This is a genomic window from Acidiphilium iwatense (genome assembly GCF_021556475.1).
Classification (GTDB): Bacteria; Pseudomonadota; Alphaproteobacteria; order Acetobacterales; family Acetobacteraceae; genus Acidiphilium; species Acidiphilium iwatense.
Genome location: NZ_JAKGBZ010000004.1, coordinates 1 through 57,671, shown reverse-complemented (window position 1 = coordinate 57,671; position 57,671 = coordinate 1). Strand labels below are relative to the sequence as shown.

Below are 57,671 nucleotides of genomic sequence, written 5' to 3'. Positions count from 1 at the left end.
CGCAGGCGACGCGCGCACTGTTCCCGCGCGCGAGGTTGCGGAACCGCGCCAGCGCGAGCAGCGGGAAGAAGCGCGGATAGCCGTGATAGCGCAAATAGAATACGCGCGGGAACCCGACCGCGTTATAGGGTTTCTCGCGCCAGGAGCCATCCTCGTCCTGCGCCGATTGCAGCCAGTCGATGCCGCGCGCCACCGACGGATGCCCGGCCATGCCCGCCGCCATCAGCCCGAGCAGCGCCCAGGCGGTCTGCGACGGCAAGCTTTCATGATACTCGCCGGGCGGCGCATGGGCATAGCTCTCGCAATCCTCGCCCCAGCCGCCATCCTCGCGCTGGCGCGCGATCAGCCATTCGGCGGCGCGCCGGATCATCGGCGAATCATGCGGCAGGCCTGCAGCGTTCAGCGCGCACAAAGCGGACCACGTGCCGTAAATATAGTTGGTGCCCCAGCGGCCGAACCAGGAGCCGTCCGGCTTCTGCTCGCGCCGCAGATAATCCACCCCGCGCGCGATCGCCGGCCGATCCTCGGGATGACCGAGCTGGGCCAGGAACGACACGCAGCGCGCGGCGACGTCGGCGGTCGGCGGATCGAGCAGGGCGCCGTGATCGGCGAAGGGGATGTGGTTGAGATAGTCGAATTCGTTGTCGGAATCGAAGGCGCCCCAGCCGCCGGATTTGCTCTGCATCCCGAGAATCCACAACCGCGCCCGTTCCACCGCCTCGCGATGCGCGGGGTCGCCGGCGCGGTCGAGCAGCATCCCCACCACGGCGGTATCGTCCACGTCCGGGTAATAAGCGTTGTTGTACTGGAACGCCCAGCCGCCCGGCGGCGCGTCCGGCTTGCGATAGGCCCAGTCGCCTTTCACATCGAGCACCTGGCGGGGGATCAGCCAGTCGCAGGCGGCGGCGACGTGCGCATCCTGCGCCCCGGCCGCCTCGGCCAGTGCGTGGGCGGCGAGCGAGGTATCCCACACCGGCGACAGGCAGGGCTGGACATAGATCCCGCCCGGAATCCGCGCGGCGGCATCGGTCACCAGCTTGTGCACCGAGGCCCAGGCAATGGCGTAATCGGGGTGGTCCGGCGCATAGCCGAGCGTATCGAACATCATCACCGCATTGGCCATGGCGGGATAGATGCCGCCCAGCCCATCCTCGCCGTTCAGGCGCGGGGTGATGAAGTCGATCGCGGCCTGGATCGCGCGCTTGCGCGACCGAGATGGGAAATGCCGCTCCAGCGGGCGCAGCACGGTGTCCAGCGCCTTGAACGCATTGCCCATCCACGATTTGTAGGGGCCGCGAATATAGTCGCGCACCTGCTCGGGCGGGGTAACGAACAGCTCGTCGATCCGCACGTCGCGCGGGTTGCGCGCCACCGGCCGCTCGGTCATCAGCACCAGCAGCGGCGCGATCACCGTTCGCGACCAGTAGCTGATTTTCCACATGGTGATCGGGAACCAGCCCGGCAGAAGCATGATCTCGACCGGCATGACCGGACAGGCTCGCCACGGCACCGCGCCGTACAAAGCGAGCTGGATGCGGGTGAACACGTTGGTGCGCTCGGCTCCGCCGCGCGCCAGGATCGCGGCGCGGGCGCGGCGCATATGCGGCGCCTCGGGATCGTCGCCGATCGCCTTGAGCGCGAAATACGCCTTCACGCTGGCCGAGATATCCATCGCCCCGTCATGAAATAGCGGCCAGCCGCCGGGGTTCTGCGGCGAGTTTCCCTGAATCGCCCGCAGATACACGCCGATGCGGGCTTCGAGTTCGGGGTCGATCCGGTCGAGGAAATGCTCCAGCAGCACGTACTCCGCCGGAATCGTCGCGTCGGCCTCCAGCTCATACACATAATGGCCGTCCGGTTGCTGCTCGGCTGCGAGCCGTTCCTGGGCGCGGCCGATCGCGTCGTCGAGTTCGGCAAGGTCGGGTGACAATGTGGTCAGCATGGGTGCCGATATACCGGCGATCGCCGCACCGGGCCATAGCCGGTCGCGCGGTGCGGCGCGATCAGGGTCCGGCGGCGGCAACGCCGCGCGCGCGCCGGGCGAACCAGCTTTGGCCGGGCATCGCCATGAGCTGATCGACGCCCGAGGCGCGCGCCACCGTGCCGTCGCGCAGATAGGCTTCGTGCCGGGCTTCGATCGCATCGGGATCGTAGAGGTAGTTCACCATGACCCCGAAGGATTCGGCGATGCCGCGCGCCGACGGGTTGCCCAGCCAGTTGACTCGCTCCAGCCGCGCCCCGTTGCCCAGATGGAACCGGGCGACCGGATCGGGACGGGCGGCTTCCCGCACCTCGCTCGCCTTGAATCCGCCGGTCAGATAAAGCGCCGCGAATCGTAGCAAGGGCGCGCGCAGGGCACCGGCGAGCGATACGTCGCTCCACCAGTTCCTTGTCTCCAGGACCGTCTTCAGCAGATCGGCGTCGCGGGCCGGGTCCGGCGTCGGATCGGCGGCGATTCCCGCCGCGCGCATCAGCGTCTCGCGTTCTTCCGGCGCGAGCCAGGGCGCCGGCGGTACCGAAAGATCGAGCAAAGCGAGTGCCGCGCGGCGCAGGCCCGGTACCGGCGAAAGGGTGGAAAAACGCTTGAGGCGCGGCAATTCGGCCTGCAACTCCTCAACCACCTGCTTGATCAGGAAATTGCCGAAGGAAATTCCGCGCAACCCCTCCTGGCAGTTGGAAATCGAATAGAAAATCGCGGTATCCGCGCGTTCGGCGGCATCGTGCAGCGCGGCTTCGGCGGCAAGCTCCTCGGACTCGCGCGCGAGCAGCGGACCGATCGCCTCGGCGAGGCCCTTGACCAGTGCTACTTCGACGAAAATCAGCGGTTCGTCCGGCAGGGATGGGTGAAAAAACGCAAAACACCGCCGGTCCGGCGCCAGGCGGCGGCGCAGATCCTCCCAGCCCTGGATTTCATGAACCGCCTCGTATTCGATCAGCTTTTCCAGAACGAAGGCGGGGGTTCGCCAGTCGATTCGGCGCAGTTCGAGAAAGCCGCGGTTGAACCAGGAGGCGAACAGATGCCGCAAATCCGCGTCGAGCGGCCGGAGCGCTTGGTTGCGCGGCAATTCGGCGAGCGCGGCGCGGCGCATCGCGACCAAAGCGGCGGTGCCGCCCGGCGCCATGTTCATCCGGCGCAGCAATTCCTGGCGCGGCGGTTCGGCGGCATCGGCCAGCACGGTCGCGGTCTCCGCGCCCGGCGCCGCGAGATAGGCGCGCGCAGCTGTCTCCAGGCGGTCGTGATCGGGCTCGAAATGGGTGGCGAGAAACTCCAGAAAGCCGATCCGGTCGGCCGGCGAAAGTCCGCCGATCGCGCTCAGCAGCCCCGCCGCGAGGGCGGCGCCGGACGCCTCGCCCCTGCCGCCGAGCAGCGAATCGGCCAGGAGTTCGGCACGCTCGCGCGACGGCAGGTCGGCATTCGGGAAGGTGACGAAATGCCGCCCGTGCTCGGCGATCGACGACCACAGCCGGTCGAGCCAGGAGCGGGTCGGCCGGTCAGGCGGTACGGACGACAATGCTGGCTCGGCCATGCCCTGGTCTCCTTACGACGAGCGGTCCCTTACTATTAAAGGGCGATCGCCTATCGATACCAGAGCCGGCATGTGCGGTCAGCTTCTTTCGGCGAGCGTGTCCACCTTCGCCTGGGCGGTGATCAGCCGGTCGGAGGCGGCGCGGTAAGCGCTCGCGTCCGCCTCGTCCACCTCGCGATAGTCGGCCTCCGCGCGCGCAAGCTCGTCGGCGGCGTCCTGCGCGTCGAGTTCGGCGAGCTTCATGATCGCATCGGCGAGCACGGTGCAGCGCTCTTCGGTCACTTCGGCGAATCCGCCCGAGACGAAGTAGCGGTCGACCACGGCGTCGTTCTCATACAGATCGATCATGCCGCCGCGCAGGCTGGTGATCAGCCTGGAATGGCCCGGCAGAATGCCGAGATCGCCTTCAGTGCCGGGGATCACCACCATGTCCACCGGGCGCGCCAGGAGCAGCCGCTCCGGGCTGATGATTTCGAGAGCGACGGTCACGATCCGCTCCTCAAGCCGTCGTGTTGAGCTGATCGGCCTTCTTCACCGCGTCCTCGATGGTGCCGACCATATAGAACGCGGCTTCGGGCAGGTGATCGTATTCGCCGGCACAGATCGCCTTGAAGCTGCGCACCGTATCCTCGACGCGCACGAACAGGCCGGGTGAGCCGGTGAACACTTCCGCGACATGGAACGGCTGCGACAGGAAGCGCTCGATCTTGCGCGCGCGCGCGACGGTGAGCTTGTCGTCTTCCGACAGTTCGTCCATTCCCAGAATCGCGATAATGTCTTGCAGCGACTTGTAGCTTTGCAGAATGCGCTGAACCTCGCGCGCAACAGCGTAATGCTCCTCGCCGACGACGCGCGGATCGAGCGCGCGCGAGGTTGAATCCAGCGGATCGACCGCCGGATAGATGCCTTTTTCCGAAATCGCCCGGTTCAGCGTCGTGGTCGCATCCAGATGCGCGAACGAGGTCGCCGGTGCCGGATCGGTTAAATCGTCGGCGGGAACATAGATCGCCTGGACCGAGGTGATCGAGCCTTTCTTGGTCGAGGTGATCCGCTCCTGCAACGCACCCATGTCGGTCGCGAGAGTCGGCTGATAACCCACCGCCGACGGAATGCGCCCGAGCAGCGCCGAAACCTCGGCGCCCGCCTGGGTGAAGCGGAAAATGTTATCGACGAAGAACAGCACGTCCTGGCCTTCCTCGTCGCGGAAATATTCGGCGAGGGTCAGGCCCGACAGGCCGACCCGTGCGCGCGCCCCCGGCGGCTCGTTCATCTGGCCGTAGACCAGCGCGACTTTCGAGCCTTCGGTGGTGTTCTCGCCGAGCTTGATGACCCCGGCGTCGATCATCTCGTGATAGAGGTCGTTGCCTTCGCGGGTCCGCTCGCCGACACCGGCGAACACCGAGACGCCGCCATGCGCTTTCGCGATGTTATTGATCAGCTCCTGGATCAGCACGGTCTTGCCCACGCCGGCGCCGCCGAACAGCCCGATCTTGCCGCCCTTGAGGTAGGGTGCCAGCAGATCGACCACCTTGATCCCGGTGACCAGAATTTCCGCCGAGGTCGCCTGATCCTCGAAGGACGGCGCCTCGCGATGGATCGGGTAGGTCAGCTTCGCGTCGATCGGCCCGCGTTCGTCGATCGGCTCGCCGATCACGTTGAGAATCCGGCCCAGCGTCGCCGGCCCGACCGGCACGCGAATGCTATCGCCGGTGTCACCCACTTCGGCACCCCGCGCCAGACCGTCGGTGCTGTCCATCGCGATGCAGCGCACCGTGCGCTCGCCGATTTCCTGCGCCACTTCCAGCACCAGCCGGCGCTCGCCGACCTTGGTTTCCAGCGCGTTCAGAATGAACGGCAAGTCGCCCTCGAACTGCACATCGACCACAGGTCCCATGATCTGCGTGATCCGTCCGGTAATGTTTTTCGCCATGGTCCTGGTTCCCTGTATCGTCGTCTCAGAGCGCTTCCGCGCCGGAGATGATCTCGATCAATTCCTTGGTGATGTTCGCCTGCCGGGTGCGGTTGTAGTTCATCGTCAGGCGGTTGATCATGTCACCCGCGTTGCGCGTCGCGTTATCCATCGCGGTCATCTGGGCCGCCTGGAATCCGGCATTGCTTTCGAGCAGCGCGCGATAGATCTGCACCGCGAGGTTGCGCGGCAGCAGCCGTTCCAGCAGCGAGCCGTCATCCGGTTCGATCTCGTAATCGGCGGTATCGCCGTCGTCGTTCGCCGGCTCGCCGGCGCTGGCGGGAATCAGCGGCGTTTCGGCGACGGTCTGCACCATCACCGAGACGAACCGATTGAACATCAGCGTGCAGCGATCGAAGCCGCCCTCGTCGAATTCGGCGATGATCCGGTTGGCGATCGCTTCGGCATCAGTGAATTCGAGCGATCGGCGGCCGACGAAATTGACATCGCCGATCATCCGGTCGGCCATGTCGCGCCTCAGCGAATCGCGCCCTTTGCGGCCCACGGCGAACAGTTTCACCGTCTTGCCTTCGGCTTCCAGCGCACGCACGCGGTTGCGCACGGCCCGGCTGATCGAGGCGTTGAACGGCCCGGCGAGGCCGCGATCCGCGGTCACCGCGACGATCAGATGCGTCTTGTCCGCCCCGGTGCCGACCAGCAGCGCCGGCGCGTTCGGATTGCTCGCCGCGCCGCGCGCGAGTGCGGCCATCATCTTCGCCATCCGCGTCGCATAGGGCCGCGCCGCCTCGGCCTGCGCCTGGGCGCGGCGCAGCTTGGCGGCGGCGACCATTTTCATCGCCTTGGTGATCTTCTGCGTCGATTTGACGCTGGAGATCCGGTTGCGAAGCGATTTCAGGCTGGGCATCGGCCGGGTCCGTCGCTCACGCGAAGCTCTTCGCGAAAGACTGGATAAACTCGGTCAGCTTCGCCTCGACATCCTTCTTGATTTCGCGGTCGTCGCGGATCGACTTCAGAATCTCCGGCGCGCGGGCCTTCAGTTCCGAAATCAACTGGCTCTCGAAATCGCCGATCCGGTCGATCGGTACGTCGTCGAGATGGCCACGCGTTCCGGTGAAGATCGCCACCACCTGCTCCTCGACCGGCAGCGGCTTATATTGCGGCTGCTTGAGCAGTTCGGTCAGCCGCGCGCCGCGTGCCAGCAGCTTCTGGGTCGAGGCGTCGAGGTCGGAGGAAAACTGCGAAAACGCCGCCATCTCGCGATACTGCGCGAGATCGAGCTTGATCTTGCCGGCGACCTGCTTCATCGCCTTGATCTGCGCCGCCGAACCGACGCGCGACACCGAGGCCCCCACGCTCACCGCCGGACGGATGCCTTTGAAGAACAATTCGGTTTCGAGGAATATCTGGCCGTCGGTGATCGAGATCACGTTGGTCGGAATATAGGCCGCGATATCGCCTGCCTGGGTTTCGATCACCGGCAGCGCGGTCAGGCTGCCCGCGCCGAACTCGTCGGACATCTTGCACGCCCGCTCCAGCAGCCGCGAATGCAGATAGAATACGTCGCCGGGATACGCTTCGCGCCCCGGCGGCCGGCGCAGCAGCAGCGACATCTGCCGGTAGGCGACCGCCTGCTTTGACAGATCGTCATAGAAAATAACCGCGTGCATCGAGTTGTCACGGAAATACTCGCCCATCGCGCAGCCGGTATAGGGGGCGAGGAACTGCATCGGCGCGGGCTCGGAGGCGGTCGCGGCGACCACGATGGAATATTCCATCGCGCCGTTCTCTTCGAGGGTGCGCACCAGTTGCGCGACGGTCGAGCGCTTCTGGCCGATCGCGACATAGATGCAATAGAGTTTCTTGCTCTCGTCGTTCGTTTCGTTGCCTTGGGCGTTGATGATTTTCTGGTTGATGATCGTGTCGATGATCACTGCGGTCTTGCCGGTCTGGCGATCGCCGATGATCAGCTCGCGCTGGCCGCGCCCGATCGGGATCAGCGCGTCGATCGACTTGATGCCGGTCTGCATCGGCTCGTGCACCGATTTGCGCGGAATGATGCCCGGCGCCTTGACCTCGACCAGCCGGCGTTCGGTGGTCTCGATCGGGCCCTTGCCGTCGATCGGGTTGCCGAGCGCATCGACCACGCGGCCGAGCAATCCCTTGCCCACCGGCACGTCGACGATCTGCCCGGTGCGGGTCACGGTGTCGCCTTCGCGGATCGCACGGTCCTCGCCGAAAATGACGATGCCGACATTGTCGTTTTCAAGATTGAGCGCCATGCCCTTGACGCCGGCATTGGGGAAATCGACCAGTTCGCCAGCCATCGCGTTGGCAAGGCCGAAGACGCGCGCGATACCGTCACCCACCGACAGCACCTGTCCGGTCTCGGCGACATTCGCATCGGTGTCGAAACTCGCGATCTGACGCTTCAGAATCTCGGAGATTTCGGCAGGGCGGATCTCCATATCAGGCGGCTCCCTTCATCACATGGCGCAGGCGTTGCAGGCGCGATTTCAAACTCGTGTCGTACAGGCGCGAACCGATCTTGACCGACATGCCGCCGAGCAGCGCGGGATCGACGGTTTCGCGAATGACCACCCGGCCATACCCGGCTTCGGCGAGGCGTGCCGCGAGCTGCGCGCGCTGGGTGTCGGTCAGCTTGTGGGCGGTGGCGACCTCGGCGGTGACGATTCCGCGCTTCTCCGCGACAAAGCCGGCAAATCCCGAAATCAGCCCAGGCAGCTCGTGCAGCCTTCGATTGGCGATCGCGGTGGCGACAAAACGCTTCACCAGATCGGAAAAACCCTGGCTCGCCAGCACCGCATCCATCGCGCGTCCGGCCTCGGTCACGTCGATCGCCCGGCTTTCGATCAGCCGGCTCAGCGGTTCGGACTGGCCGATCAGCGCGCCGAGCGCCTCCATCTCCGCGATGGTCCGGTCGAGTTGCTTCTGCTCGTCGGCCAGTTCGTAGAGCGCGCGGGCATAGCGCTGCGACAGGCCGGACGGCCGCTCAGAAATGCCAGATGCTGACATGGTGGACGACAAGCGTGCGTTCCCGTTCCCGATGCGATTCGACGTTTCAGCCTCGGAACATTCCGGCCATGACCGTTCTCGGCATCACAGGCGCGGCTATCCGTCCGCCCTTTCGGCCGGCGTGCGGCGACTAGCATAGCCCCCATGCCCGCGCAACACATGCATTCACAGGAATGAGACCGGATCGATATCGATATCAACACGGGCCGCGCGCGGCACATCGGCCCGTTCGAGCCACGCGCGCAGGATCGGCTGCACCGCGACATTGCGCGGCGTGCGCAGCAGCAGGCGGCGCCGGTGCCGCCCGCGCAGCAGCGCGAACGGGGCGGGTGCCGGGCCGAGCACCAGCGCCTCGTCCGGCGGCGGCGCGGCGCGGGCGAGGGCGCTCGCGGCCGTATCGGCGATCCCGGAATCGGCGGCGCTCACGATCAGCGCGGCGAGCCGGCCGAACGGCGGCCAATGGCCGGGGGCGCGCAGCGCGGCTTCGGCGCGGCGAAATTGCGCGAGATCGCCGTCGATCAGCGTGCGCATCACCGGATGATCCGGCGCGAAGCTCTGCAGCAGCACGCGTCCCGGCACTCCCGCGCGCCCGGCGCGCCCGGCCACCTGATGCAGCAATTGCGCACTGCGTTCGGCGGCGCGCAGATCGCCGCCGGAGAGACCGAGATCGGCATCGACCACGCCCACCAGCGCCAGATCGGGGAAATGCCAGCCTTTCGCGATCATCTGGGTGCCGATGATCAGATCGACCTCGCGGTCGACAATGGCGCGCGCCGCCGCCGCCGCGTCATCGGGCGAAGCGATCGCATCGCTCGCCATCACGATGCGCCGCATATCGGGGAACAATTCAGCGGCTTCCTCGGCGATCCGCTCCACCCCAGGCCCGATCGGCGCCATGCTCTCGGCGGCGCCGCAGGATGGGCAGGTTTCCGGCAAGGCCTCGGTATGGCCGCAATGATGGCACAGCAGGCCCGCCGGCGCGCGGTGCGCCACCAGCCACGCGGTGCAGTTCGGGCAGGTGATCCGGTGTCCGCAGGCGCGGCACAGGGTCAGCGGCGCATAGCCGCGCCGGTTCAGGAACAGCATCGCCTGACCGCCCCCCGCCAGGGTCGCGGCCAGGGCGTCGGTCAGCACAGGGGAGAGGAATTTTCCGCGCGGCGGCGGGAATGCGCGAAGGTCGATCGCCGCGATCGCCGGCAATGCCGCGCCGCCATGCCGCGCCGCGAGAGTGATATGCGCATAGCGCCCGGAGTCCGCGTTCACCGCCGATTCCAGGCTCGGCGTGGCGGAAGCCAGGATCGCCGCCGCATCGGCCAGCCGCGCGCGCACCACCGCCATGTCGCGCGCGTGATAGGCCACGCCGTCCTCCTGCTTATAGGCGGATTCGTGCTCCTCATCGACGACGACGACCCCGAGATCGGCGAAAGGCAGGAACAGGGCAGAACGCGCGCCGACCACCAGCCGGCTCGCGCCGCGCGCCACGGCGTGAAAATTCGCCCGCCGGACCGACGGCGTCAGGCCGGAATGCCACAGCGTCGGTGCCGCGCCGAACCGCGCCGCGAATCGTGTGGTGAACTGGGCCGAGAGGGCGATTTCCGGCAGCAGAACCAGCGCCTGCCGGTCTTGCCGCAACGCCTCGGCAACCGCTTCCAGATACACCTCGGTCTTGCCCGAGCCGGTCACGCCTTCCAGCAGGGTCACGCCGAAGCGCCGCGCGGCGACGCTGTTTCGCAGCACTGTGGCGGCCTCTGCCTGCTCCGGGGACAGGTTTGGCGCGGCATGATCGGGATCTGGAGCCGGCGTTGCCGCGCCGCGCCGGGCCGGCACGAGAAACCCGGCATCGGCCATCGCGCGCACCACGCCCGCCGAAACCCCGGCGGCTTGCGCCAGCGCCACGGTGTCCGGCCGGTCGAGTTCGGCCAGCGCCGCGAGTACCCTACCGCGCGAAGCCGTCATCCGCCGATCGCCCGGCGTGCCGGCGGCCCAGCCGAAACTCTCGGGCGGGCGTTGCAGCAGGTTGGATTTCAGCGCGAGCGCCAGCACTTCGCCGCGCGGCGCCATGGTGTATTGCGCCACCCAGTCGACGAAGCGGCGCAGCGTCGCGGGCAGGGCAGGGGCGTCGCACATCCCGGCGACCGGTTTAAGCCGCCGGTCCGGCAGGGTTTCGTCCGGCACATCGTCCCACACCGCGCCCGGCATCATCCGCTTGCCCAGCGGCACCGTCACGATGGCACCCGGCACAAGCTCCATCCCCGCCGGCACCGCATAGTCGAACGCACGGTCGAACGGGTAAGGCAGCAGGACCGCGACCCGGCGGATCATCATGACCCGCCCCGAGTGACCGTCTGCTCAAACGTTGAAGCGGAACAACAAAACGTCGCCATCCTGCACGGTATAGGCGCGTCCCTCGATTCGCAGCTTGCCGGCGTCACGCGCGCCGGCCTCGCCGCCCAGCGTGACGTAATCGTCATAGGCGATGGTTTCGCAGGCGATGAAGCCGCGCTCGAAATCGCCATGGATCACTCCCGCCGCCGCCGGTGCGGCGGTGCCGCGCGTGATCGTCCAGGCACGGGTTTCCTTGGGCCCGACGGTGAAATAGGTGATCAGCCCGAGCAAATCGTAGCCCGCGCGGATCACCCGGTCGAGCCCGGAATCGGCCAGCCCCAGCCCTTCGAGAAACTCGGCGCGTTCGCCCGGCGGCAATTGCGCGACCTCGGCTTCGATCGCCGCCGAAACCACCACATGAGCCGCGCCCTGCGCCGCCGCCATCGCGGCAACCCTTACCGATTGGGCATTGCCGCTCGCCGCCGAAGCCTCCTCGACATTGCTTACGTAAAGCACCGGCTTCGCGGTGAGCAGATTGAGTCGCCGCACTGCCTCGTCCTCGCCTTTCGGGATCGCGGCCCGTGCCGGCCGGCCTGCCTCCAATGCCGCCAGGATCGGCTCGACCAAAGCAAGCTCCGCTGCCGCAGCGCGATCGTTGCCGCGCGCCTTTTTCTGCAAATTCGGCACTCGCTTCTGCAAGCTCTCCAGATCGGCCAGCATCAGTTCGGTTTCGACCGTCTCGGCATCGCGCAGCGGGTCGATGCCGCCCTCCACATGCGTCACGTCGTCATCCTCGAAGCAGCGCAGCACGTGGATGATCGCATCGACTTCGCGGATATTGGCCAAAAATTGATTGCCCAGCCCTTCGCCCTTGGCAGCGCCGCGCACCAGCCCGGCGATATCGACGAATTCCAGGCTGGTCGGCACGATTTTCGCCGACTTGCCGATCTTCGCCAGCGTCTCCAGCCGCGCGTCCGGCACCGCGACCCGGCCGATATTCGGCTCGATCGTGCAGAACGGGTAATTCGCCGCCTGCGCCGCGACGGTCGCGGTCAGCGCGTTGAACAAAGTCGATTTGCCGACATTCGGCAGGCCGACGATGCCGCAGTTGAAGCCCATTCTACGCTCCGTTATTGTTCAGCAACGCAACCCTGGTCATGAACTCTTCCGGCTTGTCCTGCGCGAGCAGCGCCGCCGCGTCGGACACCGCTTCCAGGGTCGCGATCAGCCAGTCCTCGTCGTCCTTGGTGAAATTGCCGAGCACATGGCCATGCACCCGCGCCTTGTCGCCCGGATGGCCGATGCCGAGCCGCACCCGCCAGTAATCCTGCGCGCCAAGCCGCTGGTCGATACTGCGCAGCCCGTTATGTCCCGCCGCCCCGCCGCCGCGCTTGACCCGGATCTTGCCGGGAACCAGATCGAGCTCGTCGTGGAACACCGTGATCGCGTCCGGTGCGAGCTTGAAAAACGCTGCCGCCGGTTGAACCGCATTGCCGGAGCAGTTCATGTAGGTCGCCGGCTTCAGCGCGATGATCTTCTCGCCGCCGATGCTGCCCTCCGCAGCCACACCGCTGAAGCGCCGCCGCCAGGGCGAGAACCCGTGGCGGTCGGCGATCACGTCGATCGCCATGAAGCCGATATTGTGCCGGTTCCGCGCCATCCCCGGTTCGGGATTGCCGAGGCCGACCCACAGCTTCACGGCGAGGCTTTACTTCTTCGCGGCAGGCTTGGCCGGAGCAGCAGCCTTGGCCGGGCCGCCTTTCGCCGGTGCCGGCGCGGTCGCGGCCTGGGCCGGTTCCGGCGCCGTCTCGGCGATCACGGTCGGCGCGGCCACGGTCGCGACCACGAAATCCCGGTCGATGATGGTCGGGCGCGCGCCTTCGGTGCCTTTCAGATCATGCCAGCGTATATTGTCGTTGATGTCGAGCGGGCCGAGATCCGCCTCGAAATGATCGGGGATGCTGTCGGGGTCGCACAGTACCTCGACCGCGTGGCGCACCACGTTGAGCATCCCGCCGCGCTTCAGCCCGACCGAGATCGCCTCGTTCAGGAAGGTCACCTGCACCGCGACGCGCACCTTCTCGCCGGCGGCGAGGCGCTGGAAATCGACATGCTCGGGCCGATCGGTTACCGGGTGGAACTGCACGTCGCGCATCAGCGCGCGCGTCTTGGTCTTGCCGGTATCGATTTCGTACAGCCGCGAGCGCCAGCCGCCGCGCTTGAGTTCGCGCAGCACGATTCGCGGGTCGAGCGCGATCAGGCTGGGTTCCTGCTTCGCGCCGTAAATCACCGCCGGCACCTTGCCGTCCCGCCGTGTCGCCCGCGCCACCCCCTTGCCGGCCCGCGCGCGATCCTCGGCCGTGATGGTCTCGAATGTGGCCATATGTCGCTCCTGATCCAATGGAAAAAGCCGGCCTCCAGGGGTGCCGGCGCGGCCCGGATTAGCCGATCGCCCCGCCCAAGGCAAGCAACCCTGAAAAATGGCGGAACAATCGCGAACGGCGCAGCCGTCATTGCGACGTCGAGCTTCGCGAGGCGGAAACAATCCATATGTGGGCGCATCGTGCACTTTCGGCTCAAAACCGCCTTGGCCCACAACCCGAAACCCACCCTACAAAATAAACCGCTCGCCCAGATAGACCCGCCGCACATCCTGATGCGCGACCACTGCCTCGGGCGGGCCCTCCATCAGAACCTGGCCGTCGTGCAGAATATAGGCGCGGTCGATCACTTCCAGCGTCTCGCGCACATTGTGGTCGGTGATCACCACCCCGAGCCCGCGATCCTTCAAATGCGCCACCAGATCGCGAATCTCGCCCACCGCGATCGGGTCGATCCCCGCCAGCGGCTCGTCGAGCAGGATATAGCTCGGCCCGGTCGCCAGAGCCCGCGCGATCTCCACCCGCCGCCGCTCACCGCCCGACAGCGCCAGCGCCGGGGTGCGGCGCAGATGGGCGATGCCGAATTCGGCGAGCAGCGCATCGAGCATCGCATCGCGCCGGTCGCGATCGGCCTCGACCACCTCCAGCGCCGCCGTGATGTTCTGCTCGACGGTCAGGCCCCGGAACACGCTGGCTTCCTGCGGCAGATAGCCGATGCCGAGGCGCGCGCGGCGATACATCGGCAGGGCCGAGATATCCGCGCCGTCGAGCATGATCGAGCCGGTATCCGGCTGGATCAGCCCGACGATCATGTAGAACGTGGTCGTCTTGCCCGCGCCGTTCGGGCCGAGCAGCCCCACCGCCTCGCCGCGCCGGAGCGTGACCGAGACGTTGCGCACCACCGGCCGCTTGCGGAAACTCTTGCCCAGCCCGCGCGCGATGAGGCCCGCATTGGGCGATCCGCCGTCCCGCAACCCACCATCCAGCACGCGCAGTTTTTCCTTCATGGTGCGGGTTTCGCCCCGGATTGCGGCGGTTTCGCGGCACCTTGCTTCGGGGGGGGCGCCGAATTGGGCAGCACCAGCCCTTCGACCCGCTGACCCGGCGCCGAAAGCAGCGTGGCGAGGCCGGTCTTGGTATTGACCCGCGCTTTCTGCCCGGCCAGTTCGTTCGGTCCGCGCGTGACATGCACATTGCCGGTCAGGATCGCGATGCCGGTCGCCGGATGATAAATGCCATGGTCGCCGGTCGCGATATCGGTCGCGGTGCGCACCACCACATGCCCCTCGGCGACCACCTTGCGCAATTTGTCGGACTGGTCGGGCGTCGCATTGGCCGAACTCTGCGTCGCCGTTTGCGCAGCACCGGGGACGAAATATCCGGTCAGCCGGTCCGCCGCGATCGAGCGATGGTCTTTGGCCACGATCAGCGCATTGCCGATCGCCACCGCCTTGCGCGCTTTCGACCAGTACTGGAGCTGGTCGCGCGCGGTCACCGTATCGTTCGGCGTAATCAGTTTCAGATCATGCCCGGTCAGCACTAGCTCGCCGAGCGCCATGTGATAGACGGCAAGGTCGCCGAAGGCCTGGTCGGTCCTGGTGAAAATATGCACGTGTCCGACCGCGTCGAGCCGGGTGATCTGCGATTCCCCGGAATCGAGGCTTGAAAGCGCATCCGGCGCCGCTGCCGGCTTCGTCCCTGCCGCCCCGCCCGCCGGCTTTGGCCCCGGCTTCGGCTGATAATGCGCGATCAATTGATCCGCCGTGATGGTCACCTTGCCGCGCACCGCCTGCGCATTGCCCATTGCGGTCACGGTGCGCGCATTCTGGTTCCAGGCGATGCCGTTGCTCGCGGTGATGTTGATCGGCTGCGGCGTGCCGCCCGAATTGCCGCCGAAGCCGAGCGACTGCGCGGACGCGGCGATCGGTGCGATCAGCACGATCAGGCCCAGGATAACATCGCAGTGCTTCGTCACTGCGTGCCGCCCGTGCCGGAAGGCGGCGCGCTTACCTGATCGAGGGTCAGGTGCGAAATGCCCTTGAACAGGATTTTCGAGCCCCGGTCCCGCACGGCGAACCCATCCTTCGACCGCAATTTGCCGAACGGCCCGTAGGCGAAGACCGGATCGCTGCCCGCTGCGCTGTCGTTCTTGAGATCGATCGCCGCGCGGTGGGTGCGGAGCGTGGTGCCGTCGGCGCGATACAGCGTCACCTTGCCGGCGAGTCCGAGCATCTGGGTTTTCTGGTGATACAGGCCGGTTCTGGCATTCAGCATCAGCCAGGCGCCGGAATTCAGCATGATATCGCCCTTGGGCCGGGTCAGGCTCAGCCGGTTCTCGCTGATCTGCAAGGCGTGTTTCGCGGTGACGGTGAATTTCTGGCCCTGCGCGTCGACCCCGCGATAGCGCGCGACGCTCATGCGCGACAGCGGGGTCTTATGCGCCGTGGTCTGCTTCTTATAGGAGATGCGCCCGAAATTCGCCCCGCTGCGCAGGTTCGGAAACACCGCCAGCGCAACCAGCAGCACCGCCGCCAGTGCGGGCAGCACGAATTTCGCGATCGATACAGTGCGCCGGTGCCGGCCGAGCAGGGCACGCTGCTCGTCGCGGGTCCGCGCGAGCGTCGCGAACACGCCGTCGATCGACAGCAGCGCCGCCGCCTTGGCCGGTTTGCCTGCCGGATTCGGCGGGGTCATGCGCGCCTCATGCCACACCGGCGCGCAAGAGATCGTGGATATGCACGATGCCGAGCACGCACCGCTCCGCGTCGACCACGAACAGGCTGGTCACTTTCGGCACCAGCGCGGTCATATCGTGCAGCGCCTCCTCGGCGAGCGCGTCCGGCCCGATCACCCGCGGCTCGCTTGTCATCACCGCATCGACCCGCCGCCCCAGCAGTTCGGGCGCCATGGCGCGGCGCAGATCGCCGTCAGTGACGATCCCGAGCAGCCGCCGCTCGGCATCGACGACGCCGAGGCAGCCGAAATGCTTTTCGGTGATCCGCAAAATCGCCCGGTCCATCGTGGTCTCCGGCCCGGCGAGCGGCACCGCGTCACCTTCATGCATCAGTTCGCGCACCCGCTTGAGCCGGGCGCCGAGCGTGCCGCCCGGATGGAACTGGCCGAATTCCGCGGCGGTCAACCGCCGGCGCATCATCAGCGTCACCGCCAGCGCATCGCCGAGCGCCATCTGCATCGTCGTGCTGGTGGTCGGCGCCAGGCCGATCGGCCCGGCCTCGGGGGCGGGTGGCAGCAGCAGAACCAGGTCGGCGGCGCGCGCCAGCGTGCTGTCCGCCCGCGCGGTGATCGCGATCAGCTTCAGCGCGAAGCGCCGCGCATGGGTGACGATCGCCGCGAGTTCCGCCGCCTCGCCGCCATTGGACAAAGCGAGCACCGCATCGCCCGGCACGATCATGCCGAGGTCGCCGTGACTCGCTTCCGCCGGATGCACGAACAGAGCCGGCGTGCCGGTCGAAGCCAGGGTCGCGGCGATCTTGCGCGCGACATGGCCGGATTTGCCCATGCCGGTCACCACCACCCGCCCGGCGACGCCGTGCAGCACGTCCATCGCGGCGGCGAACGGCGCCCCGAGCGAATCCGCCAGCGCGGACAGCGCCGCCGCCTCGGTCATCAGCACGTCGCGGGCGATCTCCAGTTCCGGCACATCGGATGCGATTTCGCCGGGCGATCGGTCGGCGCGGCTCCGCGTCTCCGTCCGGCGCACGGTCTGGCTGGTCATCATATCTTTGTATGAGACGATGCGGCGCGCCGGGTCAACTCAACTCGGCGCAACCAAATGTAATCGCGCGGCAAGAGATCAGTGACTGAAGATGTCCGGCTCGTCATAGCCGAGCAGGTCGAGCCGGGCGCGCATCGGCAGGAAATCGTAGCATCCCTGGGCGATATCGCGCCGTCCTTCGCGCTTCAGCAGCGCATCGAGCCGCGCCCAGATCGCATGAAGATGCAGCACGTCCGATGCGGCATAGGCGCATTGCTCGGGGCTGAGATCAATGGCGCCCCAGTCGCTGGTCTGCTGCTGCTTAGACAATTCCACCCCGATCAGGTCGCGGCACAAATCCTTCAGCCCGTGCCGGTCGGTATAGGTGCGCACCAGCTTCGAGGCGATTTTGGTGCAGATCACCGGCGCCGTCACGGCGCCCAGGCCCTGGCACAGGGCCGCGACATCAAATCTTGCGAAATGGAACAGCTTGGTCACGGCAGGATCGGTCAGCAGGCGCTTGAGGTTCGGGCAATCGGCGCCGCGTCCGCCCAGCGTCTCGGGGATGATCTGCACCAGATGCGCCACCCCGTCCCCCGCCGATAGCTGGACCAGACAGAGCCGGTCGCGGCGCGGATCGAGCCCCATCGTCTCGGTATCGATCGCGGCCATCGCGCCGAAATCGACACCGTCCGGCAGATCGTGACGATGGATATGGATGGTCGCCCCGGCGGCGAATTGCGTCTGGCTCATGGTTTCATCACACCGAACATCATGTCTCGGAAAAACCCTGGTGCCCAGGAGAAGACTCGAACTTCCACAGCCTTGCGGCCACAGGTACCTGAAACCTGCGCGTCTACCATTCCGCCACCTGGGCAAGGGGGCTTCGATGAACGGCGCCGAACCGGCCCGTCCCGCTGGCCAGGGCTGTAGCGAAGCCGCGCCGGTGCGTCAATGTAGGGGCGCGGTTGTCCTGAGCGCTGCAATCATGCAACCAGCCTCACCATATGCTGTGTCAGGAGCAACCATGGACCCCCGCATGATCGCAACGGTATTCGGCGCGTCCGGCTTCATCGGCCGCTATGTGGTGAAACATCTGGCTGATCGCGGCTATATCGTGCGCGCCGCGACGCGCGATCCCGAAAGCTGCGCCTTCCTGCGGCCGCTCGGCCGGGTCGGCCAGATCGTGCCGCTCTATGCGCCGTTCGGCAACGAAGCCGCGATGAAACGCACGATCGACGGCGCCGATTGCGTGGTCAATCTGGTCGGCATTCTCGCCGAGCACCGGCGCGGCGATTTCGATCGGGTGCATCGCCAGGGCGCCGAAACCGTGGCCCGGCTCGCGGCTTCGGGCGGAGTTGCCAAAGGTTCCAGCGATGCACAGCATCGCTGGAACGGCAACGAAGGGGGCGTGCGCTCGCTGGTCCATATCTCGGCGATCGGCGCCGACCCCGCGAGCCCGAGCCTTTATGCAAGCAGCAAGGGCATGGGCGAGGCTGCGGTGCGCGCCGCTTTCCCGCAAGCCGTCATCCTGCGCCCCTCCATCGTGTTCGGGCCGGAAGACCAGTTCTTCAACCGATTCGCCCGGATGGCGACGGTCTCGCCGATCCTGCCGGTGATCGAGGGACAAACGCGGTTCCAGCCGGTCTATGTCGGCGATGTCGCGGATGCGGTGATGGCGGCGATCGGCCGGCCGGACGCGGCCGGCCGGATTTTCGAGCTCGGCGGCCCGGACATTCACAGCTTCCGCGACCTGCTCGAAGATATCCTCCGGGAAACCCGCCAGCATCGTACGCTGGTCACGATCCCGCGCTGGCTCGCCGGCGTTCAGGCAGCTTTGCTGGAGCGCTTGCCCGGCAAAATGCTGACCCGCGATCAGCTCCTGCAGCTCCGCCGCGACAATGTGGTGGCCGAGGGAGCTTCGGGGCTGCAATCGCTCGGCATTACGCCCACGCCGATCCGCCTGATCGTGCCGGATTATCTGCGGCGCTATCGTCCCGCCGGGCTGCGCGAGTAGGGAAAACACGATAGGAAACAAATCGGACCTATTTTACAGGATTTCGGCACCCATACATTTCCGCAACGCAGAAAATCACGAAAAAAGGTCATAATAACTGCCTTATAGGCGGATTATTGCTGGCATCGTCCCTTTTGCTCGGCTAAACACGCTTCGGAAACCCAGTTACGGAAACGGAGTTGTGCCGAATGGCCGAGCACATGCAGCAATTCGTGCGTCTTCCCCAGCGTCCGCCGGCCAAGCGCGGGGTGAGCGAACGGCGCGCGGATTTCGCGGAAATCTATCGCGGATTCGACCAGGAGGGCGCGCGCGCCCAGGCCAGCCGGTGCAGCCAGTGCGGCATTCCGTTCTGTCAAATTCATTGCCCGCTCGGCAACAACATCCCCGACTGGCTGAAGCTCTCCTCCGAAGGACGGCTGGAGGAAGCCTACGAAATCTCCGCCGCGACCAACACCTTCCCCGAAATCTGCGGCCGGATCTGCCCGCAGGATCGGCTCTGCGAGGGCAATTGCGTCATCGAGAAAGGCTTCGAGAGCGTCACCATCGGCGCGATCGAGCGCTACATCACCGATACCGCGTTCGACAACGGCTGGGTCAGACCGATCCGCCCGCGCCGCGAACGCGGCCGGTCCGTGGGCATTATCGGCGCGGGACCGGCCGGCCTCGCCGCCGCCGAGGCGCTGCGCCGCCAGGGTTATGCAGTGCATGTCTATGACCGGCACGACCGGGTCGGCGGCCTGCTGATCTACGGGATTCCCGGCTTCAAGCTGGAGAAATCCATTGTCGAACGCCGCCGTGCCTGGCTCGCGGATGGCGGCATCGCGTTCCACCTGAACCAGGATATCGGCGGCGCGCTGAGCTTCACCGAACTGCGCGACCGGCACGACGCGGTGCTGATCGCAACCGGCGTCTACAAGGCGCGCGAGATCGCCGCCCCCGGTTCCGGCCTTGCCGGCATCGTGCCCGCGCTCGATTACCTGATCGCCTCCAACCGCAAGGGGCTCGGCGATATGGTTCCCGATTTCGACTCCGGCCTGCTCAATGCCGCGGGCAAGCGCGTGGTGGTGATCGGTGGCGGCGATACCGCGATGGATTGCGTGCGCACCGCGATAAGACAGGACGCCACCTCGGTCACCTGCCTCTATCGCCGCGACCGCGCCAACATGCCCGGCTCGATGCGCGAAGTGTCCAATGCCGAGGATGAAGGCATCAAGTTCACCTGGCTCGCCGCACCCGAGGCGTTTCTCGGCGATACCAGCGTCACCGCCGTCCGCGCGGTCAGGATGCATCTCGGCCTCGCCGACGCCTCGGGGCGGCAGACGGTCGAGCCGATCGCCGGCTCCTCCTTCACCGTCGAGGCCGATCTGGTCATCAAGGCGCTCGGATTCGACCCGGAAGATCTGCCGGGCGCGTTCGGCGAAAAGAACCTCGGGCTCAGCCGCTGGGGCACGCTGAAAATCGATCCGCGCAGCTTCATGACCGCACTGCCCGGCGTGTTCGCGGCGGGCGACATCGTGCGCGGCGCCAGCCTCGTGGTCTGGGCGATCAAGGATGGCCGCGACGCGGCGGCCTCGATGCACACCTATCTCGAACGGAGCGCCGCGCGCGAGGCAAGCGCCTTCGCGACGGCAGCGGAGTGACGGCAATGACCCCAGAGACCGCCCAGGAAACCGCAACGGAATTCCTCGCCGCGTGGCAGAACAACATTGCCAAGCTGACAGGCAGCTACGATCCGTCGCAGGAGCACGATGCCTGCGGCGTCGGCCTGATCGCGGCACTCGACGGTCGCAAGCGGCGCGACGTGGTGGTCGCCGGAATCGACGCGCTCAAGGCGGTCTGGCATCGCGGCGCGGTGGACGCCGACGGCAAGACCGGCGACGGTGCGGGAATTCATGTGGAAATCCCTCAGGATTTCTTCGCCGAGGCGGTGGAGCGCGGCGGCGACCGGATGCGCCAGGGGCCGGTCGCGGTCGGCATGGTGTTCCTGCCGAAAACCGATCTTTCCGCGCAGGAACGCTGCCGGCAGATCATCGAAACCGAAATCCTCAATTTCGGCTACCGCATCTATGGCTGGCGCCAGGTGCCGATCGACGTGTCCTGCATCGGCGAGAAAGCCAATGCCACGCGCCCGGAAATCGAACAGATCATGGTCTGGAACGCGCTCGGCAAGGCCGAGCCGGATTTCGAGCGCGATCTCTTCATCATCCGCCGGCGCATCGAGAAAGCCGCGATTGCGGCCCAGATCCCGGAACTCTATATCTGCTCGCTGTCCTGCCGGTCGATCATCTACAAAGGCATGTTCCTCGCGGAAAGCCTGACCGAATTCTACCCCGATCTGCTGGACGAGCGCTTCATCTCGCGATTCGCGATCTACCATCAGCGCTATTCAACCAACACGTTTCCCACCTGGCGGCTCGCCCAGCCGTTCCGCATGCTGGCCCATAACGGCGAAATCAACACGCTGGCCGGCAACGTGAATTGGATGAAAAGCCACGAAACCCGGCTCGCCGCCGAGATGCTGAACAATCATCTCGACGACATCAAGCCGGTCATCCAGGCCGGCGGCTCCGATACCGCGACGCTCGATGCTGTCTTCGAACTGCTCGTGCATGGCGGCCGTGACGCGCCGATGGCAAAGACGCTGATGATCCCGCCCTCCATCGGCGCGGATGCGACGATGAAACAGGCACATCGCGATCTCGTGCTCTATTGCAACGCGGTGATGGAACCGTGGGACGGGCCGGCCGCGATCACCGCGACCGATGGGCGTTTCGTGCTCGCCGGGCTCGACCGCAACGGCCTGCGCCCGCTGCGCTACACGCGGACGAACGATGGCATGCTGATCGTCGGGTCTGAAACCGGCATGGTCAAGCTCGATGAAAGCCGGATCATCGAGCGTGGCCGGGTCGGCCCCGGCGAGACCATCGCCGTCGATCTCGACGAGGCGCGGTTCTATCATTTCGACGAAATCATGGACGTGCTTGCCGCGCGGCAGGATTTCGGCGCCTGGACCAGGCGCATCACGGTGATCGATCATATCGTGAAAACCGACGCGCCCGAGCCGGTGCAGTTCGGCGGCGAGGAATTGCGCCGGCGTCAGTTGGGGGTCGGCACCACGCTCGAGGAACTGGAACTGATCCTGCACCCGATGGTGGAGGACGCGAACGAGGCGGTCGGCTCGATGGGCGACGACACGCCGATCGCGGTTCTATCGGAGCGTTATCGCGGGCTGCATCATTATTTCCGCCAGAGTTTTTCGCAGGTCACCAACCCGGCGATCGATTCCCTGCGCGAATCGCGGGTGATGTCGCTGAAAACCCGGCTCGGCAATCTCGGCAACGTGCTCGACGAGGATTCCGAGCAGTGCGATCTGCTGCAGCTCGAAAGCCCGGTCCTCTCGACCGCCGAATTCGACGCGATGCGCCGCACCATGGGCGAGGCCGCCTGCGTGGTCGATTGCACCTTCCCGGTCGCGGATGGCGAAGGCGGGTTGCGCGCCGCGATCGAGCGCATTCGCCGCGAGGCCGAGGAGGGCGTGCGCGCGGGCTGCACCCATGTCATTCTGACTGACGAGGCGTTTTGCGCGGACCGTGTGCCGATCCCGATGATCCTGGCGACCGGTGCGGTCCATACCCATCTGGTCCGGCAATCCCTGCGCACCTTCACCAGTGTCAATGTGCGCGCGGCGGAGTGCATGGACGTGCATTATTTCGCCGTTCTGATCGGCGTTGGCGCGACCACGATCAACGCCTATCTCGCCCAGGAAAGCATCGCCGACCGTCACCGGCGCGGGCTGTTCGGCAATCTCACGCTGAAGGACTGCGTCGGCCGCTACAAGAAGGCGGTCGACAAGGGACTGCTCAAGGTGATGTCGAAGCTCGGCATTTCGGTCATCTCCTCCTATCGCGGCGGCTATAATTTCGAGGCGATCGGCCTGTCGCGCGCGCTGGTGGCCGAATTTTTTCCCGGCATGCTGTCGCGCATCTCCGGCATCGGCCTGCCCGGCATCGCGCACAAGCTGATCGAATTGCACGAAACCGCCTGGAACAGCGATGTGATCACCCTGCCGGTGGGCGGCGCCTATCGCCTGCGCCGCAACGGCGAAACCCATGCGTTCGACGGCGACATGGTGCATCTGCTGCAAACCGCCGTCGCCACCGACAGTTTCACCCTGTATCGCAAATACGCCGATGCGGTGAACAGCCACGCGCCGGTGGCGCTGCGCGACCTGCTGGCATTCCGCAGCGAAGGCCGCACGCCGATTCCGGTCGATGAGGTCGAGAGCATCACCGAAATCAGAAAACGCCTGTTGTCTCCAGGCATTTCGCTCGGCGCCCTGTCGCCCGAAGCGCATGAAACCCTGTCGATCGCGATGAACCGGATCGGCGCACGCTCCGATTCGGGCGAGGGCGGCGAAGATCCCGTACGCGCCAGGCCGCGCCCGAACGGCGATAACGCCGCGTCGGCGATCAAGCAGATCGCCTCGGGACGGTTCGGCGTCACCGCCGAATATCTCAACAACTGCCGCGAGATCGAGATCAAGATCGCTCAGGGCGCCAAGCCGGGCGAGGGCGGGCAGTTGCCCGGCTTCAAGGTCACCGAGCTGATCGCCAAGCTGCGCCATTCGACGCCGGGCGTCATGCTGATCAGCCCGCCGCCGCATCACGACATCTACTCGATCGAGGATCTCGCCCAGCTCATCTACGATCTCAAGCAGATCAACCCGCAGGCCAGCGTGTGCGTCAAGCTGGTCTCGCGCTCCGGTATCGGCACCATCGCCGCGGGTGTCGCCAAGGCGAAAGCCGACGCGATCCTGATTTCCGGTCATTCCGGCGGCACCGGCGCTTCCCCGCAAAGCTCGATCAAATATGCCGGCCTGCCCTGGGAAATGGGATTGTCGGAAGCGCATCAGGTGCTGATGCTCAACCGGCTGCGCCACAAGGTGCGGCTGCGTACCGATGGCGGCATCAAGACCGGGCGAGATGTGGTCATCGCCGCGATGCTGGGGGCCGAGGAATTCGGCATCGGCACCGCCTCGCTCGTCGCGATGGGCTGCATCATGGTGCGCCAGTGCCACTCCAATACCTGCCCAGTCGGCGTCTGCACCCAGAACGAGGCGTTGCGCGCGAAGTTCGAAGGCACGCCCGAGAAGGTCATCAACCTGTTCTCCTTCGTCGCCGAGGATGTCCGCCACATCCTCGCCTCGCTCGGCGTCAGGCGCCTTGCCGATGTCATCGGCCGGACCGACCTCCTGCACCAGGTTTCGCGCGGCTCGGAAATTCTCGACGATCTCGACCTCAACGCGATTCTCGCCCAGGCCGATCCAGGTCCCTATGCGCGATACTGCACGCTGGAAGGCCGCAACGAGGTTCCCGAATCGCTCGATGCGCAAATGATCGAAGATGCCGGCGCCTTCTTCGAGCGCGGCGAAAAAATGCAGTTGCAATACGGCATCCGCAATACGCATCGCGCGATCGGCACCAAATTCTCCTCGCGCATCGTCCGCAATCTGCGCGGCGTGAAACTCCAGCCCGATCACGTCACCGTGCGCCTGCGCGGCTCGGCCGGCCAGTCGCTCGGCGCCTTCGCGGTGCAGGGGCTGAAGCTGGAAGTCTTCGGCGACGCCAACGACTATGTCGGCAAGGGGCTGTCGGGTGCGACCATCGTGGTCCGCCCACCGCCGTCATCGAATATCGCGAGCAACCACAACACGATCATCGGCAACACCGTGCTCTATGGCGCGACCTCCGGCAAGCTGTTCGCCGCCGGGCAGGCCGGCGAGCGCTTCGCCGTGCGCAACTCCGGCGCCGTCGCCGTCATCGAAGGCGCGGGCTCCAACGCCTGCGAATACATGACTGGCGGCACCGTCGCGATTCTCGGGCCGGTCGGCGACAATTTCGGTGCCGGCTTCACCGGCGGCATCGCCTTCGTCCATGACCAAGACGATACGTTCGAGTTGCGCATCAACCCGGAAAGCCTGCTGTGGGATCGGGTGACCGAACCCTACTGGGCCGATCATCTGAAAAGCCTGGTGGCCGAGCACGCGCGCGAAACCCAGAGCCGCTACGCCGAAATGCTGCTCAACGCGTGGGGCCGCACGCTTGCCAGGTGCTGGATGGTGGTGCCGCGCGACTACGCCAAATTCCTGCCGGTACCGCTGCGCGCCGAGGAGGCCGAACGCATCCCGGCGGAATAGCGGTCCACTAACAATTGACGACTATCGTCTCAGGCGCGTGACCGTCGCCGTGGTGGAATGGCCGGGCAGCAGCTCGGCCAGCATCACCCGCCCGCCCCAGGATTCCACCTCGCGCCCCCCAACCACCGTATCGTGCGTGTAATCCGCGCCTTTCACCAGCAGATCGGGCCGTATCGCATCCAGCAATTCGAGCGGCGTATCCTCCTCGTAGATCACCACCAGATCGACGCTGGCGAGCGAGGCCAGCACCGCCGCGCGCGCCGCCTCCGGCTGCACCGGGCGCGAGGCCCCTTTCAGCCGCCGCACCGAGGCGTCGGCGTTCATCCCGACGATCAGCCGGTCGCACGCGGCCCGGCATTGTTCGAGCAGATGCACATGGCCCGGATGCAGCAGATCGAAGCAGCCATTGGTGAAGCCGACTCGCCAGCCGCGCTGGCGCCAGCGCTCGGCGGCCTCGGCGGCGGCCTGCCGCGTCACCACCTTGCGCAGCGCGCCGGAGGCGGGCTTCACCGCGTCGATCAGATCGTTCGGCCGTGCCACGGCGGTGCCGACCTTGCCCACCACCAGCCCGCCGGCGATGTTCGAAATCCGCGCCGCCACGGTCAGCGGCAATCCGGCCGCCAGCCCCGCCGCCAGCGCCGCAACCACCGTGTCGCCCGCGCCCGACACGTCATAAACTTCCGCTGCCTCGGCCGGATAATGCCGCACGATTTCGCCGGAAATCAGGCTCATGCCGTCCTCGGCGCGGGTGCACAGAACCGCGCCGAAGCCGAACCGCCCGATCATCTCCCGCGCCGCATCGACAATCGCGTTCTCATCGGCCAGTTCCCGCCCCACCGCTTCCCCCAATTCGCGCCGGTTGGGGGTGATCACGTCCGCGCCCGCGTAGTGCGACCAGTCGGCCCCTTTGGGGTCGACCACGATCTGCCGGCCGATCGCCTTCGCGGCCGCGATCAGCGCGCGCGCGAGCGAGGGCGCCAGCACGCCCTTGCGATAATCGGACAGCACCGTCACCGTCGTCGCCGCCATCGCATCGTTCGCGATGCGCAGCAGCCGCTCGGCGAGTTTTTCCGGCAGCACGCTGGTCCGTTCCCGGTCGGCGCGGATCAGATGCTGCCCCGCCGCGATATAGCGCGTCTTGACCGTGGTGGCCCGCCCGTTCTCCACCAGCAGCCAGGGCTCGACATTCGGCTGCCCGCCGATCAGCGCGGTCAGGTCCGACCCTTCCTGGTCGTCGCCCACCACGGAGACGAAAGCGGTCGCGGCGTCCAGCGCGGTCAGGTTGCGCACCACATTGCCCGCGCCGCCCGGCATCGCGATCTCGCGCAAGACGGTCAGGATCGGCACCGGCGCCTCCGGGCTGACCCGCGCAACCAGGCCATAGACGTAGCGATCGAGCATCAGATCGCCCACCACCAGCACGCTCGCGCGCGAAAGGGTCTGGATCGCCGCGATCAGGTCGCCGTCGTCATGCTCGGTCATGCCGTATCGCTAGCTTGCGCGGCCGCGCCCGGCAAGCGGTTTCAACCGCATGGCGATCGGACCGCCGGGCAATGGCAAAGCCGCGCGCAAGCCTCTATCTAAGCCCTATGACCGACCTGCCGCCGTTTCTCGACCGCAACCGCCCCGACGTGCCGGATCTTTCGGTGCCGCGCGGCGTCACGCCCTTCTTTCTGCCGAAACAGCCGGTGCGCGGCCGCCTGGTGCGCCTCGGCCCGCTCGCCGATGCGCTGCTGACCCGCCACGACCATCCGCCGCCGGTGCGCGCCTTGCTCGGCCAGGCTCTGGCCCTGGTCGCCGGCCTCGCCACCGCGCTGAAATTCTCCGGCACCTTCTCGCTCCAGGCGAAAGGCGACGGCGCGGTGCCGCTCCTGCTCGCCGATTGCACCGAATCCGGCGCGCTGCGCGGCTATGCCCGGCTCGCCGACGCCGCCGAACTCCCGGAAACCCCAACCGCCCGCGCCTTGATGGGCGACGGGTTTCTCGCCTTCACCGTCGATCAGGGCCCGGACATGGAGCGCCACCAGGGCATCGTCAGCCTGGAAGGCGACAGCCTCGCGGACATGGTACTGCACTATTTTTCCACCAGCGAACAGCTCCCTTGCGCGATCCATCTCGCTTGCGCCGAAACGCCAGGTGGCTGGCGCGCCGCCGCGCTGATCCTCGAGCGGATCGCCGGTGCCGGCGGCATCGACCCTGCTTTGTCCGAGGCCGCGCAGGAAGAATCCTGGCGCACCGCGAAAATTCTTGCCGCGACGATCACCGAGGCCGAACTGCTCGACGATTCGCTGCCGCCCGACCGGGTGCTCTACCGACTGTTTCACGGCGAAGGCGTCGCGGTGGACCGCCCGCGCGCGCTCGCCTATGGCTGCCGTTGTTCGCGTGCCCGCCTTGCGGATGTGCTCGGCGGATTTTCCGAGGAGGATCTGGACCATATGACCGTCGATGGGACGATCACCATGACCTGCGAATTCTGCAATGTCGATTTCCGGTTCCCGCGCGCCGATATCGAAGCCAGCGGACCCGCCGAACGCCAGGAGACATCGAGATGACCCGCCCGAAAATGACGCGCAGGCTGCTCGCTTCCGCCCTGCTCGCCGTCCCGCTCGGTCTCGCCGCGTGTTCGAGCGGGCCGCCGGTGCCAACCAGTTTCCCGCCGCTCGACTATTCCTATTTGCCGCCGATCACCCTGAAGGTGGCGAGCGTTCAGGTGCGCGACGAATACCTGCCCGGCCCGAACGCGGCGCAGATGATCACCCTGGCACCGGAAGCGCCCGCCTCGGCGCTTGCACGCATGGCGCAGGAACGCCTGGTCGCGGATGGCAGTCCCGGCGCCGCCGTGTTCGTCATCAAGCGCGCCGCGCTCGATCAGGTTGGCGACATGCTGGACGGCACGATGACGGTGGAATTGGATGTCCGCGCCAGCAACGGCCAGCGCGCCGGCTATGCCGATGCCACGGTGTCGCGCAGCACCACCGCGCCGTCGAACGAGAGCCCGGACCGGATGCGCGCCGCCCTCTACGACCTGACCAAGCGGATGATGGCCGACATGAATGTCGAGCTGCAATACCAGATCCAGAAGAGCCTGCCGGACTGGCTCGCCTATGCGCCGGGCGTCGGCATGGCGCCGGCCTCGGCGACCCCGCCGCCCTATTCGGGCAATAGCGGCATCCAGGCGGAACCGCTGCCCACGCCGTCCGATTGAAAAACAGCGGAACGTAGCCTTGGCTCGTTCCGCTGCCGGCCGCAACGCGGACGCGCAGCTTTAGCTGCGGAAGCCAAGCGCGCGGATGCGCGCGCCCGGCGTCTGAGGGCTTTGCATAAATCAACTTCGCAGCGTCGCGCCGGTCGCCTTGGCCACCGCCGCCACGATCTTGCCCGACAGCGCCTCGATCTCCGCGTCGGTCAGGGTCGCCTCGCGCGGCTGGATGGTCACCGCGATGGCGAGCGACAATTGCCCGCCCGGCAGCTTGTTTCCGGCATAGCGGTCGAACAGCGCCGCCTCGGCGATCAGCGCCCGGTCCGCGCCGCGCGCCGCGCGGAGCAGCGCCTCGGCGGAGATTCCCGCATCGACGACGAACGCGAAATCCCGCCGGATCGGCTGGAACGGCGGCAGCGACGGCGCCGATTTGCGCCGCCGCTTCGGTTCGGCGATCGCGTCCAGCATGATCTCGAATCCCGCGCTGTTCGCCGGCAGGTCGAGCGCCGCGCAGAGTGCCGGATGCAGCGTCCCGAAATGCCCGAGAACGGTTTTTGGCCCCTGCCGCACCGTGCCGGACCGGCCCGGATGATAGTGCCCCGGCGCATCGGCGGTCACGCTCAGCGCCTCCATCGGTACGCCGAGTTCGGCCAGAACCGCGAGAACATCCGCCTTCGCATCCCAGATATCCACGGCACGCGCCGGGCTGGTCCAGGACAAGGGCGTTTCGCCCACCCGCAGCCCGGCGGCGATCGAATCCTGTCCCTCCGGTGTCGCGTCGCGAAAACCGGGCCCGATCTCGAACAGCGCCGGATCGGCAAAGCCGCGCGCGACGTTCTTTGCGGCGGCCAGCGCCAGCGTCGCCAGGGGGGTGGGACGCATCTGGTCGAGATCGGCGGCGATCGGGTTGGCCAGCGCCAGCGCCTCAGGCGTCGCGCCGAACCGCGCCGCGCTCTCCCGGTCGAGAAAGCTGAAGGTCACGCATTCGGCCATGCCGCGCGCGGCGAGCAGCCGGCGCACCCGCACGGCGCGCCCCTGCCGGAGCGTCAGAGTCGCGCGCGGCACCGCCGGGATGCCCGGCAACGACACCGGCGCGATCCGGTCGAGCCCGTCGATCCGCAGCACCTCCTCGATCAGATCGATTTCTGCTCCGATCGCCGAAGCGCCTTCACGCACTGTCCTGACGCGTCCGGCGTCAAGATCGGGCGCCGGATCGAGAATGCCGGTCAAGGACCCTTCAAAATAGATATCGGGGTCATAGGCATAGTTGGATCGCGCGACGGCGATATCGTTGCGCCAGGACGGCACATCGACGGTGACTGAATCCGAACCCCGCCCCGCGACGCCGAAACCGAGCCGCCGCAGAATATCGATCGCGCGCTCCGGTTCGATATCGGCGCCGCCCAGCCCGGCCAGCCGCTCGAACCGCATCGCAGCCCGCCGCCGCCACGCCGGCTCCGCGCCGGCCACGCTCACCTCGCTCGGCACGCCGCCGCAAATTTCCACGATCATCGCGGTCGCCGCGTCCAGCCCGGCCGGCAGCAGCGCCGGATCGATGCCGCGCTCGAAACGCTGCCGCGCATCGGAATGGATTCCGAGCCGCTGCCCGGTCAGCGCGACCCGCACCCGGTCGAACAGCGCGCATTCGATGAACACGTCGGTCGTCGTCGCATCGCATCCGGTGGCCTCGCCGCCGACGATGCCGGCGAGCGACTGAACCTCCGCAGCATCGGCGATCACGCAATCCTCGGACTCGACCGTCACGTCGCGCCCGTGCAACCCCCTGAACGTCTCGCCGGCACCGCGCCGGAGCACCAGCGCACCGCCCGCCACCTTGTTCGCGTCGAACACGTGCAGCGGCCGGCCGAGATCAACGGTGAAGAAATTGGTGATATCGGCCAGTGCATTGATCGGCCGCAGCCCGATCGCGGTCAGAAGCCGCTTCAGCCAGTCCGGGCTTTCGCCGTTGGTCACGCCCCGCACCGTGCGCCCCAGCACCCAGGGGCAGGCTTCGGGATAGTCGTTGCGCCAGACCACCACGCTCGGCCCGTCACCGACGATTTTCGGCGCGGACCATGGCTTCAGCGTACCCAGCCCGGCGGCGGCGAGATCGCGCGCCACGCCACGCACCGCGAAGGCATCGCCGCGATTCGGCGTGACCCCGATTTCGATCACCGGATCGTCGAGCCCCGCCCACGCCGCATAGGCCGCGCCGACCGGCGCATCCTCCGGCAGCTCGACGATGCCGGCATGGTCCTCGCCGAGCCCCATTTCACGCGCCGAGAGCAGCATCCCTGCCGAGGCGACGCCGCGGATTTCGCCCGTCTTCAGGGTAATTCCAGTCCCCGGAATGAACGCGCCCGGCGACGCGAACACGCCCGTCATGCCGGTGCGCGCGTTCGGCGCGCCGCACACCACCGAAACCTCGCCGCTCCCGGTATCGACCCGGCACACGCGTAGCCGGTCCGCGTTCGGATGCGGCACCGCCTCGATCACGCGGGCGATCCGAAACGGCGCGAGTGCGGCGGCGCGATCCGCGATACCCTCGACCTCCAGCCCGATCGCATTCAGCGTCTCCGCGATCCGTTCGATCGGCGCATCGGTTTCGAGATGCGTCTTCAGCCATCCGAGCGTGAACTTCATCGCGCATCCCCTTCGTGAAGCGTCACCGGCGCCATCGGCGAGGCGCCGTAATGCGCGAGCCAGCGGATATCGCTTTCGAAAAACGGCCGCAGATCGGCGATTCCGTGCTTGAGCATGGTGAGGCGCTCCACCCCCATGCCGAAGGCGAAGCCCTGGAAGTCGCGCGGGTCGAGCCCGCAATTGGCCAGCACGTTGGGATGCACCATCCCCGAGCCGAGGATTTCCAGCCAGTCCGCCCCGCCGCCGATCTCGCCGCTCTTGCGGTCCCAGGCGATATCCACCTCCATCGACGGTTCGGTGAACGGGAAATAGCTGGCCCGGAACCGCACCTTGAGGTCGGGCCGCTCGAAATAGGCACGCAGAAAGTCGATCAGGCAGCCTTTCAGATGCGCGAGGGTGATCCCCTGGTCGATCACCAGCCCCTCGCATTGATGAAACATCGGGCTGTGGGTCGCGTCGTGATCCGAGCGATAGGTCCGCCCCGGCGCGATGATGCGGATCGGCGGCTCGGCACTCAGCATGGTGCGGATCTGCAAGGGCGAGGTCTGGGTGCGGAGCACCATCGGCCGGTTGCGCCCGGCGGATTTCAGATAAAATGTGTCCATCATCGCCCGCGCCGGGTGGTGAGCCGGAATGTTCAGTGCGCCGAAATTATACCAATCCTCCTCGACATCCGGCCCGTCGGCGACGGCGAACCCCATCGCGCCGAAAATCGCCGCCATTTCCTCCATGGTGCGCGAAATCGGGTGGATCGAACCGCGCCGCTCCGGCCGCGCGGGCAAGGTCACGTCAATCCGCTCGGCCTCCAGCCTTGCCGCCAGCGCCGCCGCATCCAGCATCGCGCGGCGCTGCTCGATCGCGTCGGCCAGCCCCGCCTTGAGGTCGTTGACCGAGGCGCCGAACGCCTTGCGCGTCTCGGGATCGAGCGTTCCCAGCGTCTTGAGCAGGGCGGTGACCCGGCCCGACTTGCCGAGCAGGCCGACGCGCACGGCGTCCAGCGCGGCGGGATCGGCGGCGGCGGCGATCGCGTCGCGGGCTTCGGTTTCGATGATGGAGAGATCGTCTGACATGGTCGGGCAGGGAGCGTGGCGGGCCGGAAATGTCAAGCAGCGCCGCGCGATATCCAGATAGGAAAACGGCTTCCGGTCACCCGGAAGCCGCTTCCCGTCACGTCCGGTATCCCGATCTCAGGCGAACGCCGCCTCTTGTTGCGCCCAGGGCGCCCAGCGGCAGGCGATGGCGTCATAGGTGATTTCAAGAACGCGCGCGCCAACGCCCTCCGGCAGCGCGAGCGCGACCCGCGCGCCGCTCCACCGTCCGCGATGATCGTCCGCCGCGAACAGCCCGTCCATCGAATCGAGCCCGACAGGTTGGCGCCCCGCCGCATCGATCAGCTTCGCCGAAACGATTTTCAGTCCCAGCGACCGCCGGTCGTCCGAGCCGGGGTCGACCTCCGCCGGCACCCCGGTCGCGACCGCCAGGCTCGCCGCTGTCACGCCCGCCGGCAAGGCAAAGCGCAGCACGCCGGTCTCGCCCGGCAAGGCGGCGATCGCATCGCCGCCCGCCAGCAGTTTCGCCGCCAGCGTATCGGTTGTTTGCAACCCGAGCGTTTTGGCGCGCTCATGCAGCCGCGTCCGCACGTCCCGCACCCGGGCGCCGCCGGTCAGCAGCTCCGCGCAGCGCGCCGCCCTGGCGCCGGTCGCGAAATCGGGATGCAGCGCCACGGCACCGGCGCCGTTGGCGAACATCGCGCGGTTGTCGTCGTCGATATAGCTCTCGGCCGGCAGCCCTTCGGCGAGCAGCACGTCATGCGCGTCCAGTTCGACATGGTAGTAGGTCACGCGCCGGGCCGCCCGGTCGCGCTGGATGGTCGCGCCGTTCACCAGCGTCTTGGCCTCGATCAGCGCGCCGTCGACAAAGATCGCGTGATCCGGCGAGACCGTGAGGTCCCGCGCCGGCAGACCCGGCCCGAACGCTCCGGCCAGGATGCGGATCGGCTCGACCGTCGCGCGATCCTTGACCCGATCCAGCGCGATATGCCGGTGCCCGATCCACACGACGCCGCGCGTCCGAACCCCGCCCTCGCGGCCGATCACCACAAGGTCGCCAACCTCCAGCGCCTCCACCGCGATCTCGCCGCTCGCGGTGAGAATCCGCGTCCCCTCGGCGAAGCAGGGCACCGAAATCGTGATGCCGTTCGGGCCAACGGTATCATACAGCGTGTTGGCCGGGTCGGTGTCGAACGTGCCGGTCAGATGCAGCGATTCGGTATAGGTATGGCCCGCGACGATATCCGTCACCGTCAGTTCGCCCGTCTTCGGATCATAGCTGAGGCTGACATCCTTGGCGCTGCCCGGCGTCTTCTCGGTGCTGTTGCCCAGGACGATCCGGTCGTTCGGGCCGAAACCCCTGATCGTCCCGCCGAAACCGGCCGGACTGCCGTTGATGTCCAGCACGTTCGGGGCAAGCGTGGTCCCATGGGTGCCGAAATCGACGGTGATCGATCCGTCATTGCCGGTGCTGTTGGCCAGAGTGACATGCGTGCCGTGATCGATGAAAATCGTGCCGTCGCCCGCCAGCGAGGTGGTATCGGTGAAGCTGGTGTGCGAGCCGGTCACGCCGATCGTGCCGTTATCGGTCACCATCGTCCCGCCGATCGAGGCGGTTCCGGTCGGGATCGATACCGTTTCGCCGGGATACACGGTCTCGCCGGGCGAAACCTCGCCGCTCCAGTTGGACGGATTGAACCAGCTCGTGGTGGTGCCGCCGCCGGTGAAGGTATAGTCCGCCCCCGCGGTGATGATTTCCGTGGTCTTGCCGCCCTGGCTGATGGTGCGCGCGGTGAAGAATGGCGCGATCGAACCGGCCAGGGTGATGATGTCGGTCTTCTTGCCGTTTTTCGTCTCCAGTTCGGTCACGCCGTGGACGGTTGCGGTGGTGACATTGGCCGTGCCGGAAAAACCGTCGATCTCGATCGTCTGGCCCGTACCGAATCCATCGACCGATCCTGCGAATCCGGCGGCATCGGTCAGAGCCAGGGTGTTGTTTGTCCCGCCCGCGAAAACCACCTGTTCCTTCGCCGCGACGGTGCCGAGCACCGCCTCGCCGCCATGGGAAATCTCGATATAGCCGTCCGGCGCATGGCCGGGATTCGCCGCGTTCGGGCTGTCGGCCACGCTGTTGGCGATGAAGGTGCCGCCATCGGCCAGAACCCAGCCCTCGTTATAGAAATTGACGGTATAGCCGCTGGCGGAGGTAACCTGGATATCGACCGTGCCGCGATTCGAGGCGTCGATTTCGCCGTAATTGACCAGGCCATGCGGCGATTGGGTATTGCCGCCGATTTCGATCGCGATGTTCAGGTCGTTGCCGGCGCCATTGGCGCCGATGAAGCCGAAATTATGATTCACGTCATTGGAAATGACGGTATCGCCGCCCTGCGCGACGATGCTCGCCAGCGTGTCGAACACCGGCGTCTTCGAGCTTGCCGGCGACAGGCCGGAAATCGTGCCGTCAACGCCGCCGAGACTGCCCGTTCCGCCCGGCCGTCCGAGTGCCAGGCCTTGCTCGGTCAGCGTCGCGCCGGCGGCGAGGGTGATCGCCTGGCCGTCGAGCTGATATTCGAAGAAGGCGGTGGGCGTGCCGCCCTGATACGATGGTATCGCCTGATAGACGTCAACAACGTTGTAGTTTGATGACGGCAGCGTATTGCCCTGCAGTATGGACGCGATCGTCGGGCCCGGCGTCGCCGAACCCGGAATCACCACGCCTTGCAGCGAGTCCGAAGACTCGACTGGCACGCCGTTCGACCAGTTCGAGCCGGTGAACCAGTTACTGTAGTTACTGTAGAATCCATTATTCCCGCCGCTGTCGGCAGTCCAAGTGGTCGAGCCGATCGTGCCTCGGCTGCTGTCGGAATTGGCCATGAGAGCGCTCCCTGGGAAATAAAATTCGGGAGCGCCACTAACGTTAACATCAATGCTTCGCAACAAAAACTCGAATGTATATTATAAAACTTCTCAAATATTTTGATTCTAATCTAAATTATTTAAATAATTTTTCGATTTTTGCTTTGAATTGTCAAATTTTAGTCCAATTAAATCAATAAACTCTAAATATAATTTAACAAAATCATATTTTGGCTGTTTTTCTCGCCTGGGACGATGGTTAGCGAAATGGTCTCAGTTTCATAACAAACGCCGCAAGACCGACATGGACCACACGGCGGGAGACATTTTCCGAAAACCGCGCCTGCACGAGTCGAATGGGGGCTTCCGGCGCGCCGCATAGCCCGATAATCTGGCGACACAATATTTCGGAGTCGTCCTTATGTCGTTGATATCAAAACGAATTGGTCTCGCCGCCTTGGCGGTTTCCGGCCTCGTCCCTGCCGCCCTGGCCGCGCCGATGCCGCCGAAACCACCGTCGGCCCCGGCGATCCGCCATGTCAGCCACGATTTCGGCACGCCGGTGGTCGACGATTATCGCTGGATGGAAAAGCCCGGCAGCAAGCGGCTCGCCACTTTCATGCGCGAACAGAACGCCTATACCCGCAAGGTTCTGGATGCGATTCCCGGCAAGCAGGCGCTCTACGAACAGATCAAGCAGGACGCCAATGTCGGCGCCGCGGTATTCTGGGTCACCCGCACCGCGGGCAAGATCTTCTACATGGGCCTCGAGCCCGGCCAGGACACCGCGCATCTCTTCGTACTCGATAAAATCGGCGCCAAGCCCCGTCTGCTGATCGACCCGATGCGCTTCAGCACGAACCATATCCCGCAGGCGCTCAATTTCTATTTCGTCTCGCCCAACGGCAAATACGTCGCCTTCGGCGTCTCCGGCGGCGGGTCCGAGCAGGCCAAGCTCCGGGTGCTCGATGTCGCGACCGGCAAGCTCCTGCCGATCGGCATCACGCGGGTCGACGGCGACAACACCGACTTCCCGCCGGTTTCCTGGCTGCCGGATTCCAAGGGTTTCATCTATTACCGGCTGCACAAATTCGGCGCGGGCGCGCCGGTCACCGATTTCTACCAGAAAAGCCGCGACTATCTGCATCTGCTGAGCGCGAACGATCCCACCGGCGCGCGGGACAAGCCGGTATTCGGCTATGGCGTCGCCAGATCGGCGCCGATGACCCTGGCGCAGGACGCGCTGGTGATGACCGTGCCGAATTCGAAATACGCGCTCGGCGTCTTCACCGAAAACGAGGAACTCCAGTCGGTCGACGCCATCTACGCCGCCAAGGTCGCCGATCTCGAACGCGGCGCGCCGGCCTGGCGCAAGGTGGCCGGGCGCGCGGCGGCGATCACCGGCTTCGCCCTGCACGGCGCGACTCTCGACATCATCAGCGCGCACCATGCACCTCGCTATAAAGTGATCCGCTACGACGTGACCGCCCCCGGTGCGCCGAAAACCGTGGTCGCCCCCGGCCGCGACGTCATCACCAGCCTGGCCGCGGGCAAGGATGGGCTCTATGTCGGCGCGATGCGCGACGGCATGGGCAGGATCATGCGGGTCGGCTACCGGTCCGGCAAAACCACTAAGGTGAAAATGCCGTTCCAGGGCGGCCTCGGCCAGATCATCGCCGATCCGCAAGCCCCCGGCGTCTGGTTCCATCTCGCCGGCTGGACCACGCCGCCCGCCTGGTACGATTTCAGCCCCGCGACCGGTAAAGTCGCGAATACCGGCCTGCAGAAGCCGCCCAAGGTCAGCTTCGCCGGCATCGAATCGAAAGAGGTCAAGGCGGTCTCCTGGGACGGCACGATGATCCCGGTCTCGATCATCATGAAAAAAGGCACCAGGCTCGACGGCAGGAATCCCACGCTTCTGATCGGCTATGGCAGCTACGGCATCACCATCACCCCCTATTTCGACCCGACCTCGCTGGCCTGGCTCGATCGCGGCGGCATCCTCGCGGTCGCCCATGTCCGCGGCGGCGGCTGGTATGGCCAGGCCTGGCACAAGGCCGGGCAGAAGCAGTGGAAAATCAACACGGTGTTCGACTTCATCGCCGCCGGGCAATACCTGGTCGATCACCATTATACCTCGCCGGCGCATCTGGCCGGGGAGGGCGGCAGCGCCGGCGGCATCACCATCGGCGGCGCGGTCGCCTGGCGGCCCGATCTGTTCGCCGCGGCGATCGACAGCCACGGCGACACCAACGCGCTGCGCATGCAGTTCAGCCCGAACGGCCCGCCGAACGAGATCGAGTTCGGCAACGTGCTGAAAAGGCGCGATTTCCACTGGATCTACGCGATGGATGCGATGGCCCATATCCGCACCGGGGTGAAATACCCGGCGATCCTCGCGATCACCGGGGCGAACGATCCGCGGGTCGAGCCCTGGGAAGTCGCCAAATTCGCAGCCCGGATGCAGGCGGCGAGCACCTCCGGCCGGCCGGTCCTGCTGCGGGTGAGCTACCAGTCCGGCCACGGTATCGGCTCGACCAAGGACCAGTATGTCCGCTCGCTCGCCGATCAGGACGCGTTCCTGTTCTGGCAACTGGGTGTTGCGGGATTCCAGCCGGATTTCGGCGCCGGAACTCCGCCGAAACGGATGGTGGTTCAACCGAGCCATAACCAAGGTCATTCGGCAAAAACTGGAACGTGATCGGCTTCAGGTAATCCGGCTCCGATAAAAACCGGGCGTTTTCCGTGATTGATTCGCGGAAAACGCCCGTCAGGCGGGCCGTCGGATCACGGCCGGCAGGAGGAAACGGAGACCACAGGCCTCATCACGGTTATCTGCCAGAGATATTAACGGCCGGTTTCCGCATCATATTTTCTCGCTCACCCGCGCCCAGATCCGAGGCAAATCCGCCGCAAACCGTGTCAAAAAAGTCGCGTTGCGGCGAAATTTCCGAATTGAAGCGGCCCCGCCCGCCCATTTGTTCAGAGGCCGCTTGAAGGACCGCTCCGGTAGGGGTAAACGCCCCGAAAGCGAAATGGTCGTTCGAACGTTTCGAATTAGTCATTTGCGCGGAGCGTTTCGTGTCGCTATCTTCAGGAAACGATTTTCCGAAGGAAGAAGCTCGGGACGACTCGAGGTTACGGACTGCACCAGCCGATGAATAATCGGTGGCTTTCAATCTTTGGCACCCAAACAAACCGGGATGGTACACAATGAAAATCAAAGCTCTGGGCGCACTTGCTGCTGTTGCCCTGCTGGCGGCGTGCTCGAGCGCCCCTAAAACCACCACGGCCACTACCGGCTCCGGTGCGACGGCGACGTCCACGGGCCCGGCTCCGGGAAGCGAGCAGCAACTGGTCGCCAGCGTCGGCGATCGGGCTTTCTTCGCTTTTAACCGGTCGGATCTGACCTCCGCCGACCGTGCGACGCTCGACCGGCAGTCGGCCTGGCTCGCCAAATACCCGAATGTGGACGTTCTGATCGCCGGCAATGCCGACCCGCGCGGCACCGAGGCTTACAACCTCGCCCTCGGCCATCGCCGTGCCAACGCCGCCCGCAACTATCTGGTCGCCAGGGGCGTGAGCCCGTCGCGCGTCCAGACGGTGTCCTACGGCAAGTCCTGCCTCGTTTCCCCCGGCAATACCTCGGAGGATTATGCGCAGGATCGCGTCGCGATCACCTCGGTTCAGGGCTTCAACCCCCAGAACTGCCACTGATCGAATAGCCATCAAGACCTGCCGCCCGGCCATTGCGGTCCGGCGGCCCGGCACCGGCGATCCGTTTGCACGGGTCGCCGGTTTGCGTTTGCGGCCAGGCTGTACGCCGCGACAATTCCCTTTGCCGCCAAACGGATTTAAGACATCATCGCGCATTTCGCGCCGCCATCGTCCCAAGGATGTCACATGCGTCGTCTTCGTTCTGCGTCCGTCCTTCCCGCGCTTGCCCTGGCGAGCCTGATCCCGCTCTCCGCCGCCCGCGCGCAAATGATTTCCAGCCGAGAAGGCATTGCGCTCGAAAATCAGATCCTGGAGCTGCGCCAGCAGATCCAGGCGCTGCAGCAGAACAATTCGGGCGGCTCCGTGCTCGCCCCGTCGCAGCCGCGATCCCCCGGCAATGAAGGTGCGACGAATCCGCTGCTGCCCAACATGCTTCAGCAGGTGCAGACGCTGGAGGATCAGGTCCAGTCGCTGCGCGGCCGGGTCGATACGCTGGAGCACGAGGTCGCGACCCAGCACGACGAAATCAAGCAGGAAATCGGCAATCTGAAATTCCAGCTCAACCAGGGCGGCCAGGGTTCGGGGGGCGTGACCGAGCAGAACGGCGCGCCGCCCGCATCGCCGCCTGCCGGCGGCACGCTGGGCACACTGCCGAAATCCAGCCGGACGACCCCGCCGCACCCAGTCCGCACCGTCGCCTCGGTCACCGCCGCGCGCCGCGCGCTGGCGGCGCATGATTACCGCACCGCCGAAGCCGATTCGCGGGCGGTGATCGCGCACCAGGGCAAGGGCGCGGACGGCGGAGCCGCCGAATTCACCCTGGCAGAGGCGCTCGCCCATCAGGGCAATCATCAGGCGGCGGCGATCGCCTATGACGATGCCTATACGGCGGATAAAACCGGCCCCCATGCGCCCTATGCGCTGCTCGGCCTCGCCAACTCACTGGCCGCGATCCACCAGGATCAGGCGGCCTGCGACACGCTGGATTCGCTGACCCACCAAATCGCCTCGCCACCCGCCGGTCTCGCGGCACAGGTCCGCGCCGCGCGCAGCCGCGCGCATTGCGGCTGACCGGGACACTATCCGAACGCTTTGCCGAGGCGATGGCGCGGCTCGGACCGTTCGGCCCGACGCCGCGGCTTGCCGTCGCCGTCTCCGGCGGCGCCGATAGCACCGCGCTCGCCCTGCTCGCGCAGGACTGGGTTCGCCCGGCGCGGGGATCGGTCCTCGCCCTGATCGCCGATCACGGGCTGCGCGCGGAATCCGGTGCCGAAGCCGCCCTCACGGCACGCCGTCTCGCCGCGCGCGGCATCGAAGCGCGCATTCTCACGCTTAGCATCGCCCCCGGCTCGGCCCTGCAGGACCGTGCCCGCACCGCCCGCCATGCGGCGCTGGCGGAGGCGGCGCGCGCAGCCGGCGCGGTCCATCTCCTGCTCGGGCACCATGCCGGCGATCAGGCCGAACTGCTCGCCATGCGGGCCGCGCGCGGCAAGCGCGGTGCCGCCGGCATGGCGGGCTTCGCCGCACGTCACGATATCGTGCTGCTGCGTCCGTTGCTCGGCACCGATCCCGCCGAACTCCGCGCCGAACTTCGCGCGCGCGGCATGGGCTGGATCGAAGACCCCTCGAACGCCGATCCCCGTTTCGAACGTGCCCGGCTGCGTGCCTCCGGTCTTGAGCCGGCGGTACCAAACCCGTCCGAGGCAGCCGCGCTCGCCGCCGCCCAGCGCGACACCGCGCGCTTCCTCGCCGGGCACACGACAATCGCCCCGGAAGGCTATGCGATTCTGCACACCGACCGGCCACCGGAGGACGCGCTCGCGGTTTTGATCCGCGCGATCGGCGGTGCCCTCTATCCGCCGCGCCGGGATCGCGTCGCGCGCCTCGCGGCGGGGCTGCGTCCGGCAACCCTGGGCGGCGTGCGGATCATGAAGGCGGGCCGGCTCGGGCCCGGCTGGCTCCTGCTCCGCGAAGCGAGCGCCTGCGCCGCGCCCGCCGCACCGCGAGCCGGCGCGCTGTGGGATGGGCGGTTCCGCATTCTCGCCGTCCCGCAAGGTGCCGATGCGATCGGCGCGCTCGGCGATCGCGCCACGACATTCCGTCATGCGACCAGGCTGCCCGCTGCGGTTCTGCGCGCCCTGCCGGCCTTCTGCCGATCGGGCGAGGTTCTCGCGGTGCCGCATCTCGGCGCGGGTCCGTCCGCACGCCTCGCCTTCGCGCCTCCGGCGCCGGCGGCCGCCTTGCCTTTCGTCCCGGCATAAATCGCCATGCACATCTGCGCGCGAAGCAAGGGCATGGGATAGGAAAATCGCCTGCCATGCCCATTTGGAAAGACGGGTGGTGGTGCCTGGCACGCCATGCCATGATATAGACGGATGATGTTGATGGACGTTTGCGTGTTCGGCCGGCTTTCCGGCCACCCGGAGAGGCTCCGGGCGACAATGAAACTGGATGAAGTCTGATGAATAATCTCGGGCGCAACCTGCTGGTCTGGGTGATTATCGCGCTGTTCCTGGTGCTGCTGTTCAACATGTTCCAGCCCACCGCGACGCAGACCGACCACGGAACCCAGATCGCCTATTCGACCTTCATGTCCGAAGTCAACGCGAACAAGGTCGATCACGTCACCATCCGCGGGCATGACATTTCCGGTGCACTCAAATCGGGCTCGACCTTCGAGACCTATGCGCCGAGCGACCCCAACCTGGTGGGCTCCCTGATCACCAAGAAAGTGCGCGTCGTCGCCAAGCCGCTGAATCCGCCGCAAAATCCGCTGCTGCACTACCTCTTGTCCTGGGCGCCGATGCTGCTCCTGCTGGGCGTGTGGATCTATTTCATGCGCCAGATGCAATCGGGCGGCGGACGGGCGATGGGCTTCGGCAAGTCCCGCGCGCGCCTGCTCACCGAAAAACAGGGCAGGGTGACCTTCGAGGATGTCGCCGGGATCGAGGAAGCCAAGGCCGAGTTGCAGGAAATCGTCGACTTCCTGCGCGACCCGCAGAAATTCCAGCGGCTCGGCGGCAAGATCCCCAAGGGCTGCCTGCTCGTCGGCCCGCCCGGCACCGGCAAGACGCTGCTTGCCCGCGCGATCGCGGGTGAGGCCAATGTCCCGTTCTTCACCATCTCGGGATCGGATTTCGTCGAAATGTTCGTCGGCGTCGGCGCGTCGCGCGTCCGCGACATGTTCGAGCAGGGCAAGAAAAACGCCCCCTGCATCATCTTCATCGACGAAATCGACGCGGTCGGCCGCCATCGCGGCGCCGGCCTCGGCGGCGGCAACGACGAACGCGAGCAGACCCTCAACCAGATGCTGGTCGAGATGGACGGGTTCGAGAGCAACGAGGGCGTGATCCTGATCGCCGCGACCAACCGGCCGGACGTGCTCGACCCCGCGCTTCTGCGCCCCGGCAGGTTCGACCGCCAGGTGGTGGTACCGAACCCCGACGTGAACGGGCGCGAGCGCATCCTGAAGGTGCATATGCGCAAGGTGCCGCTCGCCGCCGATGTCGATCCGAAAGTGATCGCGCGCGGCACCCCAGGCTTCTCCGGCGCCGATCTCGCCAATCTGGTGAACGAGGCGGCGTTGCTCGCCGCGCGCATCGGCAAGCGCGTGGTCGCGATGGCCGAGTTCGAATTCGCCAAGGACAAAGTGATGATGGGCGCCGAGCGTCGCTCCCTGGTGATGAGCGACGAAGAAAAGAAAATGACCGCCTATCACGAAGGCGGCCATGCGCTGTGCTCGATCGCCCAGCCGCATTGCGACCCGGTTCACAAGGCCACCATCATCCCGCGTGGCCGTGCGCTCGGCATGGTGATGAGCCTGCCGGAAGGCGATCGCTACTCCATGAGCAAGGCCAAGCTGCTCGCCGAACTGGTCAAGGCGATGGGTGGCCGCGCCGCCGAGGAAATCATTTTCGGGGCGGAGAATGTCTCGAATGGCGCCTCGGGCGACATCAAGCAGGCGACCGACATCACCCGCCGGATGATCACCGAATGGGGCATGAGCGACAAGCTGGGCATGATCGCCTATGGCGATAACGGTCAGGAATTGTTCCTCGGCCATTCGGTCACCCAGCACAAGAACGTATCCGAGGCGACCGCCCAGGAGATCGACAGCGAAATCAAGGCGGTGATCGACCACGCCTATGCCGAGGCCAAGCGCATCCTGACCGAGCGGATCGACGATCTGCACCGTCTCGCCAACGGGTTGCTGGAATACGAAACCCTGTCGGGCGACGAGATCGGCACGGTCCTGCGCGGCGAGCCGGTCATCCGCAAGGTGGTCGACGATCCGGCGCCCGACAGCCGCCGCTCTTCGGTGCCGACCGCTCAGAAACCCGACCTGCCGAAACCCGGCGGCCTCGGCCCGCTCCCCGCGCCCGGCTGAACCCTGTCCTCTAACGATGACGAAAGCCGGAGAAGCAATTCTCCGGCTTTTTTCCTGCCCGCGCCGCGCCATATCCCAAGTGCGCAACAAAGAGGACGGCACGATGGTTTTGCGGATCGGCATGATCGGATTGGGACGGATGGGGGCGGCGATGGCCGCACGGCTGATCGAGCGCGGCCACGCGGTCGGCGGCTGGAACCGGACCATCGAGCGCGCCGCCGCGATCGGCGGCCTCGCCGTCAAGGCCAGCCCCGCCGATGTCGTCGCCGGTGCCGATACCATCCTCGTCTCGCTGCTCGATGAGGACGCCGCGGAGACGGTCTATCGTGGCGATGCCGGCATTCTCGCCGTCGGGCTGGAGCGCAAAACCGTCGTCGATATGAGCACGCTGAAGCCCGCCGACATGCAGGCCAATGCCGACGCCGTCATCGGCGCCGGCGGCTTCTTCGTCGCCTGTCCGGTCGGCGGCACGGTCGGCCCGGCGCGGTCCGGCAAGCTGCTCGGTCTCGCCGGCGGCGATCCCGCCGCGATCGGCCGCGTCCAGCCTGTTCTCGATGAGCTGTGCGAGCGCATCGAGCGCTTCGACACGCCGCAAGCGGCCGCGGCGATGAAGCTCGCGATCAACCTGCCGCTCCTCGTCGCGTTCCAGGCGCTGGGCGAGGCGGCTTTGCTGACCCGTGATTTCGGAATCGACCAGAAAAGGCTGGTCTCGATCATCGCGGGCAGCCCCGGCGGCGCGCCGGCCATCGGACTGCGCGCGGAAGCGATCCTCGCGGAAATGCAGGGACGCCGCGCCAACACCGTCGGCTTCTCGCTCGAAGCGGTCGAGAAGGATCTGCGCCTGATCGACGAAGCCGGCCGCAAGCTGGGCTTCAACCTGCCGGTGACCGAGGCGGTGCGCCGCCTCGCGCATGATGCGACGCGCGAGGGCTGGGGCGACCGCGATCTCGCCGCCCTCACTGCGTTCAACCTGCGCGCCTGAGCTTTCGATGGAACTCTTGCACGATTTCGGTCCTTCAGCCATATTCATGCGCATAACGTGCGCAGGACAAATCGATGGGGTATGATCGCAACGCCCGCAAACGGCCCATCAATCTCAGCATGAACGAAAACCTGGTTCATCGGGCGCGATCCTATACGAAAAATCTGAGCGCGACGGTCGAAACCCTGCTCGGCGAGTTCGTCGACCGGGAAGCGTTGCGCCGCCGCGACGAAGACGCGGCGATCGACCGCGTGATCGACGGTCTCAACGCTTTCCACCACAGCCACGGCCTGCTGAGCGACGAATTTTCCGCCCTCTGACCCGTGGCGCAATTCGACGTTCACCATAATCCGGGGCGCCAGAGGGAAGCGATCCCGTATGTCGTCGTCCTGCAAACCGACCGTCTCAGCCGCAGCGCGACACGCTTTGTCGCGCCCCTGGTTCGCCAATCGGCCGCGCCCGTCGAGGCGCATTATCTGGCTCCGCGATTCATCGTCGATGGAACCGCCGTGGTTCTGGATGTCTTCAATCTCGCCACGATACCGGCCGATCGCCTCGGCCCGCCGGCTGCATCGCTTGCCGATGACGAGTCGCGCACCAAGCTGATCCGCGTCATGGACGAGTTTCTGAGCACGGCGTGATCGACCTTGCCTGATCGTCATCGCGAGCGGAGCGAAGCGATCCATCTCAAACCGCGACTCTCCCATTTCCAAGCCGGAGTAGCGGAGGCGCTGGTTTTCCGCTATCACCCCACGACGCGCCGGGATGGCGCGGCTGAACCGGGGGATGGTCTCCCGGAGCGATCGGAACGGTCCCAGGTCCGTCGGTTGCGCGCAAAGCCGGGATTTGCCCGGCGTTTCCGGCCACATGGCCCGTGGCTGTGACGAGTTTCGTCTCCCACAGCCCGACCCATGCCGCCCGAGACGCCGTCTCCCGCATCGCGCACACCGAACCCGGCCGGTCCGATCCCGTGTTTAAGGACTGCATGATGTTCGACAAATATTTCCGCAAGGAACTCGACTGGGGCGGGCGCAAGCTCATTCTCGAAACCGGCAAGGTCGCCCGCCAAGCCGACGGCGCCGTCGTCGCCTCCTATGGCGATACCGTGGTGCTGGCCACCGCCGTGGGCGCCAAATCGGCCAAGCCGGGGCAGGATTTCTTCCCGCTCACGGTGAACTACCAGGAAAAATTCTACGCCGCCGGCCGGATTCCCGGCGGGTTCTTCAAGCGCGAGGGACGGCCGACCGACCGCGAAACCCTGACTTCGCGCCTGATCGACCGGCCGATCCGCCCGCTCTTCCCGCACGGGTTCCGCAACGAGGTGCAGGTCATCGTCACCGTGCTCAGCCATGATCTGGAAAACGAGCCGGATATCGTCGCCCTGGTCGCCGCCTCCGCCGCGCTCACGCTGTCCGGCATTCCGTTCTTCGGTCCGGTTGCGGCGGCGCGCGTCGGCTATCTCGACGGCAATTACGTGCTCAACCCAACCTCCGCCGAAATAAAGGACAGCAAGCTCGACCTCGTGGTCGCCGGCACCGCCGAGGGCGTGCTGATGGTGGAGTCCGAGGCGCACGAACTCTCCGAAGATATCATGCTGGGCGCCGTCACCTTCGGCCACACGGCGTTCCAGCCGGTGATCCAGGCGATCGTCGAACTCGCCGAGCACGCGGCGAAAGAGCCCTGGGCGCTCACCGAGCAGAGCGACGAGGAAAAAACCCTCGCAACAAGGGTCGATGCGCTGTCCCGCGAGGGGATTCGCGCCGCCTATGCCGAGCGCGAGAAAACCGCCCGCCACGAGAAGCTCGGCGCGGTCAAGGCGGAAGCCATCGCCAAACTGACCGAGGAAGGTCTCGCGGCGGACAGGGCCAAGAATTTCTTCAAGGATCTCGAAGCCGACATCGTCCGTAACGCCATCCTCGATCACGGCATCCGCATCGACGGGCGCGACACCAGGACCGTTCGCCCGATTCTCGCCGAAGTCGGCGTCCTGCCGCGCACCCATGGCAGCGCCCTGTTCACCAGGGGCGAAACCCAGGCGGTGGTGATTGCCACCCTCGGCACCGCGCAGGACGAGCAGTTGATCGACGCGATCGAGGGCGAATATCGCGAGCATTTCATGCTCCACTACAATTTCCCGCCCTTCTCGGTGGGCGAGACCGGCCGCATGGGCAGCCCCGGCCGCCGCGAAGTCGGCCACGGCAAGCTCGCCTGGCGGGCGATCCACCCGCTGCTCCCCGGCAAGGACAAGTTCCCCTATACGCTGCGCGTGGTCTCCGAGATCACCGAGAGCAACGGATCGTCCTCGATGGCGACGGTCTGCGGCACCTCGCTCGCATTAATGGATGCGGGCGTGCCGCTCACCCGGCCGGTCGCGGGCATCGCCATGGGGCTGATCAAGGAAGATCGCGGCTTCGCGGTGCTCTCCGACATTCTCGGCGACGAGGATCATCTCGGCGACATGGATTTCAAGGTCGCCGGCACCGAGGCGGGCGTCACCTCCCTGCAGATGGACATCAAGATCACCTCGATCACGCCGGAGATCATGAAAATCGCGCTCGATCAGGCGCGCGACGGGCGGCTGCACATCCTTGGAGAGATGGCCAAGGCGCTGCAGGGCGCGCGGGCGGATGTCTCGGCCAACGCGCCGCGCATCACCGTGATCGCCGTGCCGAAGGACAAGATCCGGGACGTGATCGGCACCGGCGGAAAAGTGATCCGCGAGATCGTCGAACAGACCGGCTGCAAGATCGATATCGAGGATGACGGCACGATCAAGATCGCCGCGACCTCCGACGAACAGGCACAGAAGGCGATCGACCGGATTCGCGGCATCACCTCCGAGCCGGAAGTGGGCGCGATCTACACCGGCAAGGTGGTGAAGATCGCCGATTTCGGCGCTTTCGTGAACTTCATGGGCGCGCGCGACGGCCTCGTCCATATCAGCGAACTCGCCCAGGGCCGCGTCGCCCGCACCGGCGATGTCGTGAAGGTGGGCGATGTCGTGAAGGTCAAGATGATCGGTCTCGACGATCGCGGCAAGGTGAAATTGTCGATGCGGGTGGTCGATCAGGCGACCGGCGCGGACATTTCCGATCAGGTCGGCCCGAAAGGCGCGCGCCCGCGCGACGAAGCCGCCGCCGAGTAATTTTGCTCCAACCCCGCCACGGCGTCCCGGTGGTGACGCTCAAACCCGTCACCCCGCCACCCCGCCGCATCACCCAGGCCGATATCGACTGGCTGATCCGCCACCGCGTTCCATGCCTGCCCGGCCCGGACGCCGTCGCCCTCGTCAGAGCACTGCGCGACGAGAGTGATGAGCGCCTTGCCCCTCTATCTTGATACCAACATCCTCGTCAGTTTTTTCGTCCAGGACGACCTGAACGAACGGGCGATCCAATTCTTGAACGGCGCGGATGCCGAACTCCTGGTCAGCGACTTTGCCAAACTCGAATTCGGGTCCGCGGTTGCGCAACGCTGCCGCATGAAATTGCTCGAACCCGACGCCGCCCAAGCGGCCCTCGCCGCCTTCGACTCGTGGACCGTCCGAATCGCCACCCGCATCGAAACCGCCCCGGCCGACTTGATCGCCGCCGCTGCCGCCATCCGCCGGCTCGACACCCCGCTCCGCACCGGCGACGCGTTGCACATCGCCATCGCCGACCGGATCGGCGCCACCATCGCCACCTTCGACCGCAAAATGACCGAAGCCGCCCTCGCCCTCGGCGTTGCCGTTACAGCCTGATCGTCTCCGACCGCGCGGCGGCGAGGCCGAACAGCAGGGCGGGGATCAGCGTCGCGGTCAGGAACGCCGTCGCCGGCCACCACGCCCCGGTCGCGGCATGGATCGCGCCCATGCCGAGCGGCCCGGCGATCGACACCGCATAGCCGATCGCCTGGGAAAACGCCGAAACGCTCATCGCCTCGACCACCCCGCCGGCGCGCAGCACGATGAGGGTGAGGGCGAGCGGAAAACTCGCCCCCTGGCCGATCCCGATGATCACCACCCACAGCCACGGCGCCGCGCCAGGCGCGATATCGAGCCCGAGATAGCCGATCGCGGTGACGCCGAGCACCAGCGCCAGCAGCGCGCGCTGGTCGCGGCCGCGCGTAGCCAGTCCCGGCGTGATCAGCGCGACCGGAATCGCGACCACCGTGGTCATCGACAGCATCAGCCCGGCGCGGGCCGGCGCGATGCCGACCGAATGCAGAATCGCCGGCAGCCAGGACAGCACGGCGTAATAGCCGAGCGATTGCAGCCCCATGAACATCGCCACCGCCCAGGCGCGTTTCATCCGCGCGAGCCGGATGAAGCCGCCGGGAATGCGCGGCAGGGTCGCGCGATGGACGCCATGGCGAAGCTGTGGCAGCCACAGCATGAGCGCCGCCAGTGCCGGGATCGCCCAGAACCCGAGCGCGGCGCGCCATCCCAGCCCGCTCGCATCGGCCAACGGCACGCTGATCGCCGCGGCGACCGCCGCAGCCCCGTTCAGCATGGTAGTGTAGAGCCCGGTGACCAGCCCGATCCGGCCGGGAAAATCGCGCTTGACGATGGCGGGCAGCAGCACGTTGCCGATCGCGATCGCCGAACCGGCAAGGGCGGTGCCGAGAAACAGCGGCAGCGCCGCGTCGAACAGCCGGAGCAGCAGCCCCGCGAGCAGCACCGAAAGCGCGATCAGCATCGCCGGTTCCAGCCCGAGCCGCCGCTGCAGCGGCAGGCTCGCTGGGGCCAGGGCGGCGAAACACACCACCGGAATTGTCGCCAGCGCGGTCAGCCCGAACGCGCCGAACCCGAGCGCCGCCCCGATCGGCACCAGCAGCGGCGAGACCGAGGCGATCGCCGGGCGCAGATTGGCGGCGATCAGCAGAATCCCGGCGAGCAGCAGCACGCCACGCACCCGGTGGTGCGGCGCCTTCGCGGTGCCGAGCTCTGGCGCATCCCTCATGATATCAACTCTACCCGCGATTCCGGCGAAACCGAACCGCAGGCAAACGCGTATCAGGCCGCCGGCAGCAGCCGCTTGACGATTGCCGAAACCCGGTGCCGGCGCATTTCGTATTTCGCCTTGGCATCGGTGGTCATGTAGTTGAGCTGCACCGTGTAGCGCCGCCCGACGAATTGCCGATGGCCGTGCCAGGTCGTCGGCCCGTTCGGGAAAACCAGCAGCGTGCCGTCCACCGGCGGAACCTCCACGACGTAATCCTCAAGGTCGTTCGGCCCACGCAGCAGGCGCAGACACCCTTCCTGCCGCGCCCAGGCGGCGCTCGCCGGGTTGAGATAGAGCAGAACCGTGACCCGCTTGGCCGCCGAATCGCAATGGATCTGGCCGTCGCGCTCGCCGGTCTGGCCACGCAGCGTCACCATCACCGGCGCGTCCGACAGGTCGAGCCCGAATTTCGCGGCGATCGCCGCGCGCAGCGCCGTACCCTGCATTTCGCGCATCAGTTGCGCTGCCGGGGGGCCGAGACGCACCGATTCGACCGGGAAACTGCCCCGGCTGCCGAGCGGCGGCAGGCTCGCCACCACATCGGCGAGGCGATCAGGGCGGACGAAATTGCGCAACAGCAGATGCGGGAAGGGATCGGCCGAAACCGGCGTCGCGTCCAGGCCGGCGAAATCGAGAACGGAATCGGCAGGAGGGGTCATGTGCGGGTCTCCACGCTCAGGCTCATACAGGATTCGCCGGGATAAGGAAAACCGCCCGTCTGACAGCCAAAAGGCGCGGAACGGCCCCGCGCCTTATCTCGACCCCGATCAAATGATGCGTTCATCGAATTCGACGAACGCATAGATAGACCGGCCTCAGAATCCTTCGCGCTCGATCCGCTTGCGCTCCATCTTGCGGGCGCGGCGAACCGCCTCGGCGGCTTCGCGGGCGCGGCGCTCGGAGGGTTTTTCGTAGTGGCGGCGCAACTTCATCTCGCGGAACACGCCTTCACGCTGAAGCTTCTTCTTGAGCGCCTTCAGCGCCTGATCGACATTGTTGTCGCGAACGAGAACTTGCACTTGGCCTGACACTCCATCGGGTTAAGGCGTTACGATAAACAAGAAAACGCCGCGTCAGGCAAGACGCAGCGGGCTCGATCACCGGGTTGGAATCGGTGCGCTTGCCGCCCTATAGCAAAAATCCAGGCTTTGCCAAACCCCTTTTTTCCGCATTGCCGAGGGCCCGGCAAAATCAACAGATCCGGCATCGTGCCTCCTTGAAACCGTGACCGGCGAAAATGCCGGGTAACGGCAGGGTGGGCAATGGGCCGTCATCCCCGCCAAACGCCTGTTTGCGAAAGCCGGGTTTCGCGCCATGTTCGGTCCATGGCGATTCTGAAACTGGCCCGGCTGGGCCATCCCGTCCTGCTCGCGCGCGCCGAGGCGGTCGACGACCCGACCGCGCCCGAAATCGCCCGCCTGCTCGCGGACATGGCGGAAACCCTGGACGATGCCGGCGGCGTCGGGCTGGCGGCACCTCAGGTTCACGTGCCGCTCCGCCTGTTCATCTACCGGGTGCCCGAACGCCGGAGCAGCGGCGCCGAGGACGATGCGCCGCGCGGCCTTTCGGCGGTGATCAACCCGGAGCTCACTTTGCATGACGGCCCCATGGTCGCCGACTGGGAGGGCTGCCTGTCGATCCCCGGCCTGACCGCCCGGATTCCCCGCGCCGCGCGGATTACCCTGCGCGGCCGGGATGCCGCGGGTGCGGCGTTCACCCGCGCGGCTTCGGGGTTTCACGCGCGGGTGATCCAGCACGAGGCGGACCATCTCGACGGCATTCTCTATCTGGCCCGGATGGACGATCCGCGTATGATCGGGTTCAACGAGGAAATCGCGCGGTACCGCGACGACATTCTCGCGTTCGGCGCCGAGCGGGCGATGTGATGAGGGAGCAGGGGCGATGACCGGGACCGATCCGACGCACCACGAGGACGATGCGGTGATCCGCGCCTTGCTCGTGGACGTGCCGTTCGACGGATGGACGACGCGCGCCTTACGGCGCGCATTGCTTGCGAATGGCCGCGACCCGGCGGATGCGGTGCTGCTGTTTCCCGGCGGTGCGCCCGAGATGATCGAAGCCTGGTCCGAGCTCGCCGACCGGGACATGGTGGCGGCCGCGCGCGCGGCCGATCTCGCCGCCTATCGCACGCCCGCGCGGGTGCGGGCGATCGTTTCGCTGCGCCTTGAGCATAACCGCCCGCATCGCGAGGCGCTGCGCCGGGCGCTGGCGGTGCTCGCTGTGCCGGGCCATGCACGGCTCGCCGCGCGGATCACCGCGCGCACGGTGGATGCGATCTGGCACGCGGCGGGCGACCGATCGGCGGATTTTTCATGGTACACCAAGCGCGCGCTGCTCGCCGGGGTCTATACGAGCACGCTGCTGTTCTGGCTGCGGGACACCTCGGACGACGATGCCGAAACCATCGCCTTTCTCGATCGAAGGCTCGCCGACGTCGCCCGGATCGGCAAGGCGCGCAAGCGGATCGAAGCCGTCATCCCGAAATTCGGCGGCGCCTCGGCCTGATTGTTCGCGCTGTCCTGCCCGTCATCGCGCGGTCGGCATCGGCTGCCGCCAGGATGTCGCGACGCGGCCGGGCGGCGCCTCGGCGATAATCTCGCGATACCGCAATCGCCCGCATACGGTGATGTCGATCCGCCGCGCTCCCCCTTCGTAGCCATTCCTGCAATTCCGCAGATTGCAGGAACTTTTGGCTACTTCGCCCGGCGGCAGATGGGCCGCGCCATCGGTCCAGCGCCAGCGTCTTGCGGAATCGCCCCCGGCGCCATGCCATCCCGGCGCCGCGAGTTGCGCGAGATCGACCGCCGCGCCGTCGCACTGCATTGCGCTGATCGCGACGCCGAGGATCCGCGCATCATCGCCCTCCGTCACCCCGATGCGCGATTTCACGATCAGGGTCCTTGCCGGCTTGTCCAGGTCGAACCGGTACCGCTCGCCGTCCGCCTCGCTCGGGCGCACCACAACCCCGTCCGCGAGCAGATGCAGATCGGGATCGTCGCTGAACCGCCCGCGCAACCCGGCCCGCCGGTCGATCCGCTCGCGAATTGCCTCGAACCGGTCCCCGCGCGTCAGCCGCTCGGCGCAATAGGCGGCGGGAATCGCCGCATCATCGCCACGCGCGGCCCGATACGAAGCCGCGTTCTGGAACATGGCGCGATTGCCGTCATCGACGTAGGATTCCGCCGAAGCCCCCTCGGCCAGCAGCACGCCGTGGCTGTCGAGTTCGACATGATAATACTCGATGAGATCGCGCGCGTCCTCCTGCCGGACCGACTCGCCGTTGATCAGGTGCCGCGCCGGGATCAGCACGCCGTCGAGATAGATGCCGTGTTCGGGCGAGACCATCAGGTCGCGCGCCGGAACATTGTCATCCAGCGCACCGGCGGCGATGCGGATCGGCAGAAGATGCGCCTGGCCGGCGATGAACGGGGCGGCGTAGGCGCGATACCCGATCCAGCGTATCGGCCGCAGCCCCCCGCCGCTTGTGACGACGCGATCGCCGATGGCGAGATCTTCCACCGGCCGCTCACCGCCATCCGTGGCGATTCTGGTGCCCCGGCAATAGCAGGCGATATAGGCGACCTCCATGCCGGTTCCGGTCGGGTCGCGCGTTACCGAGAAATCGGCGGCGGTGAGGGAGCAGTTGACGGCGGCAAGCGTATAGCTGGCGAAGGTGCCGCCGGTGGCGTTGACGAATTCGATGGCGGTGCTCGCCCCGAGCCCCAGAATCCCCGGATTCTGTACGATGGCAACGCTTCCCGCCGTGCCGTCGCCGAAAAACACGAAATCGTCGCCGACCGCGTAACCCGATACGTCGGCGAGCAGGCCGGCATTCGCCCCGCTTTCGAACAGGATGGTGCTGCCGGTGCCGGAAAATTCGAATGTGTCCGCCGACAACAGCGCCCCGGCGCTCGCATTGGCGCCGAAGGCGAGCGTGCCGCCCGGCCCGGCGACGAAGGTTTCGCTGCGAGCAGCAGGCTGCCGGATTCGTTATCGAGGAAGGTGGCGCCGTCCTGCGCGGTCACCACGTTGTTGCCGCCGAGCGTGCCGTTCGTCGCGGTGACAACGACGCCGGACCCGGTGACGACAACGTCTTCGCCGCTGGCGAGGGACGGGAGCGAGCCGGAGACCGTGAGAGTGATGGTGCTCATGGGCGTGTCTGGCTTTCGGACGGTTACCGTCTCGTTTAACGTCCGTTTTCAGAAATGTCACTCAATTTTTAGATTTTAGTAACATTTTTGGTCCATGGAGTATGATACCGGCCGCCCTGGACAATGACCCATCACCCCGTCATTGCGAGCCGGCGCGGCGGAGCGTCGAAAGGTTCCGGCAATTCAAGGGATTGTTGGAACGGCGCGGAGGCAATCCATTTTATTGCAGTGTTATGCACGGAAAAATGGATTGCTTCCGCCGCGCGTCGTGCGAATGCATGCCTTCGTGTGACGCCCGGCGTCGCAATGACGCGTTGGCGTCAGGCGTGAGTCGCAGGCTACGGCGGTTGAGTCTCTGACACCATCGTCATCGGCGGATGAGGCTCGACGATCCAGCCGACCGTCATCACGCGGAACCCGACCTTGAACGCGAGGAGACTCCGCCGACGAAACAATTCAGAAATGCCGCATCATTGCCGTCATCGCGAGAAGCAACGCGACGAAGCGATCCATGCTCGCCGCGATCAGCGACCGCCCTGGCCCGGATCATTCGGTTCTTGACGGGCGAGGCGCCTGTCCCCTAATCCAAATCGGTGTCCAATCCTTATTCAAATTTACCGGATGCAGCGTTCTGGCGACGGTCCATGTCCGGGCGGTTGCCGCGGGAGGTCGATCCGGTCACGCCGCCACCCTTCACCATTGGGCCGCGTGACTTGGTTGCTCCTAAACACGCCGGGATTTGAGTTAAGTATTTTCTAAAGCATCAAGTCAAATGGCCATTCATTCTCAAGAACAGAGGTTGACTGAACATCACATTCAGCAAAAAGTCTCGACAAACCGAATTCCTTTAAATCCAACCCCGACATTTCTTCTATAATTTTTGAATAATTCTGTTTTAAAATTATTGAATTTGGTGATAAATTGGTAACAACAATCAAACCTGTCGGGGGCGCATCATATGCAACTATTTTTAGGTCTGGTCGATATTTTTTTAGAATCAAAAAAACTTTCCAGACATCTCCCGTCCACGCGCCGCTCCGGCTTTCCCGGATCGATGGCAACCCTGGTGCACGATCAGCCATCGGAACTTCAACTGGAAGACAATCATGCATCAGAATCACAGAACTCGGACGGCAAAATTTCTCTACATTAATAAAATCTCTAAGTAAATATTCAAAATGATGCATCCCATCAAGAAATGCCATATCTAATGGCACACCTAAAAGCGCATCAACCCTATAATTATCAAAAAACTCGTCACTAGTGGTCTGGAACAGGAGCGCGCTAGGCTTTTCTCCCACAATGCTGTCTGCGTTAATTTGAAACTCAAGATCAACGCCAATCGATCTGGCCTGCGAAAGTGAAAATGTTACACCTTTTTGGACCCCTATTTCAAGATAAGATCGAGGATTCAATTTTCTGTGAAACAACGTCAATAAATCTGTGTAATGTAATCCTTTATGATCTTCAACAGAAAGGAGAGTTTCATCAAATTTGTCTAAAACGAAATCTACCATTTTAGGAATATCAGCAATCCAATATAAGCCGTGGGCTAAATCAATCTGTTCCTCTGATAAATTTTCATTATTTATATCAACGTCTTTAATAAACTCTTCAAGGCAATATGACGGAAAAACGCTTCCTTCCGCTTGATTTGCAACCCATTCAGCAGGGTTTCGTTGCAAAATTTCTGAATTACAATGTATAACTCCTGGTTTATTTGAAAACCAGCCAATTTTATGCTGTATTGTACCGTGATGACAGCAATAAAAATCAACAACACTGGAAATTTTTAAAGAATAAAGTACATTTTCTCCTATGGCGGAAAATATTTTTTGCCTATCAGATAGCATTTTATTTAATATAACAGACCTATTAATTTCTTCATATGCCAACTTATCGGACATAATTATTTTGTTCGCCGCATATCTGTCATATGATGGATTGATTGGGAAGTCGTCTTGGAGTGAATAGCCGTCAATAATGAAACAGCATTGTGGATATTTTTGCGAAAAACGATCGATCAAAACCGTCAAAAATTGAACCTGATTAACCGGCGTCCTATTCTCAGTGCGAACGCTTAACCATATTGTTGGCCAGTACTTCCCCTGGATCTGCTCAACAAGATCCACACCTTCTCTTGAAAGTTTTTTGCTTCCGTAATTCATTAAGCGATTTCGTACACGCTCTGTAACGCGAAAGCCGCCAACTGGTACGAATGTACAACCCGGCTTATTTAACTCCAGCAATAAACTATCGGCATGATAAGAGTGAATCCAATTTTGGAATTCTGGAAATAAGTCTGAAGTTTGACCTAGTGGCTCATGCGTTGAAATGATTGAGAGAGACCGTGAGTGATCTATGATTCCAGCTAGCGTCTCTAATGCGACGAGTTGATTCCAAGCATAGTGCGCAAAATTTGGGTCGCCGACAACAATTCTAACGTCCTTAGACTCTCGAGATATTATATCCCATTCTTGCTTGCTAAGTATCTCTAAGATTTTCTCTGCGTCGGCGATTTTTACCCCCCATAGTGGATCGCCAAAATTAAAGATGATCCGAGCAGACAATACAATAATTGATGATATAGGAAAGCCCTGTCCTAAATTGGCTACGGCCGCCAAGATATCGGGCTGAGCCGGAAATCTGAAAAAAGTAGTTTTATTGGGTAAAATAATTGAGTCACTCGAACCAATCTTGATCCCGGAGAATGGGCATATAATTTCGAATCCTCCATGCTTGACGACGTCTAAATGATTCCACCGACCGAACGCCTCTTGGGGTGCACCGTTCCTGGAATATATATCGGCGATGCAGTCTCTTATATACGGAAATTTATCATCATGAACAGCTAATTCATTAAACTGATTTTCATTGTCGCAATGAACTTCGTAAAAATCTTTATGTGACATTGATCTGCCCTCAATTCTTGTTAAATATTTATATCATATTTTTCAATTTTTTGATCGTGCAGAACTCTGCCTCCGTAATGTTTTCAGCGTATATTACTGAAATTAACTCTACAGTGTTCTGCTCGTTGGCGATGCTCGATAGAAACGAACACAGATCATTATCAATTTTATGACTATTGACGATCACCGCGTTTGCTCCAACGCCTTCTGCATTTCTTTAACCATCGCCGCCTTACCGAATTTCTCGTCGATCATCGCCAGCCCGGCCCTCGCCATTTTTTCGTTCCACGCCGCATCGGTCAGAACGCGATTGAGTTTCGCCGCGAAATCTTCCGGCGAGCGCGCCACCAGCCAGGCCAGATCGCCCTCGATCGGCAGGCCCTCGGCGGCAATCTCGCTCATGACACAAGGCAGCCCGTGCGCAAAGCTCTCCAGCACCTTGCCCTTCACCCCCGCGCCGTAGCGCAGCGGTGCTATGGTGCAGCGAAGCGTGTGAAGCGCATCCGCCAGCACCGGCACATGGCCGCGCACGTCGATGGCCGGCCCGTGCAGCCGGGCGATGCTCTCTGGCATGTTGCTGCCGATCACCGCAAACCGCTGATCCGGTAATTCCGGCAGAAGCGGCATGATCGCGTCGGCGAAATGCAGCACCGCATCCTCGTTCGGTGGGTGCTTGTAACTGCCGAAAAACGCATAGCCGGCGCGCTGCGCGAATGGCAGCGTCGTCGGGCGCGATTCGACCGCCCAGAAGACGATTTCGACCGGCACCTCCGGCAGAATGGTCCGCAGCAATTCGGCCTCGGCGGTGGAATAGACGATCACGCAATCCACCTGTTGCATCGCCGCCAGCTCGCGCTTGCGCTTGGTCGCCGCACTGGCGCGCAGCGCGGCGTCGTCGGCCAGTTCGGCTTCCCGCTCCTCGCGCAGGAAGTGCAGATCGCACACATTATACACCAGCCGGCATTTCGGAAATTTCTCGCGCGCCATCGCGGCGTATTTCGACGCATTGGAAAACCGATGGAAATACACCAGATCCGGCGCCACCAGCGCCTTCCGCAGAACCTCCTCGACCGACCAGAAATACGGCGCATACAGGCATTCGACGCCGATTTTCTCCAGCGCCCGCGTATGCGGGTCGAGCCGTGCCATGTTGTCGGACGGAATGAACGTCACCTTGTAGCCGAGCTGCTGCAGCGCCAGGATATGCTGCAAGGCGCCGTTGGAACCGGCATCCTGCTCCGGCGTCAATATCGTATCGTCGATGAAATAGGCGCGGCGGATAACATCCCGTTCGGCTTCCAGCGCGGGGTGCTCGCCGTTCATCCGGTGCCGGGCCAGCGTGTCCTTCCAGCGGAGAAAGAATTTCCGGTGATTGACCGCCTGATAGCGCTTCAGCCCGGTGCCCGCCGTGTCGGTGCCGTTGCTCACCCCTTCGAGATGCACGATCTCGGAGGCCGGCTGCACCACCACGCGCCTGCCCGCCGCGCGCACCCGGAAACACAGATCGACATCCTCGTAATCTTACTGTGTCATAAATCGAGCATTCTCGATTTGTCGTTGGCAACACGGGCATCTAGGCAGGGTTCTGGCGAGGGTGCGGGCGATTGTTGTTCTGAGCGTGGTCATTGATGTTGCGAGGTGG

Annotated in this window: 45 protein-coding genes and 1 tRNA gene (1 of these 46 running past the window's edge); 18 read left to right on the top strand and 28 right to left on the bottom strand. The window is 65.2% G+C overall.

All coding sequences use genetic code 11. The features are described 5' to 3' along the window. The 17 genes from shc to L2A60_RS03375 form a co-directional block, all read right to left on the bottom strand. Positions 1-1,942 carry the 5' portion of a squalene--hopene cyclase gene (shc, locus tag L2A60_RS03455; RefSeq protein WP_235703049.1) on the bottom strand. Its footprint begins 8 nt before the window's first position, so 1,942 of the gene's 1,950 nt are visible here — the first part of the coding sequence; its start codon is at positions 1,940-1,942; its stop codon lies off the left edge, out of view. A 61-nt stretch (positions 1,943-2,003) separates the two neighbouring features. Next, positions 2,004-3,527, bottom strand: coding sequence for a malonyl-CoA decarboxylase (locus L2A60_RS03450; protein WP_235702980.1), 1,524 nt, complete (start codon positions 3,525-3,527; stop codon positions 2,004-2,006). Positions 3,528-3,605: 78 nt separating this feature from the next. After that, a complete protein-coding gene (atpC, locus tag L2A60_RS03445) occupies positions 3,606-4,016 on the bottom strand; it encodes an ATP synthase F1 subunit epsilon (protein WP_235702979.1) in 411 nt (136 codons plus the stop codon). Between the two features lie 10 nt (positions 4,017-4,026). Further along, complete coding sequence (gene atpD / locus L2A60_RS03440) at positions 4,027-5,457, bottom strand: F0F1 ATP synthase subunit beta (protein WP_235702978.1); 1,431 nt, start codon at positions 5,455-5,457, stop codon at positions 4,027-4,029. A 25-nt stretch (positions 5,458-5,482) separates the two neighbouring features. Beyond that, entirely contained in the window at positions 5,483-6,361 is an 879-nt protein-coding gene (locus L2A60_RS03435) for a F0F1 ATP synthase subunit gamma (RefSeq protein WP_235702977.1), read from the bottom strand. Positions 6,362-6,377: 16 nt separating this feature from the next. Next, positions 6,378-7,922, bottom strand: a complete 1,545-nt coding sequence (gene atpA / locus L2A60_RS03430; RefSeq protein ID WP_235702976.1) for a F0F1 ATP synthase subunit alpha — start codon at positions 7,920-7,922, stop codon at positions 6,378-6,380. 1 nt (position 7,923) lies between these two features. Next, on the bottom strand, positions 7,924-8,490 hold the full coding sequence (locus L2A60_RS03425) for a F0F1 ATP synthase subunit delta (protein ID WP_235702975.1): 567 nt from the start codon (positions 8,488-8,490) through the stop codon (positions 7,924-7,926). Positions 8,491-8,655: 165 nt separating this feature from the next. Continuing rightward, complete coding sequence (locus L2A60_RS03420) at positions 8,656-10,815, bottom strand: primosomal protein N' (RefSeq protein WP_235702974.1); 2,160 nt, start codon at positions 10,813-10,815, stop codon at positions 8,656-8,658. A gap of 24 nt (positions 10,816-10,839) precedes the next feature. Continuing rightward, complete coding sequence (ychF, locus tag L2A60_RS03415) at positions 10,840-11,934, bottom strand: redox-regulated ATPase YchF (protein WP_235702973.1); 1,095 nt, start codon at positions 11,932-11,934, stop codon at positions 10,840-10,842. Between the two features lies 1 nt (position 11,935). Beyond that, complete coding sequence (gene pth, locus L2A60_RS03410; RefSeq protein ID WP_235702972.1) at positions 11,936-12,514, bottom strand: aminoacyl-tRNA hydrolase; 579 nt, start codon at positions 12,512-12,514, stop codon at positions 11,936-11,938. A gap of 9 nt (positions 12,515-12,523) precedes the next feature. Further along, positions 12,524-13,198, bottom strand: coding sequence for a 50S ribosomal protein L25/general stress protein Ctc (locus L2A60_RS03405; RefSeq protein WP_235702971.1), 675 nt, complete (start codon positions 13,196-13,198; stop codon positions 12,524-12,526). 228 nt (positions 13,199-13,426) lie between these two features. Next, positions 13,427-14,203 (bottom strand): LPS export ABC transporter ATP-binding protein, encoded by a 777-nt coding sequence (lptB, locus tag L2A60_RS03400; protein WP_235702970.1) that lies wholly within the window; start codon positions 14,201-14,203, stop codon positions 13,427-13,429. Next, complete coding sequence (locus tag L2A60_RS03395; RefSeq protein ID WP_235702969.1) at positions 14,200-15,171, bottom strand: LptA/OstA family protein; 972 nt, start codon at positions 15,169-15,171, stop codon at positions 14,200-14,202. The genes lptB and L2A60_RS03395 overlap by 4 nt, the downstream gene beginning before the upstream one ends. Beyond that, a complete protein-coding gene (gene lptC, locus L2A60_RS03390) occupies positions 15,168-15,890 on the bottom strand; it encodes an LPS export ABC transporter periplasmic protein LptC (protein WP_235702968.1) in 723 nt (240 codons plus the stop codon). Before lptC ends, L2A60_RS03395 begins: the two co-directional genes overlap by 4 nt. Positions 15,891-15,897: 7 nt before the next feature. Beyond that, positions 15,898-16,932, bottom strand: coding sequence for a KpsF/GutQ family sugar-phosphate isomerase (locus tag L2A60_RS03385; RefSeq protein ID WP_235702967.1), 1,035 nt, complete (start codon positions 16,930-16,932; stop codon positions 15,898-15,900). Positions 16,933-17,010: 78 nt separating this feature from the next. Further along, positions 17,011-17,664 carry a ribonuclease D gene (locus L2A60_RS03380; RefSeq protein WP_235702966.1) on the bottom strand — a complete coding sequence of 218 codons (654 nt, stop codon included), beginning with the start codon at positions 17,662-17,664 and terminating at the stop codon, positions 17,011-17,013. A gap of 38 nt (positions 17,665-17,702) precedes the next feature. Further along, positions 17,703-17,788: transfer RNA gene (locus L2A60_RS03375), tRNA-Leu, on the bottom strand. Between the two features lie 150 nt (positions 17,789-17,938). On the opposite strand from L2A60_RS03375, the gene L2A60_RS03370 reads away from it, so the two are divergent. The 3 genes from L2A60_RS03370 (at position 17,939) to gltB (ending at position 25,124) form a co-directional block, all read left to right on the top strand. After that, on the top strand, positions 17,939-18,928 hold the full coding sequence (locus L2A60_RS03370) for a complex I NDUFA9 subunit family protein (RefSeq protein ID WP_235702965.1): 990 nt from the start codon (positions 17,939-17,941) through the stop codon (positions 18,926-18,928). A gap of 188 nt (positions 18,929-19,116) precedes the next feature. Then, positions 19,117-20,568 carry an NAD(P)-dependent oxidoreductase gene (locus L2A60_RS03365; RefSeq protein ID WP_235702964.1) on the top strand — a complete coding sequence of 484 codons (1,452 nt, stop codon included), beginning with the start codon at positions 19,117-19,119 and terminating at the stop codon, positions 20,566-20,568. Positions 20,569-20,573: 5 nt separating this feature from the next. Then, on the top strand, positions 20,574-25,124 hold the full coding sequence (gltB, locus tag L2A60_RS03360) for a glutamate synthase large subunit (protein WP_235702963.1): 4,551 nt from the start codon (positions 20,574-20,576) through the stop codon (positions 25,122-25,124). Positions 25,125-25,145: 21 nt separating this feature from the next. Here gltB and rfaE1 read toward each other — a convergent pair whose 3' ends face one another. Further along, positions 25,146-26,606, bottom strand: a complete 1,461-nt coding sequence (rfaE1, locus tag L2A60_RS03355) for a D-glycero-beta-D-manno-heptose-7-phosphate kinase (RefSeq protein ID WP_235702962.1) — start codon at positions 26,604-26,606, stop codon at positions 25,146-25,148. Positions 26,607-26,713: 107 nt separating this feature from the next. Here rfaE1 and hslO point away from each other — a divergent pair, with 107 nt between their 5' ends. Continuing rightward, the gene (hslO, locus tag L2A60_RS03350) at positions 26,714-27,676 is read left to right on the top strand and encodes an Hsp33 family molecular chaperone HslO (protein ID WP_235702961.1); all 963 of its coding nucleotides are present in this window, start codon (positions 26,714-26,716) and stop codon (positions 27,674-27,676) included. Next, complete coding sequence (locus tag L2A60_RS03345; protein ID WP_235702960.1) at positions 27,673-28,329, top strand: YajG family lipoprotein; 657 nt, start codon at positions 27,673-27,675, stop codon at positions 28,327-28,329. The genes hslO and L2A60_RS03345 overlap by 4 nt, the downstream gene beginning before the upstream one ends. A 120-nt stretch (positions 28,330-28,449) precedes the next feature. On the opposite strand, the gene pheT is transcribed toward L2A60_RS03345, so the two are convergent. The 3 genes from pheT to L2A60_RS03330 all read right to left on the bottom strand — a co-directional run bounded on the left by pheT (position 28,450) and on the right by L2A60_RS03330 (position 34,892). Then, a complete protein-coding gene (pheT, locus tag L2A60_RS03340) occupies positions 28,450-30,966 on the bottom strand; it encodes a phenylalanine--tRNA ligase subunit beta (protein ID WP_235702959.1) in 2,517 nt (838 codons plus the stop codon). Continuing rightward, positions 30,963-32,036, bottom strand: coding sequence for a phenylalanine--tRNA ligase subunit alpha (pheS, locus tag L2A60_RS03335; protein WP_235702958.1), 1,074 nt, complete (start codon positions 32,034-32,036; stop codon positions 30,963-30,965). Before pheS ends, pheT begins: the two co-directional genes overlap by 4 nt. Before the next feature lie 117 nt (positions 32,037-32,153). Further along, positions 32,154-34,892 carry a Hint domain-containing protein gene (locus L2A60_RS03330; RefSeq protein ID WP_235702957.1) on the bottom strand — a complete coding sequence of 913 codons (2,739 nt, stop codon included), beginning with the start codon at positions 34,890-34,892 and terminating at the stop codon, positions 32,154-32,156. A gap of 403 nt (positions 34,893-35,295) precedes the next feature. Between L2A60_RS03330 and L2A60_RS03325 the strand changes: the two genes are divergently transcribed. Continuing rightward, positions 35,296-37,575: a prolyl oligopeptidase family serine peptidase gene (locus tag L2A60_RS03325; protein ID WP_235702956.1), complete on the top strand. Its 2,280-nt coding sequence runs from the start codon at positions 35,296-35,298 to the stop codon at positions 37,573-37,575. Between the two features lie 130 nt (positions 37,576-37,705). Here L2A60_RS03325 and L2A60_RS03320 read toward each other — a convergent pair whose 3' ends face one another. Next, entirely contained in the window at positions 37,706-38,053 is a 348-nt protein-coding gene (locus tag L2A60_RS03320) for a hypothetical protein (protein WP_235702955.1), read from the bottom strand. Positions 38,054-38,087: 34 nt separating this feature from the next. Here L2A60_RS03320 and L2A60_RS03315 point away from each other — a divergent pair, with 34 nt between their 5' ends. From L2A60_RS03315 to L2A60_RS03270, 10 genes are all read left to right on the top strand, one after another. Beyond that, complete coding sequence (locus L2A60_RS03315) at positions 38,088-38,591, top strand: OmpA family protein (RefSeq protein WP_235702954.1); 504 nt, start codon at positions 38,088-38,090, stop codon at positions 38,589-38,591. A 186-nt stretch (positions 38,592-38,777) separates the two neighbouring features. After that, the gene (locus L2A60_RS03310; protein WP_235702953.1) at positions 38,778-39,662 is read left to right on the top strand and encodes a tetratricopeptide repeat protein; all 885 of its coding nucleotides are present in this window, start codon (positions 38,778-38,780) and stop codon (positions 39,660-39,662) included. Continuing rightward, positions 39,653-40,852, top strand: a complete 1,200-nt coding sequence (gene tilS / locus L2A60_RS03305) for a tRNA lysidine(34) synthetase TilS (protein ID WP_235702952.1) — start codon at positions 39,653-39,655, stop codon at positions 40,850-40,852. The genes L2A60_RS03310 and tilS overlap by 10 nt, the downstream gene beginning before the upstream one ends. Positions 40,853-41,052: 200 nt before the next feature. Further along, on the top strand, positions 41,053-42,978 hold the full coding sequence (ftsH, locus tag L2A60_RS03300) for an ATP-dependent zinc metalloprotease FtsH (protein ID WP_235702951.1): 1,926 nt from the start codon (positions 41,053-41,055) through the stop codon (positions 42,976-42,978). A 79-nt stretch (positions 42,979-43,057) separates the two neighbouring features. Then, on the top strand, positions 43,058-43,960 hold the full coding sequence (locus L2A60_RS03295) for an NAD(P)-dependent oxidoreductase (protein ID WP_235702950.1): 903 nt from the start codon (positions 43,058-43,060) through the stop codon (positions 43,958-43,960). Between the two features lie 74 nt (positions 43,961-44,034). Next, positions 44,035-44,280, top strand: a complete 246-nt coding sequence (locus L2A60_RS03290; protein ID WP_262312174.1) for a type II toxin-antitoxin system CcdA family antitoxin — start codon at positions 44,035-44,037, stop codon at positions 44,278-44,280. A 3-nt stretch (positions 44,281-44,283) separates the two neighbouring features. After that, positions 44,284-44,601: a CcdB family protein gene (locus tag L2A60_RS03285; RefSeq protein ID WP_235702948.1), complete on the top strand. Its 318-nt coding sequence runs from the start codon at positions 44,284-44,286 to the stop codon at positions 44,599-44,601. A 344-nt stretch (positions 44,602-44,945) separates the two neighbouring features. Further along, positions 44,946-47,105, top strand: coding sequence for a polyribonucleotide nucleotidyltransferase (gene pnp / locus L2A60_RS03280; protein ID WP_407932512.1), 2,160 nt, complete (start codon positions 44,946-44,948; stop codon positions 47,103-47,105). A 32-nt stretch (positions 47,106-47,137) separates the two neighbouring features. After that, positions 47,138-47,299 carry a hypothetical protein gene (locus L2A60_RS03275; RefSeq protein ID WP_235702947.1) on the top strand — a complete coding sequence of 54 codons (162 nt, stop codon included), beginning with the start codon at positions 47,138-47,140 and terminating at the stop codon, positions 47,297-47,299. After that, positions 47,274-47,702, top strand: a complete 429-nt coding sequence (locus tag L2A60_RS03270) for a type II toxin-antitoxin system VapC family toxin (RefSeq protein WP_235702946.1) — start codon at positions 47,274-47,276, stop codon at positions 47,700-47,702. The genes L2A60_RS03275 and L2A60_RS03270 overlap by 26 nt, the downstream gene beginning before the upstream one ends. On the opposite strand, the gene L2A60_RS03265 is transcribed toward L2A60_RS03270, so the two are convergent. The 3 genes from L2A60_RS03265 to rpsU all read right to left on the bottom strand — a co-directional run bounded on the left by L2A60_RS03265 (position 47,692) and on the right by rpsU (position 49,964). Further along, positions 47,692-48,903 carry an MFS transporter gene (locus L2A60_RS03265; protein WP_235702945.1) on the bottom strand — a complete coding sequence of 404 codons (1,212 nt, stop codon included), beginning with the start codon at positions 48,901-48,903 and terminating at the stop codon, positions 47,692-47,694. The two genes, L2A60_RS03270 and L2A60_RS03265, sit on opposite strands and share 11 nt — an antisense overlap. 53 nt (positions 48,904-48,956) lie before the next feature. Beyond that, positions 48,957-49,604, bottom strand: a complete 648-nt coding sequence (locus L2A60_RS03260) for a 2OG-Fe(II) oxygenase (protein WP_235702944.1) — start codon at positions 49,602-49,604, stop codon at positions 48,957-48,959. Between the two features lie 156 nt (positions 49,605-49,760). Further along, positions 49,761-49,964: a 30S ribosomal protein S21 gene (gene rpsU / locus L2A60_RS03255; RefSeq protein WP_007421557.1), complete on the bottom strand. Its 204-nt coding sequence runs from the start codon at positions 49,962-49,964 to the stop codon at positions 49,761-49,763. 306 nt (positions 49,965-50,270) lie between these two features. Here rpsU and def point away from each other — a divergent pair, with 306 nt between their 5' ends. Both def and L2A60_RS03245 read left to right on the top strand, forming a co-directional pair. Further along, positions 50,271-50,831, top strand: coding sequence for a peptide deformylase (def, locus tag L2A60_RS03250; RefSeq protein WP_235702943.1), 561 nt, complete (start codon positions 50,271-50,273; stop codon positions 50,829-50,831). 16 nt (positions 50,832-50,847) lie between these two features. Next, complete coding sequence (locus tag L2A60_RS03245) at positions 50,848-51,471, top strand: COQ9 family protein (protein WP_235702942.1); 624 nt, start codon at positions 50,848-50,850, stop codon at positions 51,469-51,471. Positions 51,472-51,492: 21 nt separating this feature from the next. Here L2A60_RS03245 and L2A60_RS03240 read toward each other — a convergent pair whose 3' ends face one another. The 3 genes from L2A60_RS03240 to L2A60_RS20730 form a co-directional block, all read right to left on the bottom strand. Further along, positions 51,493-52,863 (bottom strand): Hint domain-containing protein, encoded by a 1,371-nt coding sequence (locus L2A60_RS03240; protein WP_235702941.1) that lies wholly within the window; start codon positions 52,861-52,863, stop codon positions 51,493-51,495. A gap of 1,009 nt (positions 52,864-53,872) precedes the next feature. Continuing rightward, the gene (locus tag L2A60_RS03235; protein WP_235702940.1) at positions 53,873-56,029 is read right to left on the bottom strand and encodes a class I SAM-dependent methyltransferase; all 2,157 of its coding nucleotides are present in this window, start codon (positions 56,027-56,029) and stop codon (positions 53,873-53,875) included. Positions 56,030-56,212: 183 nt separating this feature from the next. Then, positions 56,213-57,493, bottom strand: a complete 1,281-nt coding sequence (locus tag L2A60_RS20730) for a glycosyltransferase family 4 protein (protein ID WP_235702939.1) — start codon at positions 57,491-57,493, stop codon at positions 56,213-56,215. Positions 57,494-57,671: the final 178 nt, after the last annotated feature.

Bases quoted from the DNA above. Each gene is read 5' to 3' on its own strand.
- L2A60_RS03245 (WP_235702942.1), top strand. From the start codon at position 50,848: ATGACCGGGACCGATCCGACGCACCACGAGGACGATGCGGTGATCCGC.
- gltB (WP_235702963.1), top strand. From the start codon at position 20,574: ATGACCCCAGAGACCGCCCAGGAAACCGCAACGGAATTCCTCGCCGCG.
- L2A60_RS03265 (WP_235702945.1), bottom strand. From the start codon at position 48,903: ATGAGGGATGCGCCAGAGCTCGGCACCGCGAAGGCGCCGCACCACCGG.
- atpD (WP_235702978.1), bottom strand. From the start codon at position 5,457: ATGGCGAAAAACATTACCGGACGGATCACGCAGATCATGGGACCTGTG.
- ftsH (WP_235702951.1), top strand. From the start codon at position 41,053: ATGAATAATCTCGGGCGCAACCTGCTGGTCTGGGTGATTATCGCGCTG.
- L2A60_RS03450 (WP_235702980.1), bottom strand. From the start codon at position 3,527: ATGGCCGAGCCAGCATTGTCGTCCGTACCGCCTGACCGGCCGACCCGC.
- L2A60_RS03405 (WP_235702971.1), bottom strand. From the start codon at position 13,198: ATGGCCACATTCGAGACCATCACGGCCGAGGATCGCGCGCGGGCCGGC.
- pheT (WP_235702959.1), bottom strand. From the start codon at position 30,966: ATGAAGTTCACGCTCGGATGGCTGAAGACGCATCTCGAAACCGATGCG.
- L2A60_RS03315 (WP_235702954.1), top strand. From the start codon at position 38,088: ATGAAAATCAAAGCTCTGGGCGCACTTGCTGCTGTTGCCCTGCTGGCG.
- L2A60_RS03310 (WP_235702953.1), top strand. From the start codon at position 38,778: ATGCGTCGTCTTCGTTCTGCGTCCGTCCTTCCCGCGCTTGCCCTGGCG.
- L2A60_RS03380 (WP_235702966.1), bottom strand. From the start codon at position 17,664: ATGAGCCAGACGCAATTCGCCGCCGGGGCGACCATCCATATCCATCGT.
- pheS (WP_235702958.1), bottom strand. From the start codon at position 32,036: ATGTCAGACGATCTCTCCATCATCGAAACCGAAGCCCGCGACGCGATC.
- L2A60_RS03435 (WP_235702977.1), bottom strand. From the start codon at position 6,361: ATGCCCAGCCTGAAATCGCTTCGCAACCGGATCTCCAGCGTCAAATCG.
- L2A60_RS03365 (WP_235702964.1), top strand. From the start codon at position 19,117: ATGGCCGAGCACATGCAGCAATTCGTGCGTCTTCCCCAGCGTCCGCCG.
- rfaE1 (WP_235702962.1), bottom strand. From the start codon at position 26,606: ATGACCGAGCATGACGACGGCGACCTGATCGCGGCGATCCAGACCCTT.
- def (WP_235702943.1), top strand. From the start codon at position 50,271: ATGGCGATTCTGAAACTGGCCCGGCTGGGCCATCCCGTCCTGCTCGCG.
- L2A60_RS03330 (WP_235702957.1), bottom strand. From the start codon at position 34,892: ATGGCCAATTCCGACAGCAGCCGAGGCACGATCGGCTCGACCACTTGG.
- hslO (WP_235702961.1), top strand. From the start codon at position 26,714: ATGACCGACCTGCCGCCGTTTCTCGACCGCAACCGCCCCGACGTGCCG.
- L2A60_RS03370 (WP_235702965.1), top strand. From the start codon at position 17,939: ATGGACCCCCGCATGATCGCAACGGTATTCGGCGCGTCCGGCTTCATC.
- lptB (WP_235702970.1), bottom strand. From the start codon at position 14,203: ATGAAGGAAAAACTGCGCGTGCTGGATGGTGGGTTGCGGGACGGCGGA.
- L2A60_RS03425 (WP_235702975.1), bottom strand. From the start codon at position 8,490: ATGTCAGCATCTGGCATTTCTGAGCGGCCGTCCGGCCTGTCGCAGCGC.
- L2A60_RS03420 (WP_235702974.1), bottom strand. From the start codon at position 10,815: ATGATGATCCGCCGGGTCGCGGTCCTGCTGCCTTACCCGTTCGACCGT.
- lptC (WP_235702968.1), bottom strand. From the start codon at position 15,890: ATGACCCCGCCGAATCCGGCAGGCAAACCGGCCAAGGCGGCGGCGCTG.
- L2A60_RS03325 (WP_235702956.1), top strand. From the start codon at position 35,296: ATGTCGTTGATATCAAAACGAATTGGTCTCGCCGCCTTGGCGGTTTCC.
- L2A60_RS03260 (WP_235702944.1), bottom strand. From the start codon at position 49,604: ATGACCCCTCCTGCCGATTCCGTTCTCGATTTCGCCGGCCTGGACGCG.
- L2A60_RS03270 (WP_235702946.1), top strand. From the start codon at position 47,274: ATGAGCGCCTTGCCCCTCTATCTTGATACCAACATCCTCGTCAGTTTT.
- pnp (WP_407932512.1), top strand. From the start codon at position 44,946: ATGATGTTCGACAAATATTTCCGCAAGGAACTCGACTGGGGCGGGCGC.
- L2A60_RS03235 (WP_235702940.1), bottom strand. From the start codon at position 56,029: ATGTCACATAAAGATTTTTACGAAGTTCATTGCGACAATGAAAATCAG.
- ychF (WP_235702973.1), bottom strand. From the start codon at position 11,934: ATGGGCTTCAACTGCGGCATCGTCGGCCTGCCGAATGTCGGCAAATCG.
- atpA (WP_235702976.1), bottom strand. From the start codon at position 7,922: ATGGAGATCCGCCCTGCCGAAATCTCCGAGATTCTGAAGCGTCAGATC.
- L2A60_RS03345 (WP_235702960.1), top strand. From the start codon at position 27,673: ATGACCCGCCCGAAAATGACGCGCAGGCTGCTCGCTTCCGCCCTGCTC.
- L2A60_RS03385 (WP_235702967.1), bottom strand. From the start codon at position 16,932: ATGACCAGCCAGACCGTGCGCCGGACGGAGACGCGGAGCCGCGCCGAC.
- L2A60_RS03290 (WP_262312174.1), top strand. From the start codon at position 44,035: ATGGGGTATGATCGCAACGCCCGCAAACGGCCCATCAATCTCAGCATG.